The sequence below is a fragment of the Mycobacterium yunnanensis genome, assembly GCF_025823185.1.
Taxonomy (GTDB): Bacteria; Actinomycetota; Actinomycetes; order Mycobacteriales; family Mycobacteriaceae; genus Mycobacterium; species Mycobacterium yunnanensis.
This window is the reverse complement of record NZ_JACKVK010000015.1, coordinates 56,382-114,052: the sequence shown is the minus strand read 5'-3', so window position 1 is coordinate 114,052 and position 57,671 is coordinate 56,382. Positions and strand designations below refer to the sequence as shown.

The following is a 57,671-nucleotide window of genomic DNA, read 5'->3' as shown; positions in this document are numbered from 1 at the left end:
AGTCCGACCGACGGGCACCATGGCGGCCCACGACACAAAAGCCTGTGAGGCACCGCTTTAGGCAGTGATCCCTTGAGAGTTGCTTGTCTGGCGTTCGGGAACGAGGCGCGTAGCGGCGCAGGGCACTCGGATTGACTCTCGGACAATTGCAAAGAGAATTTTCGCCGGTGGGGGCGACGGCAGGCTGAACTCGCCCTCGGCCACCCCTGCGTGACGATCAATCCTGCGGCGTGCCCGCTGTTGACGAAGCGCGACACCACCCCGTCCTTGGTGCGGTTGACGGCAATGGTGATCTGCCCCCGTCGCCTGCAGCCGCTCGTCGGGGCGGGCGAAGCGGCGTCGGACTCGACCTGTCGGTGACCGAGGGCGCTGAGGGCGGCCGGTCGCGGACACGGACCCGGGTGGCCGCGAGGGGACTGTTGGCTCGAGTGCGCAGCGGGCGACTCCCTCTATTTGAGCTTGAACTGCACGAACCTCGCCTGAGTCATCGGCAGAGTGATCGGCTGGGTCCGACGCTGCGCAAGAGTTCGGATACGAAACCCGCTGGACCCAACAGCACCGGTGTCGACGACGACGAGTTCGTCAGCACCGTCATTCCCCAACACGCGTCGGGCATGAACCAGGTGTTGCTCGCCGATCCCCACGTGCCGCCGTCCTTCTCCCACGTACGAAACGCCGGGCTGGGGCGCTGCGGACCCGGCGGCCAGATCGCCCAGGCGAGACCTTGACAGGTCGGCGACGACGGCGCGTGCAGGCAGGCCGGCCCGTACCCGGCGGGCTGACGGGTCAACGCCAGCCCCGGCGCCAACGGGCCGCCCGCGGACGCGCTCAGGTTCGCCTCCACGAACGCAGCCATGTCCGCGATGGTCGACACCAGCCCGCCACCACCGGCGTAGGCGTTGGTGTTGTTCCAAAAGCACGGCGTGGCAACGTCGTCGGGGCAGCTGGGTTGGGAGGTCGTGGCCGGCTGGCCGTCGAGTTCCAGAGCGGTCGACGGCAGCCGCAGCGGGCCGGTGACGAGTTGCTGGATCATGTCACCGTAGGCCGGGACGTTCGGTACCGCTTGACCGGGATGCGTGGACCGGAAGTAGGCGTCGGTGAGCGCGGTGCCCAGAAGGGCGAATCCCCAATTCGAGTACGAGTACGCCGTGCCCGGCGGAGTCTGCAGCGCTGCGCACGGCGAGGCGAATCCGCGCACGAAGGATGCGTCGAGGTCGGCGCGTGTATAACCGGCGCGGCCCATCGGATTGCGCAAACCCCAGGTGGCGTTCTTCGGATCCCGGGGTAGCCCGGCGTCGTGCGTCGCGAGCATCCGCAGGGTGATCTCGGCTCCGTGCGCGCTGGGGCAGCCGGCGGCCGGCAGGGTCCCGGTGAAGTACCTCGACAGCGGATCGTCGAGGGCGACGACGTGACGTTCGACCAGCTGCGCGAGCGCGGTGGCGGTGAACACCTTGGTCTCCGAACCAAGTTCGTAGCGGGTGGCGGAGTCGACGGCGGCGGTCCCGCCGCGCGTGGTGACGCCACAGTTGACGATCTGGGTGCCCGTCGGAGTCACCACCGCCACCGCGATGGCCGACAACCACCCGTTGGATCCGTTGTGCGCGTTGAGGTAGTCGGCAAGCTGCTCTCCGACGCGGGAGAACACGTCGGTGCTTGCGGCACCCGGTCGGCATGCCTGCGCCGGACCCGCCGCGCGGGCCGTCGGTGCGAATAGAGCCGCGGCGACCACCAGACAACTCACCATTGCGGCGACCGCACGCGAGGGAGACGTTGCCGACACGTCAGCATCGTAGGCGGCGGGCGGCCCGGGTCACCGGTCTTCGACGCGTTCTCGATCTCACGGCCACGTCGGAGCGAAGTCACGGCCCGTTCGGCTCTGCGCCAGTAGGGTTGCCATCCATGTCGCGAACAGCCCCGCCACCGGCGACGCGCTGGATCGTGGGATCCGTTGGACTCGTCGTGGTGGTCTACCTGTCCACGGTCGCCGTGAGACCGCAGCTCCTCGACCGGCTTCCGCTCTGGCTGAGCTGGTTTGGCAGGCCGGGATCGATTGCCAGCATTGCCCTGTCGGCGGCGGTACTGGTTGCGGTCTGCGTGGCGATCACCCGTTCGTCGGGCACCCGCCAATTGGTGGGGGTGTCCTTCACGCTGATCGCGTTGCTCGTCTCCGTCAGCGCGGTCCTGGGCCTGAGCTCGTACTGGGCCTGTCACGACGCCACCCATCCCGCCTTCTTCACGCCGATGATGGCCACCGCGCAGCTGGTGAAGGGCGGTACCGGCGACTACTCGCTCGGCGGCCACGTCTGTCCCTACCCGACCCCGGTGGGGCTCGAGATCGCGCGCCTGGCTGCTTTGTCGGCCTTCTTCACCGGCGTCATCGGTGTGGTGGCCGGGGTGTTCCGCACCCAGACCGACCGACTGCGCTCCGGCCTCGCCACCTCGGTCACGGCCGTCGTCGGCCTCAGCGACGACACGCTGCCCGTCATCAGCCGGGTGGCACGCACGCTGGACCGCCGCGAAACGCTGGTGGTACTAACCGGAGTCGACGACGCACGGATCGAGCAAGTCCGCCGGCGCGGTGCCCACGTGGTCCTCGTCGACTTCGACGACGAGGCGTCGGTGTTGTCACTTCGCCTGTGGTGCAAGCTGGAACGACTGCACCTGCTGGGTGCGGACCCGGCACTGAACCTCCTGTGGCTCGACCGGATAGGCACCCGGCTGGCCGACGTCGGCCACCGCCGCCGCGTGCCACTGACGGTCCGCATCGACGATCCCTGGCTCGCCGAGGCGTGGCGCGCCCAGCAGTTCGGCGGCACCGACGAGCGATGGGCGGCCGACGTCGTGGGCAAGTACCAGGCCACCGCCGTCCGGCTCGTCGAACGCATCCGGGCACTGGGCACCGTTGATCGCATATTACTTTGCGGCGGGTCACAACTCATGTCGGCGATTTGCGCCCACGCGTCCCGCGACGCGGTCGAGCGGGCCTTCTACTGCCCGCCGGATTCCGCGCCGCCGCCAACGTTGACCCTCGTCGGCGTCGACGCCGAACAGTTCCTCGACGACCACCAGCTCTACTGGCGCCGACTCGGCGTCGACGCTGCCGGCCCGGTCATCGACGCGGTCGCCCAAGCGCCCACCGTCGCGACGCTGCAACGCCTGCTCGCCGGCACGGACCCGACCGGCACCGCCGTCGTCCTGATCAACACCGACGCCGCTCTTGCGTCGCGGTTGGCCGCCCGCTTTCCGCAGACCGCCGTGTTCGCACCCGACGTGAACACCGCGTCGGTCGACGACGCCATTCAGGTGGCGGGCCGGTTGCAGTCGTATTCGCCCGCGTTGGGCATCGAGGACGGCGAGGACGTCGTCCAGGACGTCTGGGAACGCGCCGCGATGCTCATCCACGAGCGGTACGTCGCCACCCGCGATCCGGCCGCGCCGCGCACCTCGACGTCGGTGCCCTGGGCCGAACTGTCGGACTTTCACCGCGGCTCCAACCGACGCATGGTGCGCAACGTCCTGTGGATGGTGGAACGGGTCGCCGGGCACACCTGGAACACCGTGGGTGACGCCGTCGAGCACCCGGTGACCAACGCAGACGTCGACGGCCGTTCTCCCACCGAACAATTGGCGGCGATGGGCATTGGCGCCGACGCCGCACTGGAGATGGCCCGCCTCGAACACGAGGATTGGCGGCGCTACTACCACCAGCACGGGTGGCGGTCCGGGCCCGTCCGCGACGACGAGCACCGCACGCACGACAAGCTCCTCGGCTGGGACGCCCTGGAGACCGACGAGCGATTCGTCGAGGACGCGGTGCGCAGCCTGGCGGCCACGCTGTGGAGCCTGCGCCGGCTGGGGTACCGATCTCGGCCGCTGTGGCGGTCGTTCGCGCGGGTCGGCACCGTCACCGCCGAACGGCGGGACGAGGCGTTCACCTGGACCTCCGACGGCGGCCAGACGATGACGGCGGCGGCAGGGGACTGGTCGGTGCGCGACCAGGACGACCGGGTGTGGTCGGTGCGCGACGACATCTTCCGCGACAGCTACGACGAACTGGGCGACGGACGGTGGCGTCGACGGGGCGGTGTGCAGGCGCGGCCCGCGCGGGCCGGCGAAACCGTCGACACCCTCGAGGGCCCGACGACCGCGCGCGAGGGCGACTGGATCGTCCGGGGATCCCGCGGCGAGGAGTGGCCCGTTGGCGCCGCGGAGTTCACCCGCCGCTACGCCGCGGAACCCGAGCGGCACCCACGCGGCGAGCCGGAATCTTGACGGCAGCGTCGGTTTGCGGAGCTCGGGCCCGTCACCACTGCTAGCGTGGCGGATCGCGGGTGCCGGCAGACGTCGGAGAGTCGCCCCACTCCCGGACCCAGGAGCGCACGGTGGCGTTGTTCATCAGCTACTCGCGGCAGGACGCCGCCGATCTGTCGGAATTGGCGGCAGCGCTGCATCGCAGCCGCCAAGACGTCTGGATCGACCAGGAACTCGGCGGTGGGGACGCCTGGTGGAACACCATCTGCGAACGCATCCGGGCCTGCGACGTGCTGGTCGTCGCGCTGTCCAACCACTGGCTGCGATCCAAGCCCTGCCAAGCCGAGCTGCGGTACGCCCAAGCGCTGAACAAGCCGATCCTGCCGGTGCGCATCGGGCCGGTCGACAACATGCGGGTCAATTCGCTGGCCGAGCTTCAGATCGTCGACTACGAGACGCCGACCGCGCAGTCCGGTGTCGAGTTGATCACCGCGGTGCACGTGCTGACCGCGCAACCGCGGTCGCTGCCCGACCCCCTACCCGAGCAACCCGCCGTCCCGTACGGCTACCTGATGCGGCTCGGTGATGCCATGGCGGACAAGGAGATATCGCCTCAGCAGCAGCTGCAGATGCTCGTCGAGCTGAAGGCCGGTCTCGACGAGGACGGGGACGATCCGAGCGCCCGCAGCGACATCGCGCAGCTGATGCGCATGCTACGGATGCGTCACGACGTGACCTTCCGTACCCGCACCGAGATCGACAACGTGCTGGCATCGCTGGAACCCGCGTCGGCGCCACCGGAGCCCGAACCGCCGGCTGTGCCGAAGGCGGCGGCCGTGCCGGCGACTCCCACTCCCCAACGGGGAGGCGCGGCAGCGATGACGAGCAAGCGCTGGATCATCGTCGGGGCGGCCGTCGCCGTGGTCGCGGTCGCCATCGGGGCCGTCCTGCTGACGACCAGCCGCGGCTCCGCCGGGTCCGCATCGCAGGAAAGTTCGTCGGCTGCAGCTGGCGCACCGGCGGCGTCCGACCTGTCCGCGCTGCTGTTGACGCCACAGGAGATGGGTTCCATCATCGGTGATCCCACGCTGCTGGCCGACCAGGGTCAGGAGCAACGCCCGCGGATCAGCATCGGAACGTTGTCCACCCCGGGTTGTGAGGGCGCCTTTGGGGCTTTGGAGGGATCCGCGTACGAGGGGGCGACTGGTCTCGGCGCCGTGCGCGGCGAACCCGTGCATAGCGCCGGCCCAGACCCGCGGCATCGCGTCTACCAGGCCGTCGCCCGCTTCACGTCCGCCGCCGACGCGTCGTCGTTCGTGCAAGAGCAGGCGACGCGCTGGCAGGGTTGCGGGGGTACCGACGTCACGTTCACCTCACCGCAGTCGACGCAGTCGTGGAGCTTCTCGCCGCTCGGGGGAGCCCCGCCCAAGATCTGGATGTCGCGTCGGGTGGCGGACGGCGGTGCCACCGGTTGCCACCACACGTTGGAGGCCGTGTCCGACGTCGTCGTCGACGTGGACACCTGCAGCGCAGACGATCCCGTGGGGATCGCCGGCCGGATCGCCAACGCGATCATCGACAAAGTCTCCCGCTAGATCGACACGCACGGGAAACCGATTGAAGAATCGCGGTGCGGACCGCCGCCCTGCCTACCGAACCATCGCGGTGCACGCGCTGTGGCACACAGGACTTCCCGCGGCGCGGCGCAGGGTCGGAAATGTCTGGCAGTCGCTTTCACCGCCGGGCTACCAACAGGTTGTGTCAGATGACGAAACGAAGGTGGACTGGCGGTGCCGGCGGCCATGCTGAGCCCGTGGCACTCGGCGGCGCCCGTGCTCAAGGCGGCGACGCCGTCGTCGCAAACGGCGAATATTTCACACCGGCGGGACTGGCGGAGCTGTCACGATTGCCGACGGTACATGCGCGGCGTGAGGCCGGGTGGGGACCGAAATAACTTAGGCTGGCGGACAGGATGCGGTCGCGTTGCGTCCCCCGCAGGCGGCCGGAGCGTCCGTCAAAGGTGTTCAAAACCATCGCCGGTGAGACGCCGGAAGCCAACGAAACGTCCCACATCGTCATCACCTCCGAAATAGAACTTACCGCTCCTCTGGGTGCGCGCGACGACGTCGAGTTGACACGTCCACGGATCGGCCGCATTATCGGTAAATCGATTTACCTCACGTGGCCGCCTACGCCTCGAAGGAGTCCGAACGCCGTGCCCATTTCGCATCCTCGCCGCAACGCCGTCAAGACTGCAGCGGCAATGGCTCTTGCGTTCGCCATGATCGTCTCGGCCTGCAGCGGTGGTGATTCCACGACACCCAATGCCGCGCCCACCGATCGCGTGCTGAAGCTTTCGTTTCTTCAAGACCCCGGTCAACCGCCGGACCCCGATGTGTTCTACGGCACCCAGGGCCTGTTGCTGACGACCAATGTGTACGAGGGCTTGCTTGGCTTCGCCCGCGGAACGGCCACCCCCACACTCGTCCCCGGTCTTGCCACAACGTGGACGGCGTCTGCGGACAACACCACGTTTACCTTCGAGCTGCGTAAGGGGGTGTCGTTCCACGACGGCACCCCGTTCGTTGCGTCGGCGGTCAAGGCCTCATTCGATCGGCGCGCGGCGGTCGACCAAGGCACCGCTTACATGGTCGACGACGTCGCCTCCGTCGTGGAGCACGGCGATCACGCCGTCACCGTGACGCTGAAGTCACCCGACTCGACCTTCCTCTACCAACTGGCCTCGCCCTACGGTCCAAAGATGCTCAGCCCGACAGCACTGGCCGCCAACGCCGGATCGGACCATGCACAGACGTACCTGACTACCCATGACATCGGTACCGGCCCTTTCACTCTCAGCGAGGCGAAGGTCGGTGATCGTTATCAGTTGAGGTCATTTCCCGGCTACTGGGGCAAGAAGCCCTTCTACTCAACCGTCGACATCCCCGTGGTGAGCGACACGTCGGCTCAGCAGTTGCAGCTCGACAGCGGTTCCGTCGCGGCGATCCTGCACGACATCCCGTCCTCGGCGGTCAGCTCCTACACCTCCAATGCCAAGTTCTCGACCTTCGTATTGCCGACCGCGGTGTCGGATTACATGTACGTCAATCCCAAGACGTTCGTCATGTCCAATGTGCAAGTGCGACAGGCCCTCCTGCAGGCGGTCGACGTCGATGCCCTCGTCGCGAACGCGTACTTCGGCCGCGGCACCGCCGCCAAGCAAGCCTATCCGGCCAACATCAGCGATCCACGGTACGCCGTGCAGAACATTGCGCACGACCCCGCGAAGCTGACGACGGCCGTCGCGGCCCTCCCGGCCTCTCAACGGGCGGTGACGATCGGCTTTGACTCGTCGTCTCCGGACAACCAACAGGTCGCCAACCTCTTGGTCACCCAACTGGCAGCGTCGGGATTGACCGCGACGGTCACCGGTTTCCCGGCGTCGCAGATCTTCGGCTGGGTGAACGATCCCGCGGGAGCTCCGGACATTCTCGTCAACCTCGGATTCCCCGACGCCCCAACCCCGTACCTCTGGGAACACATCAACTTCGATCCCGACGGTGGAGTGAACTTCTTCAAGTGCTCCTCGCCACAGGCGACTGACCTCATCGCCCAGGGCCGCAGAACCGGTGACCTCGAGGCCTTCTCGAAGGCCGCCGACGCGGCGATCGCTACGGGTTGTTGGCGCAATCTCGTGGACGTGTCCGACTTCATGGTGGCCCAGCCGTGGCTCAAGGGTGTGGAGGCGGCGCACGACGTGGCCACCCCTACGAGCCTGGCTCTTGCGGAGCTCTACCAGTGAGCACCCCGTGGTGGGTGGGCGGAACGGTCTACCACGCGTACGTCAGGTCCTTCCGGGACTCCGATGGTGACGGATACGGCGACCTCGGTGGTCTGATCGAGCGCTTCGATCATTTCGTCGATCTTGGCATTACGGCGCTGTGGCTCTCACCGATCACCAATTCACCCGATCACGACTGGGGCTACGACGTCAGTGACTACCTCGATGTTCACCCCGAGCTCGGCACCCTCGCCGATCTCGACGAACTGGTGGAGGTCGGTAGCCGGCACGGCATCCACGTCGTGATGGACCTGATCCCCAATCACACCAGTGCGTCGCACCCCTGGTTCGTCGAGGCCAAGTCGTCGAGGAATTCCTCGACGCGTGACTACTACGTCTGGGCCGACGCCGCGGCGAACGGCTCGCCGCCCAACAACTGGGTCGACGACACCGGGGAACCGGCATGGACCTGGGACGCGGACAGCAAGCAGTACTACATGCACAACTTCCTCGACCTGCAGCCGGATTTGAACTGGTGGAATCCATTGGTGCACACCGAGTTCGACCGAATCATCGACTTTTGGCTTGACCGCGGCGTGGCGGGTTTCCGCATCGACGTGGCGAATGGGCTCTACCACGATCGCGAGCTGCGCGACAATCCGCTGAACCCACGCGCACATATCTGGGACACCGAGGTGCAGGGCCGCTACGGCATCGAGCACGTGTACAACTTCAATCGGCCGGAGGTGCACGACGTCTACCGGCACTGGCGCACGCGCACCGAATCGCGTTCCACGCCGGCGCTGTTGATGGGGGAGACGTGGGTAGCCCGCGTCGACGAACTCGCCGCGTACTACGGCGACGACGATCAGCTGCACCTTGCTCTGAACTTCCCGTTCCTGTTCGCGCCCTTCGAGCCACCCGCACTTGCGCGGATCGTCTCCGAGAGCGTGGCGGCGTTTCCGGCGGGAGCGGTGATGGTGTGGGCGGGATCCAATCACGACGTGCCGCGCGTGGCGACCCGGTGGGCCCAGAACGATCCCCGCCGGGTCAGGCTCGCCCAGACGCTGCTGGCGACGTTGCCGGGCGCCTACGTGCTCTATTACGGCGACGAACTCGGCATGGTCGACAGCGACGTGCCCGATCACCTGCACCGGGATCCCCTCACCGCCGGGCGTCTCAACGGGCAGTGGCCACGGGACAACGCACGTGCGCCGATGCGGTGGGACGCCTCGCCGTCGGGCGGCTTCAGCAGCGGCGAACCGTGGCTGCCGGTGCATCCCGTCGTCGAGCAGAACGTGGCCGACCAGCTCGCCGATCCCACCTCGATGCTGGCACTGCTTCGAACCCTCATCGCGGTGCGCAGGCATCATCTGTCGGATCTGACGGCGATCTATCGCGACGTCCACGTCGACGCGTCGCGGTGGGTGTACGACAGCGGCCCGCTGCGCGTGAACGCCAACTTCTCGAACGAGACCGTGTTCATCGAGCCGTGCGACGCGCCGCTGCTGTCCAGCCTCGATGTCCGACCCGACGTTCTCGATCGCCTGCGACCCTGGGAGGCGGTCGTCAGCCTGCGGACCAGTCCACGTCCGTAGAACACGGTCCCGGGGCCTTCGGGGTCGAGAACGCATTCAGATGAACGTCACTCGACGGGCGTACGCGTGTTGTCGAGGGACAACGTGCGGCGTCGGCTGGCCATGTGGGCAAGCTTCGCGTTACCTCCCGTGATTCGCGCAGATACGGGTCCGTTGGCTTGGAACGTGTTGCTGCCCAAGCATGGATTCTAGGCACGCCACAACGCCCACGAGATCGTGAAGGTCTGCGTTGTCATCTGCGCACCGGGCTCCAGCCTCCCAGGCGTGCGCTAGCGGCGATCGCTTCGCCGACGAGTACCTGCTCGCGTCCGTCGTCGAACGTCGGGTAGCCGGCGTTGCAAGGTGCAGTCTCGTCCACGGCGTCGTACACGGCGCGAAAGAGGGCCTTGAATGCGTCGGGATATCCCTGCGCGTGGCCCGGGGGATAGTCTCCGTCACCGCGCACGAGTGCCTGATTCGGTTCGTCGCGGTGTCCGATCCACAGTTGATCGGGAGTCTCGGAGTTCCACCCGAGCGACGCCGCCGAGCCGCTCACCTCGAAACTCAGTCGGTTCTTTCGTCCCGGAGAGACCTGTGACAAGGTCAGCACGCCGCGAGCGCCGCCGTCGAAGCGGAGGAGTACCCCTGCCATGTCCTCGGTCGTCACGGCGACGCCATCCCGGTTCGGGTACACCGTCGTGAGGTCGGCCAGCACCGACTCGACCCGCTGGCCGCTGACGTGACTCACGAGATCCAGCCAGTGCGAACCGATGTCGCCGACGACGCGCAGTTGTCCGCCGAGTGCGGGGTCGACGCGCCAGTTCCAGTCGGCCGCATCGGCCAACCAATCCTGGAGGTAGTGACCGGACACCATCCGAACGGTGCCGACCGATCCGTCGTCGACGCGTGCGGCGGCAGTCTGACAGAGTGGATAGAACCGGGACAGAAAGCAGACGGCGTTGACGAGCCCGCGTTCCGTGGCGAGATCGCAAAGTTCCTGCGCCTGAGCGGGTGTCATCGCCAGCGGCTTCTCGCAGACGACGTGCTTGCCGGCTCGCATCGCTGCCACCACCTGTGCGTGATGGAGGTGGTTGGGCGAGCAGACGTGCACGACGTCGACGCTGTCGTCGTCGAGCATCTCCGCGAGGTTCGCGTACACCGGCCCCAGACCCGCCGCCGCCGCACGTTCCGGAGACGAGCCGACCACCCCGCGGACGTCGACGCCGATCCGGGCCAGCGCCTCCGCGTGGACGCGGCCCATGAATCCCGTTCCGACGATGGCTGCAGCACTCATGTTCGGAAGAGGAACCTTTCGACCCGGCCAAGCCGCAGCACGACCGCGAATGCGAGCGCGACGACGGCGATGAAGAACGCGGACACCGCACCCAGAGCTGGTGAGATGGCCCCACGCAAACCCGAGTAGACGAAGACGGGCAGCGTCTGGTTGTCGATGGTGGTCAACACCTGGCTGACCACGAAGTCGGTGATGCTGAGCACGAATACGACCAGCGCGCCGGTCACGATGCCGGGTGCCAGCAGCGGCAGTCGAACGAAGAGGAACTGTTCGACGGGGTCGGCACCCAGCGTTGCCGCCGCGGGACCGAGATCGGGGTTGGTGTCCTCGATCGCGGCGAGCACCGTCCAGAGCATGAAGGGAAAGCAGGTCACTGCGACCGCGATCGCCACGGCAGTCAGGCTGCCGCGCAAGCCAATTCGGCCGTACAGGTCGAAGTAGGCGAACGCCGTCACGATGGTCGGTGAGCTCAGGCCCAGCGACAGCAGCACGGTGAACGACGTTCTGGCGTAGCGGCCAACGTGGGGAAGGGCCAATGCGGCGGGCACGCCGCAGACGACGTTGATCAGGACGCTCAGACCGGCGACGAAGAGGCTGTTGCCGAGCGCGGTCCACACCGCGTCGGAGGTGAACATCTCGGTGTACCAGCGGGTGGTGACGCCCTGCGGCGGAAATGTCAACACCTCACCCGGTGACAACGACGCCGTGACCACTAGCACGGTGGGCGCCAGCAAGGGCACCAGAGCGCAGGCGGTGACGATCGCGGCGACGCGCACCCGGGTCATCGTCGCCGCCGGTTGAGGGTGAGGATGAGGGCGGTGCCGAGGCTGACGATCAGCAGCATCGCGATGCCGATCGCCGCGCCTGCGGGCGGATTGCCGAGTCCAAGGTAGCGATCCTGCAGGAAGTTCGACACGAAGTTCTTCAGTCCGCGTCCGAGGATGGCCGGGTCGGCGAAGGCGGCCATGGTCAGTGCGAAGCAGGCGGCCAATGCGGCCACGATGCCCGGGCGCAACTGCGGAAGTGTCACGCGACGGAAGGCCGTGAACGGCGGGGCACCGAGAGTGGCTGCGGCGGCGGCGAGTTCGGGGTCGATCCGCAATACCGCGGGCAGCAGGACCACGACGGCAGCGGGCAGGAGGGTCTGCACGATGCCGATGCCGACGCCCCAGAGACTCCCGACGAGATGTAGGCCGGTCAACCACTCCAGTGGGCCGCTCGGTCCGATCGTGACGAGCAGCCCGAAGGTTCGGGTGATGTCGCCGGTGAGCATGGGCACGAACACGCCGATGAGTAGGGCGAGTCTCAGTCCTCGCCGCCGCACCTGAGTCAGCGTCAGGGCATAGGGGATGGCGATGGCGACCGCGACCAGCGGGGCGATCAACGCCATCGTCACCGTCCGGGCCAGGACGGTGTGGAACTGCGAATCACCGATCAGACCGGTGTATTGCTCGACGGACAGCGGCCCCTCCACGGCCAGGAAGCTGTCGTAGGTGTGCAGGCTGCGCACGAGCAGCACCGCGAGACCCGCGACCAGCGAGCCGGCCAAGATCAGACCAGGGACGAGCGCCATCACGCGCAGCAGTCGAGCGGGTACGACGCGTGTGAACGCCGAGCGCACGGTGATGAGTAGGTCGACGAGTCGCCAGATCGGTGACCTAGCACGGGATTCCAGGTCGTTCCATTGCTCGCTGACGGCGCGGGAGTGCACGGTCAGGCCTGTGTCACGATGGGGACGTCGGCTGCGTTCCAGGCAACCACGACGGGATCGCCGACGTCGTGCACCGTCGTGCTCCGCCCAGCCGGGACGTGTACGGCTGCAGTGGGGCCGCACTCGAGCTGAACCTGATAGAAGATGCCCTGACCGTCGAAGGCGGAGAACAGGATTCGCCCGTCGAGCCGGTTGTCGTAGCATTGCGGGGTGCCGTCGGCGGCGAGGAGGCGCAACCGTTCGGGCCGCATCACGGCGGTGGCCTTGCCCATCGGAACGGAGGCGTCGACGGTGACGGTGACTCCGGAGCTGTGCAGGCTGCCGTGACCGTCGACGGATCCCTCCAGGAGAAGGGGGTCACCGAGAAAGCCGGCAACGAAGGTGCTCGCCGGGTGGGTGTAAAGATCGGTGCCGCGTCCGCACTGCACGATACGGCCCTTGTCCATGACGGCGATGCGGTCGCTGATCATCAGCGCTTCGCGTTGGTCGTGGGTGACGTTGACGATGGTGACCCCCAGTTCACGATGAATGCGGGTGAGCTCGAGCTGCATCGTCTCGCGCAGCCTGCGGTCCAGCGCCGACAGCGGTTCGTCGAGCAGCAGGATGCGCGGTTCGTACACCAGCGCGCGGGCCAACGCGACGCGCTGGCTCTGCCCGCCACTGAGTTCGCTCACCGCGCGGTGCCGTAGATCGGGGAGTTGCACCAAGTCCAATGCCCTGCCGACGCGCTGCGAGATCTCACGGCGGCCGACTCGCCGCATCCGCAGCGGGAATCCGACGTTGTCGCCCACCGACAGATGCGGAAACAGCGCCAGCGACTGGAAGACGACGCCGAGTTCACGCGTGTGGGCGGCACGGCCCGCCATCGACTCACCGCCGATGACGATCTCGCCGCTGTCGGCGGCGAGGAGGCCGGCGATGATGCGCAGCAGCGTGGACTTGCCCGATCCCGACGGCCCCAGCAGGGTGAAGAACTCGCCGTCGCCGATCTCGACGGACACGTCGTCGAGGACGGCCACGTCGCCGTAGGACTTGCCAATGTGCTCGACCCGGATGGCGGCGGTCATGGAATGAGCCCTACCGCCCGATCGCGCCGTCGAAGGCCTTCTGCCATGCCTCGTCATTCTTGGCCATGAGCGCAATGGGCGCCACGATGGCCTCGTCGGCCTTGAGGTCGTCCGCCGAACGTGGGAAGACGGCCTTGTTGTCGGCCATGTACTTCGGCACCGTCGCATCGGGGTTGACCGGAACGAGGCCGAGCTTGTCGGCGACGGCGGACTGGACCTCGGGATCGAGCAGGTAGTTGGCGAAAACTTGTGCGTAGTAAGCGTTGTTGTCCGGAATGCCCTTGTGGATGTAGTAGGAGTCACCGACGACGTAGAGCCCGTCGGTGGGAGCCACGAGGGCGATGGGTGCACCGGCGTTGATGGCTTGAATGCCAGAACCGGTGTTGGATATCGCGACCTTGACCGAGCCGTCGGTCAGTGCGGTCACGACGTCGGCGTTGGAGCCCAACTGAGCGAGATTCGGTCGTAACCCGGCTATCTTCGCCCAGACCGGATCCATGCCGGCCGGTGGGTTGTCGGCGGGGTTGACACCCATCGACTGCGCGAAGCCAAAGGCGGTGCTGGAGTAGATGGTGTCGACGGCAAGGCTTTGCGCCAGTTCGGGTTTGAAGAGGTCGTTCCAGGTCTTGACGGTCGCGGGGTCGACCTTGTCGGTGCGGACGATGAACGGCACCGAGAGTGTGTAGGGGTTGACGTAGCTCCACGCCGTACCGTCCTCGTGCCCCGCTGGGGCGGCCGTCTCGGCGGTGACCTTGGCGAGGTTGGGCGCCAGCCGCGGGCTGATCGGAATCGTCCACCCGCGAGCGGCATTGGTGTATGCGCGCTGTTGCGCGTTGAAGCTGGCGTCGGCGGACGGGCGCTGTCCGGAGGAGATCTCCTGGTTGAGCTTGGCGTAGCTCACCGCTTCGTCGGTGGTGTCCCACACGATCGGGATGCCGGTGTCCTTGGTGAACTTGGCGGCCGCGGTGTCGGCATAGACCTTTTCTTGGTCCCCACTCCAGATCCGCACGACCAGACGGTCGGGTTTGGCCGGCGGCTCCGAGGGGATTGCCGAACTGCCGGTGCTGCCGGCCTGGTTGGTGTTCGCACTACCGCAGGCGGACACGCCCGTGACGGCGAGAACGCTGACGGCGGCAACGGCGATGACCCGGGTGATTCTCATCGAACTCCTCAGTGGGGAAGCAGATCGGTGGAGTCCAGCGGCATCATCGGCGCCAGGTAGCGGTATCCCAAGACGAGCGCGTTGGGCTCCTTGCCGAGCATCTCGACGATGTCGGCCTCGCCCTCGATCTTCGACAGGGCGGCCCTGGCGAAGACTTCGTCCTCGTGTTCGATGTCGAGGTTGCCCTCGTAGCCGACGTCGGTCAGCGCGGTGATGACCTTGCGCCAGTCGATGACACCCCACCCTGGGGCCCGGAAGCGCCACCAGCCGTTGCCGAATCCGCCGACGTCGCCAAAGGCGTTGCCGTAGAAGCCGAGCCGACCGCGCTTGCGCTCGTCGATGTCGATGTCCTTGGCGTGGAAGTGGACGATGCGGTCACCGAAGTCGTGGATCGCCTGGATGTAGTCGATACCGAGGAACGCCAGGTGTGACGGGTCGATCTCCAGGCCGAGTGCGCGTGACGGGACGGCCTCGAACATGGCGGCCCAGATCTCCGGGCTGAACGCGATGTTCTCCCCGGTGCGGTTCTTGTGGTGCAGCATTGGGCAGTTCTCGATGCCAATCCGGATCCCGAGATCTTCTGCCTCACGGGCGAAGTCGGAGAACAGTGCGGTGAACGGCTCCATGCAGTCCTCGACCGTCCACCCCGGCGTCATCCCGACGAACGTGCAAACGGCGGGGACCTCCATGCGGTCGGCGAGCTGCATGACCTTGCGGAAGTAGCGCTGGTACTCGGCGGCCTCGGCCTCGTCCGCGGCCAGATAGTTCGGGTAGTACCCAAGTGCTGAGATCTCGATGCCGCGGCTGTCGAGATCGGCGCGGATCTCCTTGATTCGTTCGTCGGTGACGTGGTCGGCGTTCAGCGCGGACTGGGGCCAGGCGGACAGCTCCATCGAGGTGAATCCCGTGTCCTGGGCGAATTGCGCGATGTCGCGGCTGTAGTCGGTGTAGAAGCCGAGCCTCATGAGATCCCTTACAACGGTGGGTCTTGCTGACGGCTTCGACGCTATGAGACCCTTCCGTCCGTGTCGAGAACAACTTGCGTCTGATCATGACAGAAGAAATTAGGATGTCGGCGCTGCAGCGCCAGGTCGTGTCGGTGCTGCTGATGCGCGGTCCGCTGGCGCGAGGAGAACTGACCGACCTGCTGGACGTGTCACGGTCCCGGCTGTCCCCGGAGGTCGGCTCTCTGCTGACTAAAGGGGTCGCGCGCGAGATCGATTCGATGATCTCAACCGGGGGGCGACGGGCAACGCGACTCATCCTGGGGGACGGCACATTTGGGGTGGTGGCCGGAGTGGACATCGACGCCGGTGGGGTGTCGATTGTGTTGATGCATCTCGACGGCACCGTGGTGGCACGACGGTTGGTGGAGTGCGGGACGCCGTCGGAACCGGGACCGACCTTGCGGGCAATCGACAACACCTTGAAGGCGGAGGTGACGAAGGCGCGGTCGTCGCTCCGCCTCATCGGTGTCTCGATCGCCGCCGACATCGACAACATGGGGTTGGTCTCGGAGCCACCGCCGACGATGCCGGCCTGGGCGGGGGTGGCGATTGGTGAACACCTCAGGAAGCGGTTCGGGGTGCCGGCCCACGTGGAGAACGACGTGAACGTGCTCGCGGTCGCCGAGCGGGCGCGCGGGGGACCTGCAGCGGGGCTGCGAAATTACGCCGTGGTGAAACTGTCCAGCGGTGTGGGTTGCGGACTGATGGTCAACGGCGTTCTCGCCCGCGGCGGCGATGGATACGCCGGTGATCTCGGACATGTGTGCATCGACCCGTCCAGCGAACTGACGTGCGCGTGCGGGAACACCGGGTGCCTGGAGGCGCTGGTGTCCGCGCCCGCGCTGGTGCGCGAGGCGGAGGCGCTGGCAGCTTCGGGGGCGAGTCCGGTGCTCGCGGAATCGGACCCGCTGACACTCGAGGCAATCGGCCGAGCGGCACTGGCGGAGGATCCTGCGGCGACAGCGCTTCTGCGTGCAGCGGGCCGACACGTGGGGTACGCCATTGCCGGGCTGGTGACGATTCTGAATCCCGCCGCGGTGTTCTTGTCGACCGGAATCCGGGGTGCCGAGGACGTGGTGCTGTCGGCGGTGCGGCAACGGGTGTACGAGCACGCGCGACCCGCAGCAACACGGGGACTGATCATCGGAACCTGTCAGCTGGGGCGAGACGACGGTGCGGTCGGGGCGGCCGAATTCGCGTGCCACGCGATGGCGACGCAATAGGCGATCTTCGATGCTACGGCGCCCCAGACCCATTGGCGCGCCGTGGTGAGTTGTCCAAGGGAAGCTTTCGGCGCCCAGCTGGTGCGGGTCGTCACCTGGACTACACGCGGTGCGGCGCGGATGAGTCAGGTCGGTGCCAACTCGTCCGATGCTGGCGAGCAGTCGCTGCTGGGGAGGCTCGCTGGCACTGGGTCCACGTCATGCATCCGCGGCTCAGAATGGGGCACACGGTGTCGTAGGTGCCGGGACGGCTCGGCGGTCGTCCACGAGTCGGTCAAGCGCCCTTGGCGTGATCCGGCGGTGGGCCGGTCGACGCACGCACGACCAGCGTGGTTGGGAAGATGACCCTGCGCGGGCCGTCTGCGGCGTGGTCGATGAGCATCTGCGCCGCAGCCCGGCCCTCCTCGACGAAGTCACGATGCACTGTGGTGAGCCCGGCCTCCGACGCGGCGGGGATGTCGTCGAAGCCGACGACCGAAATGTTCCCGGGCACGGCGACACGGCGCCGACGGCACGCCCGCAGAATTGCCAACCCCAGTTCGTCCTTCGTGACGAGAAGAGCCGTTACGTCGCAGCTATCCAGGAATTCTTCCGCTGCGACAGCGAATCGCGGTGCGGTGAGCCCGCCCGCCTCGAAGACCGGTACTGAGGACCAACGGATCCCTGCGGCCCGCAACGCGTCGCGGTAGCCACGCAACCGCTCGCGCGGAACCGCCTCTTGTGTCGCCTTCAGCCGTGCCGCCGTCACGAATCCGCTGTGCCCATCCGGGGCCAATCGGTCGACGATGATGCCGATCTTCTTGTGTCCTTGAGATGTCAAGTGCTCGGCCGCGCCCCGCGCGGCGGCTCGGTCCCCAATGCCGACGTAGTGCGCGGCGTCGTCAAACGGGGCGTCGATCACCGCCATGGGCAAGTTGCGGCCAATCGCAGCCACGACGGCAGGATGGTCGTCGGGCATCGAATAGGCCAGGAAGCTGTCGACCAGACTTCGTCTCACCACCGTCGCATAACGTTCCTGGTGTTCCGAGATGTCGTCGCCGGGCGCCAGAGGCGGAAAGGGCAACAGCGCCAACGACACGTCGGACTTTTCGGCAACTTGCGCGACGCCCTTGAGGATCAACAGGGCCGAGGCATCGTCGAAGGCGAAGGACAGCGACTCGGTGAACATGACGCCGATTGCACCGACGACCCCCGTGCGCAGAGCGCTGGCCGCCGGGTCGGGGCCGTGATAACCAAGTCTGCCCGCCACCGTGAAGATGTGGTTGCGCTGGGTCTCGGAGAGCCGACCGGTGCGGCCGCGGAAGGCATTTGAGACCGTAGCCGGAGAAACTCCGGCCGCGAGTGCGACGTCCTTCATCGTTACCACGGCCCGACTTTACTTCAAGCCGAACGGTGGCCGCCGGCCTCGACAGCAGCCGCGTCTTTCACGTCATCACTTGACAGACCGGCCCTCGTCGACTCTCATCAAGATAAATCGATTTACCTGCCTTAAACGGCTTGGGAGCTCGTCGATGCGCCGGCGATCAAGTGAGCGGGTTGAGCAGACGACGGTCGTGAGGGCGCATGGGTCTCGACACGGAGCACATCCACGAGAGGACGCCCGCAAATGCGGCCACGAACGAACGTCCTATGATAAGAATAAATCGTCCTACAAAATTACGTTACGGACCCACCGCCGGCGGGAAGGATCGCGTGTGACAGTCGCATCCTCGCCGTTGCGCGGGAGGCTAGGCGAAATCGGCATCGGGCAACCGCATCACGTCTGCACGCATGTGCTGCAGATGGCTGCGCATCCCCTCCTCGGCTCGGGCGGCGTCGCCTCCGAGGATCGCGTCGGCGACCGCCTGGTGCTCGACGACGGAGCGGTCACGCATATGTGGCGACGTGTCCGCGAGGACCTGTCGGAACTGGACACGAAAGGTTTGAATGTGCAGCTGATCGACCAGCTCGGTGAGCCGGTCATGACCACTGAGCCCGACGATGACTCGGTGAAATCGCAGATTCTCGTCGACGTAGCTTGCCAGGTCGTCGGTGTGGGCGACGTCGCGCATCGTGGCGGTCGCATCGATGAGCCGCTCTCGGTGGCCCGGGGTGTGAATCCCTTGGGCGGCAAGCCGGGCCGCCAGGCTCTCCAACGCCTCCCGCAAATCGTAGAGATGCGCGACGTCGCGGCGACTGAGTCGACGCACCGACGCGCCGCGGTGCGCCTCGACCACCACGAAGCCGTCACTTCGCAATCGAGAGAAGGCCTCGCGCAAAGCGTTTCGCCCAACACCCAGTTCGGCCATCACATCGTTCTCCACCAACCGTTGACCAGGAATATAACGGCCGTCTCGAATCCCGTCCCGAACAGCCGCCACGGCGCGATCCACCGCCGACCCGGACGTGCGAGGAGGGCCCTGGTCGGTCACCGACGACCCAACTCCGACAGAAGACGGCCCAGCATGTTTCATTGCCTCCCTCAGCGATCCCACCCACGATCTTGCCCTAACGACCCATGGATGCCTGCGTCCGACGTGCCGGCCGCATCGAGGAAGGTGACCCGGTGATCCGGACGGTGCGATTGTGGACGGGCGAAGACGGCCGCTCCCACTTCGAAGCCGGTCACATCGACCTCGCTCCCGGGCCCAACTCCGAGCAGGTATCCAACGGCTTCGACGTAGTGCACAGCTCGTTCTCCCAGACCGGCTCCGGGGGTTCGTTGGGGTGGCACACCGCCCCGACGAGGCAATTGGTCGTCACCCTCGGCGGCACGCCATCCGTGACGACCCCCGACGGCAGGAGCGTCAGGCTCGGCCCAGGTGACGTCATGCTGGCCGAGGACACCACCGGCTCGGGACACCGATGGCAGCTCGAGGAGGGCGGTCAGCCGTGGCAGCGCTTGTACGTCGTCCTCGGCGAAGGGGCCGACGTGCCCTTCATCGCAGCCGAATCCTAGCGGTGTCGAAATTCGTCGACACGCAGACCTCCGACGAAAGGGATTGCCGCCGTGCTGATGCCCACCGATCAAGAGACGCTGCGTCTGGTTCTCGCGCGAGGGGGCACCAGCAAGGGGCTCTACTTCCACGCCCAGGACATCCCGTCCGCCGGGCCTGAGCGTGATGCCCTGCTGTGCCGCCTCATGGGTTCGCCCGACCTCAACCAGATCGACGGGCTGGGTGGGGCCAAACCCGTCACCTCGAAGCTCGCGATCATCAGCCCGTCCACGCGCGACGACGCCGACGTGGAGTACACGTTCGGGCAGGTGCAGCTCGACCAGTCGAGCGTGGACTACAGCGGGAACTGCGGCAACATCTCCTCGGGCGTCGGCCCGTTCGCCATCGACGAGGGAATGGTCACGCCCGTCGCGCCGACGACGACCGTGCGAATCCACAACACCAACACCGACAAGATCCTCGTCGCCGAGGTGCCCGTCGTCGGCGGTCGAGCCGCCGTGCAAGGGGACGCCGCCATCGCCGGAGTCCCGGGAACGGGAGCGCCGATCACGATGGACTGGAAGGGCACGGTGGGTGCGGCGACGGGCAGCCTGCTGCCCACCGGTCGCGCCACCGACTACGTCGAACTCGAGTCCGGTGCGACGGTCTCGGTCTCCATCGTGGACGCCGGCAACATCACCTGCTGGGTCCAGGCCGGTGAGGTGGGACTCACCGGCAGCGAGCAGGCCGCCGAAATCGAGAACAACGCCGATGTCATGGCGACCCTGTTCGAGATTCGGGCCAAGGCCGCCGCTCTGGCCGGTCTGGTCGACGACTGGAGTACCGCCAACAACCCCCACAGGGGGCTGCCGCTGACCGGCGTCGTCGCAGCGCCAGGCGACTACACCGCCGCCGACGGAACCGGTGTCGACTCGGACGCCATGGACTTAAGGGTACGGCTGATCTTCCTCGACCGGCTGCACCCCACCATCGCCGGCACCGGGTCGATCGGTCTAACGGCCGCGTCGCGCGTCGCCGGCTCGGTCGTCGAGCACGTAAGCGCCGCGAAGCCCGACTCCGGACATCTCCGTATCGGACACCCCGGCGGCGTGATGACCAACTACGTCGAAACAGATTCTGCACCGGGCGATTCGACTTCGACCTATACCAAGCTCGCGATGATCCGCACGGCGCGCCGCCTCATAGCCGGGTTGGCATACGTGCCCACCGAGGACCGTCCACAGCCGGTAGCTGGCTCGTCCACCGGCGTCGTGCACGAAGGAGAGTGAGCGCAACGTGAAGACCGTCACCGTCAAGGTGGAGAAGTCCGACACCAACATCGCCAAGGATCGACAACTGACCTACCGGCTGGTGCGGGCCGCACTGAACGCCGGTGAGGTCGACGACGACATCGCCGACCTGGTGATCGACCGGCTGATCGACTCCGTCGCCGTCGCCATTGCAAGTCTGACGACCGAGCCCGTGGCCCGGGCCATGGCCGCCGCCAAGGCGCATCCCCGACCGGGTGGCGCGACCTTGCTGGGTCTGACCCCGGACGTCACGGTTCACGCAGAATGGGCCGCCTATGCCAACTGCTCCGCGGTTCGGCACCTCGACTGGAGCGATGCCTTTGGCGGCCGAGACTATTCGCACCCCAGCGACGTCTCGGCGACGATGATTTCCGCCGCACAACAGACGGGTCGCACCGGCCGTGACGTCATCCGCGGCATCGCCCACGGTTATCAGGCGATGTTGGCGCTGGTGAACGGTATCGGCCTGCACGAATACGGTGTCGACCAGATGTGCAATCTGGGAACCGCCGTCCCCGTCGGTCTCTCAGCAATGCTCGAATTACCCGTGGACGTCGCGTACGAAGCCGTCCAGCTCAGTTCGTTCCTCTCCACTATCACCTTTCAGATGCGGACCGGATTCATCTCGACGTGGAAGGCCAACGCCCCCGGCTTCATTGGCAAGACCGCAATCGAAGCCGTCGACCGGGCCATGCGCGGCGAGCAGTCGCCGACGCCGGTATACGAAGGACCGTTCGGCACCATCGCGACGCTGCTCGGTGGGGCGGACAGCCAGTTCCACATCGAGATCCTCGAACCCGGCGAGTCCCCCCGATACATGAACCAGTCGATTCCCAAGCAGTGGGCGGCCGACTACCTCGCCCAGCCGTTCATGGATCTGGCCTTCGAAATCCGTTCCCAGATCACCGATCTAACGGCGATTGAGTCGATCGTGGTCACCGGTTCGGAAGGAATGCACGTCGTCGTCGGATCGTCGGATCCGCTCAAGTATGACCCCGACGCGCCCCGCGGCACCATCGACCACTCGCTGCCCTACATGCTGGCCGCCGCCCTCGAGGACGGCTCCTGGGACTTCGACAAGTCGTTCAGTAGCGAGCGAATCCACCGGCAGAGCACCGTTGAACTCTGGAGGAAGATCCGCACCCAGGCCGACCCGAAGTGGACGAAGGCCTATTCCTCGTCCAACCTGGCGACGCGCAGGTTTGGCGGCGAGATGACGATCACGATGAAGGACGGTACGTCGACGAGCTACACCAAGGACAACGCCAACGCGTTCATCTATCCCACGCCGTGGGGGCGTGCGGATTACGTCGACAAGTTCATGACCGTCGCCGACCGATACCTCGACGACGGCGAGAGCGCCCGCTTCCTCGACACCGTACAGAAGTTGCCTGGCTTGACCACCGAGGAGCTGCGCGGTCTGTTCCCGGTCGTCAAGACAGGCGTCATTCCCGAGGGCGGACACGGTGTCTTCTGACGGCGCCATGCGGCTCGACACCGTGACCGACGACCGTAGTGCGTTGCTGCTGATGGACTTTCAAGTCGGAGTTGGGGACCAGCCGTGGGCGCAAACCGCGGTGGCCAACGCCCGCCTGGCGTTGACGGCGGCGCGAGAACGCCAAATGCTGGTGGTCTACACCAAGGTGGCTTTCGCGCCCGATTATCTCGACGTGTCACCGTCCAGCAAGGCGTTCTGGCCCTACCGGCAAGGGGACCTCCTCCGCCCGGAGGCCAGCCGGCTCGTCGACGAGTTCGAGCCAGCCGCGGGGGAGCCGGTCGTCGAGAAGAACCGATTCAGCCCGTTCGCGGGCAGCAGGCTTGGGTCGATTCTGCGTTCTCAGCGGGTGTCGAAGGTGGTATTGGCCGGAGTCAGCACCAGTGGCGTGGTGCTCGCCGCGTTCACCATGGGGGAGAACCTCGACCTCGGCATGACGCTGTTGTCCGATGCGTGTGCCGACCCGGACGGCGATCTGCACGACTCCCTGGCGGGCAGGCTGTTTCCGCGGTCCGCTGAGACCGTCGCAGCCGCAGACTGGGCCGCAGGTACCGCTAGGGTCGCGCGCCCTTGATCCCATGGATTGCCTCAATGGTTCACACAACATACCATTAGCCTCGTTCGGGCCGTGGGCTCGCCGACTTGCGGAGGTTCGATGTTCGGAGTCCTCAACGTCCACCAGCTCAAATTTGTCGAGAGCAGGGATGTTGGAGGCGCAGTGCGAGCCTTCCGGTTCCAGCCGGACACGGACTTGGGCTGGGTAGCGGGTCAGCACGGTCTGCTGCGGCTCCCGGGAATGAAGGTGAAACCCTTCACGATTGCGTCGGCGCCCGAAGAGGAGTGCGTGGTGATTGGTACATCGCTTCTTTCCGCGTCTGCTTACAAGCGTCGCCTCGGTGCGCTGACGGTCGGAGATCGCGTGACGTTTCACGGACCACTGATGAACTTCACGCTCGGCGACGACGAACTCGACGTCGTGATGCTCGCCCAAGGAGTAGGCATCACCCCCTTTCGTGCAATGCTCCGCGCACGCGCGCTAGGTGATGCTCAGGCCTCGACGACCACGCTCGTGCACGTAGCCAGCGACCACGCCTTCCGATCCGACACGGAAGCCGATGCGACGGCCGGTCTTTACCCGCACCATGCTGCGGAATTCGCCGAGATCGTCGAGGCGTTGGCTCGTAAACGGCCGAACGCTGCTTATCTCATCGCGGGGCAACGTCGTTTCGTCACGTCGGCCGCGTCTCTGCTTGCCGACGCAGGTGTGGGCCGTGGGCAGATACGGCGCGACACCTACCTGGGTTACACCCCGCGCGGCGATTCGACGTGAGGTGTCCCGGCCTGCTCGCAACTGACCTCAAGGAAGATCCATGAGCGCCAACGTCATTCCCATTCCGCTGGCCATGAGCAATACTTTTCTTCTGCGCGGCGACAGACCCATCCTGGTCGACGCTGGTAAGCCTGGCGAGGACGACCGCTTGATAGCCGAATTGGCCCGAGCTGGAGTGAAACCCGAGGACTTGGCGCTGATCATCCTGACGCACGGGCATACCGACCACACCGGTGCGGCCAGGACCTTCGAACGGTTCGGGGTACCTATTGCAATCGGCGCCGGAGATCGAGACCTCTTGAGAAACGGGAAGAATGGGGTGCTTCCTGCGACCGGGGCCGTTGGCAATGTACTGCGGCCTTCGGTGAAGCGGATGACCTGCGAGGGGGTCACACCGCAGATTTTGGTGACCGAGCCATTGCGACTCGACGAGTACGGGTTCGGCGGCGAAGTCCTGCCGGTTGCAGGCCACACGCCTGGCTCTTGCGCGGTGGGCCTCGATTCCGGCGAGTTCATCATCGGTGACCTTTTGCGAGGTGGCTATTGTCTGGGCCATCTTCGCCCCCATCGGCCACTGCGTCACTTCTACGCCGAAGACGTGGGCGAGGTTCGTCGTGCACTCGACGGGCTCCTCGAGAGGGACCCACGGCGGTTCTACGTGGGACACGGCGGCCCAGGCGTGGACTTGGCTTCCGTGCGCGCCCGCATCGACAAGGTCGCACCCCATCGCTGAAAGCGCGACTCAATCCACGCGTCGTGGCACCGACCAGGAGCATCAGGCGCCGAGGATCACCGCCTCGATCTCGGACCACGCGTGCGCGAGATGATCTCGCATCGAATGCGCGGCATCTCCTTCGTCTTGAATGTAGATGGCATCCAATATTCGTTGATGGGCTGCAGCCGAACTGGACTTGACGACCTCGAACGAATGGCTGTCGAACCGCGCAAACAACGACGAGCGCGCCTCCTCGACAGCCCTGTAAAGGCATCGGTTGCCACTAGCCTCGGCGATCGTCAGGTGAAACGCCGAGTCCGCACGCCGGAAAGACACGACGTCGGTCGAGTCGAGCAACAGCCGGCACTGTTCAGCCAAGTCGGCGAGCTGGCCGTCACTCCGGCGTTCGGCGGCCAGACTGGCCGCCACGGGCTCAACCCCGAGACGCACCTCGTGGATCTCCTTCAGGTGTGCACGGACATCGAGCGCCCACTGCTGTCGCTGCCGATCGGTCATTGCAGGGACCGCCACCGTCGACCCACCTGTGCTTCCGCGTCGTACGGTGATCAGCCCCTCTCCTTGAAGCACCCGCAATGCCTCTCGGATCGTCAGACGAGACACCTCGAACCTCTCTGCCATTACGCGCTCGGACGGCAGCCGCTCGCCGGGGCGCACCTCGTGCAACCAAATTGCACGCCGTAATCGCGCGACGACCTGTTCGTGAGCTGCCGGAACATTGATGGGGTCGAGTCCGAGAGTGTCGGCAGCCGCCGGCGAAGCCCGCGACACACTCCTATTACGGAGGGCAACACGCTCTAAGACCGACAGCGCAGCCTCCGGCGAGATGGCTCGCTCGGCGGTGACCGACCTGAAGAAAAGCCCTTCGATCGTGGAGACGAAGGTCAGACGGTCGGCGCGGTCCGCGACGTATCGTGCAGCGAATTCGTCGACGGCGCTGAGCCAGCGGCCCAACTCTGCACGTAGGTCGGGCCTCCTCGAGGCCATGAGGTAGACCTCATACTCTGCGATCAGCTCAGGACGGTACTCAACGGTGCTGGCGGCGATGTATTCGGCGAGTTGTTTTAGCGCCGTATCGGGGTCGTCCGGCAACGCCCGGAGGGCGGCGACGTAGCGGTCGTTGATCCTAGTCAGCGCCGCGATCAGTAGATCGTCGACAGTTGAGAATTCACGGGTTATCGACCGAGCATCGAGTCCAGCTTCATCGGATATCGAGCGTCGGGTCAAACCGGCCACGCCGGATCTCCCGATGATCCGCATGGTGGCGTCGATAAGTTGGACCCTACGTCTTCCTTCAGCTGTGGCCTCATCCGATTCAGCCGCGAAGTGGTCGAAGTCGGCCCGCATTTCTTCCTCCTCACATCCAAGTGAAGGTGAGATGAGACCTGCGCCTGATCTCGACTATGGACGTTCCAAAAATAGGGTAGTAAAGATGCGCTGGCGACAATGCAACCGGAGATCGTCTGGCAACGCCAGCGCTGGCTGTCCAGGGTCGACGGAGCCGAGTGTGTCAACGGTTCCTGAAAATTGACCCACTTCGGGTGTCGCAAAGTTGACCGTCCACGCGCTGGGAGTCGCCGCTTGCACGCTATGTCATTTTTAGCGTTGGCGAGCGGATGGGGAGGCAGCGCGGCAGGACGTGGATTTGTACGGTGGGGCGAGTTCTGTATCGCGACCTCGCTGCGGTAGCTGGTTCAGTCAGAACTTCCTGACACCGGGACGTCGGCGGAGAGTTGACTCGTGCTGACCGTCTGGTGGAGCTATTGTTTGACGGAGTCGCCGGGTTTGTGTTGTGACGGTGCGAGTATTGGCGCGCGACAACCACATCGAGAGCTGAGCGTTGAAGTCTAACGGCGAGACGAACTGCCTTCCGGGAGAAAAGAGGACTCCAGATAGCCGTTGACCCGCTCGACCAGATTCATGTACTCCGGGTCTTGTGGCGGAGCCAAATGAATGCGGGTGGCTCAAGTGCCGGCGAACGCCGTCGCCACGGTCGACACTGGGCGTGCGAGACCAGACATTTCACAAGCCATTTCGCAACAAATCAAGTCGAAGGCGACGTAACGTCACGCACTGCGAGGCCGACTGTCCGTTACCCAGCCACAGACTAAAGCTAGGGGAGAAGTCGGCCCGATAGTCGGCCAATGGCGGACGGATGGGGGATCCGCCGCAGACTTGACCGCTACCCAGGCAGGCCTGCAGCCCGTACGGCATCGCGGATGATTGCCCGCTCCGCATCGGCCAGCGGAACAACTGGGGGTCGTGAGTACGCCTCGTCGATCCTGCCCAGCACTTTGAGTCCCTCCTTCATCCTGTTGAACTGATCGATTACAGGCGCGGCATAGAAGACTTGCGTCAAGTCGTAGATCCGGTCAGACGTGTCGCGAGCAGCCTTGAGATCGCCACCCTCGACCTCGCGAAAGAAGGTTCCGATAGTCGCGATCGTTGAGGATCGTGGAGTCGGCACCAATCATGATCAGACCAAAGGTGACCAGGCCCATGAACACGATGATCCCGGCATGCATTCCTTCAAGGGACACCATCAGGAGCTTGCGGATCCCGCTGGACGTCGGCCGGGAATTGTCGCACAGAGGCGTTCGGATTGGTGTCTGGCAGCGGTGGACCGACCCGCAGCCCGGGACCTAACCGGGGTAGGCGCCGCGCAGCCGTGCGCCGTGCTTGCACCAAGTGCATGCTGACGTGGCGAAGTGTCGAGGCGTTGGAGGTCGTGTTGGCACCGGGGGCGTCACCCGGGTTGCAGGGGGCGGGTGCCCGTGCGGGGTGCCTCGTCATCGTGCGAGACCAGAAGCGGTGTGCGGTATCGTCCCTCCGGCGGCACCCTTTACAGCGCGAAGTCGGGTCGCGCCGCCCAGCAGGAGAGAGGGCCTTCATGTCGGATGCGTCGGTCGAACGAATTCTCGAAGAACTGCAGGCGGCGTGGAACAGCGGCGACGGTCATCGTCTCGCCGCGGTATTCGCCGAGGACGCAACGATGGTCGACGTCCGGGGGCGAATGCTGAAGGGTCGGTCGCACATTGGTGATGAACACCAGACACTGTTCGAGACGATCTTCAAGGAAAGTACTTTCCAGATCGAGCTCCTCGACGCGTACAGCTTGGGCGAGGGCTTGGTCTTGGTGCACACCTCGTCGATCGCGCACATTCCAGATGGTCCCCGCGCCGGCCAAAACCATGGCATTCAAACCCAGCTCATCCGCAACGGGGAGATCTTCGCATTCCAGAACACTCTCTGCGCTGAGTAAGGGCATCGGCCCGCCGGCGGTGGGACGTCGCACCTGACAGCAACGCGAGACACTTGACCGGTGGTGGCAGCCTGACTGCGCCATCGGCGTAGGACCAGCTGAGCCCAACGCGCCGCTGCAGGAGACAACGGCCTCACCGGTCACTTGTGAAGCTGGCTATGCTTCGTGGATTCCTCCGGGGTCAGATGTCTGACCCAGCCGAGCTTCCCGATGAATTGGTGATCAGCGCGATCACGCTGGCTGAGCTGTCCGTAGGTCCACACGTCGCCCATGACGATGCTGAGCGCGGCGCTCGGCAGCAGCACCTGCAGCAGGCCGAGGCGGATTTCGACGTCCTACCGTTCGATGGGGATTGCGCCCGGGCGTTTGGAGCCGTAGCAGCGGCGCTGCGTGCGGCGGGTCGCAAGCCGACTGCGCGCGCCTATGACGCTCTTATTGCCGCCAGTGCAATCGCACATGGAGTGCCGCCGGTCACGTGCAACCCCACCGACTTCACTGGAATCCCGCGACTGGAACTACGGTCAGTTAACCACCCGCATCACCGATGATACTTACAGGCGCTTCAATAGGGTTGCGATACAACGTGACTCGAAGCTAGATGACATGATCGTCGCTATCGTGCACTTTGATCTGTCGGGACGGCGTGCGCGGACTTATAGAAGGTCACTTGGCTCAATGTCGAGAACCGAGTAGAGCGGGTTGAGCTCGGCGGCGGAGCGGGTTTCGGTACCGGCGCCGTCGACGTAACGCTGCGAGGTGACCATGGATTCGTGTCCGAGGAGCTTCATCAGGGCGTATACGCTGACGTTGGCGTTGGCGAGTTCGCTGGCAAAGGTGTGGCGAGACCGTGCACCAGTGCGCCGGAGGTGCGTTCGCCGTTGATGCTGGCCTTCTTGAACGCTCGCAACAGTCGATGCTGCAGCGTTACGCGGGTGATGCGTTTTCCGTCGGCCCCCACGAATAGGTGAGCGTTGGGGAAAACTGTTGTTGCACACCGTTGCTAGATTCGCGTCGGCGGGCCTGGGGGAAGCGGATGGAGCGTGTCTGCAGGTAGTCGTCAACGAGGTTGAGCAGGTCTTTGGCGACGGGTAAGCGACGGTCGTTGTTGCCCCTCCCGCGTACGTGCAGCACGCCGCCGTCGTCGGTGCGGCGGAAGTCGCCGACATTTGGCGTGGAGGATTTCCTCGGCCCGCAGGCTGGCCAACAACGAAGTGAAGACGATGGCGCGGTCGCGCTCGGGCCAGTCGCTGGATCGCGCTTCGCCACCGTCACGACACCGGCACCTGGCAGTCGACCACCGAGGGCCCCTGCTGCTGGAGGCGCACCGCCCCGTCGATCACCACTCGGCAGGCGAGTGCCGAACCGTCGGCTGATGCGGTGACCCCCGAGGAAAAGCTGAGCTCCGGTGATGCCATGACGAACGTCCACGGCACACGCATGTCCACCGCGCGGCTGACGCCCGTGGCGTCGATGTAGGACGCCGTTCCCGCCGCTCCGTCCGTCCCGTCCACCTCGTAGGCCACTGTGTGCGGTCGCTGATGACCTAGCGACGGCGGCTTCGGCGAATGCCCCACCGCCAGATCAGGTATGTCGCTGAGCCGGACGACTTGGCCCTTACCGCCGTCGCGACCATCGAAGGAGCGGTCCTTTTGTGCGTTGCGAACCAGTCCGTCGAACCACTCGACGCCGCCGAGAGGGTCCTGCTGCACCTCGTCGAGCACTCGACCGGTCCTCGACGTTCCGGCTTCGACGACTCATTTGCTCCATCAAGAGACTAACTGAACACGCCGCCAGGTTTACCCGGTCGCGCTTCGTGGTGGTGGCACCACCGCCCGATGTGAGTGCCGGGAAGCCCAAGAGCGGACGTATTCGCATCACGTGCGAATAACCAACTTAAGAACTGACATAATGTCGCTTATCGGCACAACGTTGACCATGCGATGGGGTGGATGCCCGTGAATGCCTCTGTGTCAGTGCCCGATTCGGTTTGGCTAGACAGTCTTTCGCGCACGACGCTGGTGCTGCTCTCCGGCCATCAACGGCACTCGAATCTGCAACCCTCCCGCGCCGCGACTGCCGTCGATGCGTCCCAGCGGCTTCATTCCAGCCGAAGTCATGGCCCCCTGGCCGACGAGACAGGCGCTCCGAACGCCCTTGCTCTATACGTAAATTCGTCACAGTGACGATATGACGGCGTCTTGGTCCCGTCCACGATTCTCTTGGCGACGCGGCGGATGGCGCGCCACCGTCCGGTGCGAAAGCCTAGCGCGGCAGGCCGAATCGCAGGGCCGAAGCATCCGGTGGCTAGCCTTGGGGCGCCTGCCCTTTACCCGTTGTCAGACCTAATGGGCGCGGGACGCGTAGCGTCGGTGCGTGCGCTCACCGCTCTGGCTCGTCGTCCTCGTCGGCGTGCTCGTCACCGCGTTTCTGCCGGTGCCCACCGTCCGCGCCGACGTCCCGGGGCGGGCGGTCGTCATCGTCTCCGGTGGCGACGCCGTCAGTCCGTTCACCACTCCGGATGCCGCCTGCGCTACGGGGTTGGCCGCCGGCAACACCGACACCGGGCTGCGTGAGGATCTTCTGAGCGGTAACGAAATCGTCTACACGTCACCGGCAATGGCCGGCCGCGGGCCGGTGGTCGAGCAAGGTGGTTTCGGCGCGTTCGGCGACTGTCCGATCACGCTGCCCGAGAACATGACGGTCGACTCGACGGCCAGCATCGACCTCGCCGGCGAACACCTCGCGCGTTTCGTCACCTACCTGCACGACACCCTCGACGTCGGCGAGGTCGACTTCGTCGCCCATTCGATGGGCGGCCTGTACTCGCGGTCGGCGATCCGCGTCCTCCAGGGCATCGCCTCTCCGGTTCGCATCCGATCGTTGACCACCATCGGAACCCCGTGGGAGGGGTCGTTTCTCTCCGACTACGCCAACGGCATCACACCGCTGTCGGACTGCCTCGGAGACGCGTTCTGCGAGAAGAGCATGCAGGTCATGAAAGACGAAGTGACACGGCTGATGTCGGGATCCGGACGCGAAGTCAACCAGGGCTACCTCATGGGCGCCACGGGCTGGAACGACGCACAGGCCGGCGTGCTGGACGACATTCCCGTGGTCCTCATCGGCGGCGCCCGCTTCACCCACGCCGGGGCCGCCAACCCCATGGTGTGGCCCAACGACGGCATCGTCACACGCACCAGCGCGCTTGCCACCGACGTCGGCGACCGCGTGCTGCCTCATCGCCGCTGTCTCGCCTTCGACGACACGCACAGCATCTTCATCGCCGACGCCGCGGGTTTGCCGTGGACCGACGCGCTGACATGGGATCCGCGAGTCTTCGACGCCGTCCGTGGCGCCATCGACACCGCGGACACCGAATTGTCCCGACCCAACCGCGTGGGCTGCTGACGCTGGGTCGGGTCAGCGAGTCTCGTTGGCGTCACCGGGGTGTGGCACGTTGTCCTCGTCGACGTAAGCGGCGTGGTCGGTGTCGACCTCGGAATGGTCGCGCGGGCCCTCGTTGGATCCTTGGGCCTCCACCGCGTCCGCAGCGTCGCTGGGCATCGTCATGAGCACATCCTCTTGCTTGAATCCGCCGGGCTGCTCCCGCCGGAATGACACGTCGGGGTGGGTGCCCCAAATGGGGTCCGCTGAATCGGATACGACCGACATCCGGATTCGACAGCCGATCCGACCCTGCACGCTCGGCGGGTGCGGCATCATCATCTGGCACGGCCACCCCCAACCGGAAGGTCCCATGCCCGAGCAAGAATCCTCTCAGCACGGCGACGTCGAGAATCTCGCCGACGCACTTCTGGCGGCCATCGAGGAAGGTGCCGAGGCGGGCCCTGACGAGGAGCAGTCCTCCCCCGACCTCGTCGGCGGCGCGGCCTTTGCCTTTCGGCGACTGGGCATCGAATTCGTCCGTCGCTACAACCGTCTCGACGTGGCGGCCGAGCCCGTCGCCCTGACCGACCCGGTCCTCTTCGTCGCCAATCACGGGTTCGGTGGCATCTTCGACCTCAACGTGTTCGCGGTCGGGGCCACGTTCGAGGAACTCGAACTGGATCGTGACGTGACCATCTTGACCCACCAACTGGCGTGGACGCTCGGTGTCGGCCGCCTCATCGAGCCGCTAGGGGCGCGACCGGCCAGCTCGGAGTCGGCGCAGGACGCGTTCGACCGCGGCGAGCATGTCGCCGTGTTCCCGGGGGGCGACGTCGACGCCGCCAAGGCCTGGGAGGACCGCAATCGCATCAAGTTCAACGGGCGCAACGGGTTCGCGCGTTTGGCGATGGAGGCCGGCGTGCCCATCGTGCCGATCGTCACCGCCGGTGCCGGCGAGTCGCTATTCGTCATCTCCAGTGGAGAACGTCTGGCCCGGGCGATTCGTCTCGACAAGCTGCTGCGCGTCAAAGCGGCGCCGGTGAGCGTCTCGCTGCCCTGGGGCCTCAGCATCGGGGCCGTCGGCATGCTGCCCTACTTGCCGTTGCCCACCAAACTGACGACCCGCGTGCTGCCCGCCATGACGCCGGACGACGGCGAGGACGCCGCCGACTACGCGACGCGCGTGGAGGCCGTGATGCAGGAGGCCATGACGGACATGACCGCCAACCGGATCCCGCTCATCGGGTAGTCACGCGGCCGTCGCCGGACACGGCCGCTAGTAGAGGTACCGCGCCATGCCGCCATCGACGTTCAACGTCACCCCCGACACGTAGGAAGCGCGCGGGGACACCAGGAAGGCTGCCACGTCGGCGATTTCGTCGGGCGTCCCTACTCGGCCGGCGGGAACGCCGTCGAGCACCTCCGGTGGCAGACCACCGGGGAAGACCTGTTCGACGCGACCGGTCTGGATGTATCCGGGCGCCAGGCAGTTGACCGTGATTCCGTCCCGGCCGACGTCTCGAGACAGGCTCTTGAGGTATGCCGTGGACGCATTTCGCACCATGCTCGACACCCCCAGATTGGGCATCGGCTCCTTGACGCCCGTGGCAGTCACCGCCAGAATTCGGCCGGCGCCACTGCTGCGCAGATGCGGCAGGCTGGCCCGGACAAGTCGAATCAGGGGTAGCACCAACGAGTCCACACCGGCCAGCACCGACCCCTCACTGATGTCCTTGGCTGCCTCCGGCGCCGGCCCGCCGGTGTTCCACACCACGACGTCCAGACGGCCGAATTCGGCGACGGCGGTGTGGACCACGCCGTCGACGGCGTCGGCGTCGGTCAAGTCGGCGACGTGGGCGACGGCGCCCAATTCACTTGCACGCTGCTGCAACACGTCTCGGCGACGAGCCGTCATGATCACGTCGGCGCCCTCGGCGGTCAGCCGACGCGCGATGGCCAAACCGATGCCCGACGACGACCCACAGACGATGGCCGCACGGCCCCGCAGCTCGAGATCCATGCGTTCTCCTCGTCGCAGCCCCGCCTGTCACGGTAGCAACCTGGGGCCTACCGCTCCCGAGGCGAAGCGGCGTGGCTGCCGTTCCCCCACGCTGACGACAGCTCGCCGTCACGACGGCGCTGCCAACTGTTCATCGCATCGTGATCCGACTCGGCCCTTCGTCGGCGATGACGACCGCGAGCCTTCGGTAACGTCGACACCACATGAGCGCCCTGATCACCGAGACCGCCACCCCGACGTCTTCGGCCCACGACGACCTCCCCCACGTCCTCGCCGACACCGTCGACGAGATCCTGCGCACCCCCAGCTCGCGAGGAACCATTCATCTCGTCTGTGCGGCGCTTGCGATGGTCGCCGCCGCCGCCCTGGTACCCGCGGTGTCGTCATCCGCACGACCCCACGCCGGTCTGGCAACGTTCGTCTACGGCGTGTCGATCGTCGCCATGTTCAGCGTGAGCGCCGTGTACCACCGAGTGCGGTGGCGCAGCACGGCCGCTCGCACCTGGATGAAGCGTGCCGACCATTCGATGATCTTCGTCTTCATCGCAGGCAGCTACACACCGCTGGCGGTACTGGCCATGCCGCCGCAGACGGCGAAGCTCGTGCTCACGATCGTCTACTCGGGTGCGGCGGCGGGAATCGTCCTCAAGATGTTCTGGCCTTCGGCCCCCCGGTGGGTCGGAGTGCCGCTCTATCTGATCCTCGGTTACACGGCGGTCTTCTTTGCCGGGGTCTTGCTCGACGGTGCGGGACCGGCCGTCGTGGGTCTCCTGTGTGCCGGTGCCGTCCTCTACAACATCGGCGCAATCCTCTACGGTGCCCGGTGGCCCAACCCGTGGCCACGCACGTTTGGCTACCACGAGTTCTTCCACGCCTTCACCGCCGTCGCCGCGGCCTGCCACTTCGCGGCCATCTCGTTGGTCGTCCTCTAACACCGACGACGCGATCCCGTCCGCCGTTGCCGCACATGGTCGTTGGGCGTTCGCTCCCAATCGACTGACAGTGCACTGACGATGCCCGTTCCGAGGCGTCAAACTCAGACACGTCGGCTACACCGGTGGGGTCGGGAGCAAACGATGTTCGATGAAAGGCCACGATGACGAAGAATCGATGGACCAGATTGGCCGCCGGCGCGGCGGTTTCAGCGTCCCTGGCAGGCGCCGGATTGGGTCTGCTTCCCGCGCTTGCTCATGCCGACCCGCCGTGCCCGCCCGGCCAGTTCTGTGGACCTGGCGGACCTGGCGGACCCGGACAGGGCGACCACGGGAACCGCGGCTGGCATGACGGCGGTTGGCAGAACGGACCGGGCGGACCCGGCGGACCAGTGCCCCCACCTCCTGGCGGCCCCGGCGACCCCGGCGGACCGCCACCTCCACCGGCCTGGCGGCCGGCCCCGCCGCCACCGCCGGGCTTCCAACCGGGTCCCGTCCCGCCACCACCGCCGTGGCAGCAGCCAGTGCCGCCGCCGCCGTGGGCTCCGCCGCCGCCGCCCCCGCCGCCGTGGCAGCAGGATGCACCGGTGATCTGGGATCAGGGACAGAACGCTTGGGGTTTCTGGCTCGGGCCCATCTGGATTCCGCTGTAACCGATCGCGCTGGGCTGTCGCTGAAGGTCTACTTCAGCGGCAGCCCGGTGATCGCCCGGGCCATCACCAGGCGCTGAATCTCGCTGGTGCCCTCGAAGATGGTGAAGATCTTGGCATCTCGGTGCATGCGCTCCACGGGATAGTCCCGCGTGTAGCCGTTGCCGCCGAGAATCTGTATGGCTTCGTCGGTGACGTAGACCGCCGTCTCGCTGGCGGCGAGTTTGGCCATCGAGCCCTCGGCGTTGACGAACGGCTTGTCGTTGCGGGCCATCCACCCCGCCCGCCACACCAGCAGCCGCGCGGTGTCGATCCGAGTCCTCATGTCGGCGAGCTTGAACGCAACCGCCTGGAAATCGCCGATCTTGCGGCCGAACTGCTCGCGCTCCTGCGCGTAGTCGAGGGCATATTCGTACGCCGCCCGGGCGACGCCCAGGGCCATCGCACCCACCGTCGGGCGGGTGCGTTCGAAGGTCTTCATGGCGGCTTGGCCAGCCGAGCTCTTGCCCTCGCGAGCCCGGGCAATCCGTTCGTCGAACTTCTCCTTGCCGCCGATGATCAGCCGACCCGGGATGCGGACGTCGTCGAGGACCACCTCAGCGGTGTGCGATGCCCGGATGCCGTGCTTCTTGAACTTCTGGCCTTGGCTGAAGCCCGGGGTGTCCGGCGGGATGATGAACGTCGCCTGACCACGCGAGCCTAATTCCGGGTGCACGGACGCCACGACGATGTGCACGTTGGCGATGCCGCCGTTGGTGGCCCATGTCTTCGTGCCGTTGATGATCCACTCGTCGCTGGCCTCGTCGTACCGGGCTCGGGTGATGATGGCGGACACATCCGAGCCGGCTCCGGGCTCCGAGGCGCAGAACGACGCGAGAAGGGGATCCTCGACCGTGCCGAACATCTGAGGTAGCCACTCCCCCAACTGCTCTGGGGTCCCAGTCGCGGCCAACGACGCTGCGGCCAGACCGGTGCCCAGAATCGACAGGGCGATGCCCGCGTCACCCCAGAACATCTCCTCGAACACGGTGAGCAGCCCGAGGCCGGTGGGTTCAGCGGCCTGGGTCGCGAAGAGCTCCACGGAGTACAACCCGACCTTGGCGGCCTCTTGGATGATCGGCCACGGGGTTTCCTCCCGCTCGTCCCACTCCGCCGCCGCGGGCCTGACGACCTTCTCGGCGAAGTCGTGAACCCAGTCACGAACTTCGATCACGTCGTCGGAGAGCTCGAGCGAGAACGTCATGCGACAGTTCCTTCCGGATGGGCTGGCTGCGCGCAGCAACCATGGCGCGCTATTCGGTGAACGACTGTACGCAGTGTTTCTGGGTACCGCGTGACGGACCCCCGTCGGTCAGACGGCGCGAATCCGCCGTCGCCCGGGTCAGCGGTTGAGCCACCAAATGCGGCTCGACAGCACGGTCGCGAACGCGCACCACGCCGGGTAGGCCCAGAGTGCCTTCGCGGGGGTGCCGTTCACCCGAACCGCGCGCGCGGTGAGGTCGGCGCTGCTGACGGCCAGTGCACCGGCGAGCACTGCCGACGGGCCGAGCTGGCGGCGGTTGAAGAAGAGCCAGGACCAGCTGCCGTTGAGGACCAAGTTGAGGACGAGCAGTTTCGTGTAGGTCCGGGCCTCGTCATGGGCCCCGCGGTCGTCGAGCGCGTCGAGGGTGGCCGCCGACACGACGGCGACGTCGGTGTAGAGCAACGGCCACACGATCGGGAAGGCCTGCTTCGGCGGTTGAAAACTCGGTTTGCGGAGCGTTTGGTACCACTTCGACTGAACTGCGGGTCCGGTGGCCAAACCGCCGAGCACGGCGGTTGCCGCGGCGGCACCTGCCGTCTTCGCGAGGGTGAGCGCGCGCATGCGACTCCTTTCGACCTTTCGAACGTACCTGGCAACGGATTACCGCAAGCGGATTCCGCGCCGAGGAGACGTCAGAGTGCCGAATCCGATTGTCTGGATGTAAATTCGTTGCGGAATCGCTTGCGAAGGTCACCATGATCGGCGATTGTTTATCCACGGTGCACGGGTTGAGTGCGGATCGCGTCCCAATGGGACGCGCCCGGGCCTCGTGCCGAGATCCTTAGGAGGTAGTCCTGAGCGGCACACGCGGCACCACAGTCGGCGGCTCCACCACCGACATCAATACCGGCGTTCCCGTGCCGGGTACGCCGGTCATCGAGATCGACCACGTGACGAAGCGCTTCGACGACTACGTCGCCGTGGCCGACGCCGACTTCTCGATCGCCTCCGGTGAGTTCTTCTCGATGCTCGGTCCGTCCGGCTGCGGGAAGACCACGACGCTACGCATGATCGCCGGGTTCGAGACGCCGACCGAGGGCGCCATCCGGCTCGAGGGCGTCGACGTGTCGTCGGTGTCCCCGCACAAGCGCAATGTCAACACGGTCTTCCAGCACTACGCCCTCTTCCCACACATGACGGTGTGGGACAACGTCGCCTACGGACCGCGTAGCCAAAAGATAGAGAAGTCCGAAGTCACCCGGCGGGTCGACGAACTGCTGGAGGTCGTGCGGCTCACCGACTTCGCCAAGCGCAAGCCGGCGCAACTCTCCGGCGGCCAGCAACAACGCGTCGCGCTGGCCCGGGCGTTGGTCAACTACCCCAGCGCGTTGCTGCTCGACGAGCCGCTCGGTGCGCTGGACCTGAAGCTGCGCCACGCCATGCAATTCGAGCTCAAGCGCATCCAGCGCGAGGTCGGCATCACGTTCATCTACGTGACGCACGACCAGGAGGAAGCGCTCACGATGAGCGATCGGATCGCGGTGATGAACGCGGGAAACGTCGAGCAGATCGGCACCCCTACCGAGATCTACGACCGTCCTGCCACGGTGTTCGTGGCAAGCTTCATCGGGCAGGCCAACCTGTGGCCCGGCGTCCAGAATCGAGTCGACGGCGATCTCGCCGAGCTGTCCGTACTGGGCACGACGCTGCGGGCCAAGCCGGGTGACACCAAGATCGAACCCGGCGGGCAGGCAACCCTGATGGTCCGTCCCGAGCGCGTCCGCGTGTCGATCGAGCCGCCGACCGGCGACGTCGCCACGGTCGCGGCCACGGTGACCGACCTGACGTTCCAGGGGCCGGTGGTGCGGTTGTCGATGGACGCCCCCGACGGGTCTCCGATCGTCGCCCACGTGGGCAGCGAACAGAACTTGCCGCTGCTGCGCCCTGGAGACCGGGTGCACGTCGCCTGGGCGCCGGACGCGTCCTTGGTTCTGCCGGCCGCCGACATCCCCACCACCGAAGACCTCGAGGAGATGTTCGACGCGCCCCTCGAGCCCTGACATCCACGCAATCCCGAGCGCCCCGCTCCGAAAAGCCCTCCCGTTACCCCTGAAAGGCACCCCATGGCGAACGAGTTCGACCCTCGGCAGCTGTCTCGGATTGCGTCGACCCGAACGTCGCGGCGACGACTCCTCGGCGGCGGCGCGGCAGCGGCGGCGGCACTGGCACTTGGCCCGTCGTTCCTCGCCGCGTGCGGTTCGAGCAGCACCACCAGTTCCAGCAGTTCGTCGGCGCCGCCACCCGATGACGGCAAGCCCGCGAGCGGCAACCTGCGCATCTCGAACTGGCCGCTGTACATGGCCGACGGATTCGTGGCCGCCTTCCAAAAGGCCAGCGGTCTGACCGTCGACTATAAGGAAGACTTCAACGACAACGAGCAGTGGTTCGCCAAGAACAAGGAGCCGCTGTCGCGCAAGCAGGACATCGGGGCCGACCTGGTGGTGCCCACCCAGTTCATGGCTCTGCGGCTCAAGCAGCTGGGCTGGCTCAACGAGATCAGCGAAACCCGCGTGCCCAACCGAAAGAATCTGCGGCCCGACTTGCTGAACGACAAGTCCGACCCGGGCCGCAAGTTCACCGCGCCCTACATGAGCGGCATGGTGGGCCTTGCCTACAACAAGGCGGCAACGGGCCGCGAGATCACCAAGATCGACGATCTGTGGGATCCGAAGTTCAAGGGCAAGGTCAGCCTCTTCACCGACATGCAGGACGGCCTCGGCATGATCATGACCTCGCAGGGCGGTGACGTCGCCAACCCCACGATGGACTCCGTGCAGAAGGCCGTCGACCTGGTGAAGGAACAGAAGGACAAGGGTCAGATCCGTCGATTCACCGGAAACGACTACGCCGACGACTTGGCCGCGGGCAACATCGCGATTGCCCAGGCCTACTCCGGCGACGTCGTCCAATTGCAGGCCGACAACCCGGATCTCGAATTCATCATCCCCGAGTCCGGTGGTGACTGGTTCATCGACACCATGACCATCCCGTACACCACCCAGAACCAGCATGCGGCCGAGGCGTGGATCGACTACGTCTACGACCGGGCCAACTACGCGAAGCTGGTGGCGTTCGTGCAGTACGTTCCGGTGCTGGCCGACATGACCGACGAGCTCAACAAGCTCGACCCCAAGCTCGCCGCGAACAAGCTGATCAACCCGCCGCAGGACTTCCAGGACAAGTTGCACACTTGGGCTGCGCTGACCGACGAGCAGACTCAGCAATTCAACACGGCCTACGCGGCGGTCACCGGTGGCTAGGCGTCGGGTGCGCTCGTGGCAGGAGTAGCAAGCAGCAGTCGCCAGCGCAGCAAGATCGCGCCGTACCTGATGATCCTGCCGGGTCTGGCGTACCTGGCCATCTTCTTCGTGGTGCCGTTCTGGTCGCTGTTCCGGACGTCGCTGTCGAGCATGGGCGGCTCGATCTACCTGCCGCAGTTGACGTTTGCGTGGAACTTCGGCAACTACGCCCATGCGCTGTCGACGTATCAAGACCAAATCCTGCGCTCGCTGCTGTATGCCTTCACCGCGACCGTGGTGTCGTTGGCGATCTCCTATCCGCTGGCATACGTCATCGCGTTCAAGTCGGGGCGGTACAAGAACCTCCTTCTGGGCTTGGTGGTCCTGCCGTTCTTCGTGACGTTCCTGGTGCGTACGTTGGCCTGGAAGACGATCCTGGCCGACGACGGCATCGTGGTGCAGACGCTCAACACCCTTGGTCTGCTCCCTCCGGACGGACGGCTCCTGTCGACCAGCTGGGCGGTCATCGGCGGGTTGATCTACAACTCGATGACGTTCATGATCCTGCCGCTCTACGTGAGCCTGGAGAAGATCGATCCTCGGTTGCTCGAGGCGTCTCGCGACCTGTACTCCTCGGGCACCCGGGCGTTCACCAAGATCATCTTCCCGTTGTCGGTGCCCGGTGTGCTCGCAGGGAGCCTGCTGGTCTTCATTCCGGCCATGGGTGACTTCATCAACGCCGACTATCTGGGCAGCACGCAAACCACGATGATCGGCAACGTGATTCAAAAGCAGTTCCTCGTGGTCAAGGACTACCCAGGCGCTGCCGCACTCAGCTTCCTGCTGATGGCGATGATCCTGGCGGGCGTGCTGTCCTACACGCGGGCCCTTGGTACGGAGAACCTCGTATGACGGTGCAAGAAGGCGCGGCGGTCGTCGACCTGATCGACCAGCCGCGGCGGTCGAAGCGATCCATCCGCGGCAACGGCAGGTTCGGCGACATCGCCCTGCGGGTGGTCGCCGGGTTGGTGCTGCTCTACATCTTCGTCCCAATCTTCGTGATCGTACTGTTCTCGTTCAACAAGCCCGCGGGCAAGTTCAACTACACGTGGCAGGGGTTCACCCTCGAGAACTGGGCCGATCCCTTCAAGTACCCGGCCTTGGCCGAAGCCCTGAAGATGAGCCTCGAAGTGGCGGCGCTGTCCACTCTGATCGCCTTGGTGCTGGGTACCTTGTTGGCGATTGCATTGGTGCGGCAGCGGTTTCGGGGTAGTGGCGCGGTCGACACGTTCCTGGTGCTGCCGCTGACCGCGCCCGAGGTGGTCATGGGTGCTTCGCTGCTGACGTTGTTCCTCGACCTCGGTTGGGCGACGGGGTTCACCACGATCCTCATCGCGCACGTCGCCTTCGAGATCAGCTTCGTGGCGATGACGGTGCGCGCCCGAGTCCGGGGTTTCGACTGGACGCTCGAGGACGCCTCGATGGACTTGGGGGCCAGTCCCACCCGGACGTTCTTCCGGGTGACTCTGCCCCTGATCGTCCCGGGCATCGTCGCGGCGGCGATGCTGTCGTTCGCGCTCTCGCTCGACGACTTCATCGTGACCTACTTCGTGAGCGGGTCGACGGTGACCTACCCGCTGTACGTCAACGCGGCGACGAAGGCCGCCGTGCCACCTCAAATCGACGTGCTCGCCACCGCAATCCTGGTGATCAGCCTCGTACTACTGATGGCGGGAACGCTGTACCGCCGCAAGCGAATCGCGCCCTAGGCGGCCCGTTCGGCCGCCTTGCCTCGATGCGCCGACAGCGCACTGCGGGTGCGGGGCGAAAGGCCGGGCTCGACCATCGGTCGCCGGCGACGGTGGATGCGCGCAACCTCCACGACGACCGAGGCCACCTGGTCCGGCTCGCCGTGCACGGTGAAGGTCCGACGATCCCACCACATCATCTTGGTCTCGTACCGCGCGTCGGGGTACGGCGTGGCGGGAATGGGCGCCACCACCCCGCCGGTGGACCGCCATCGCTCCAGGGTGTGTGCCGCCGAGGTGGCCATGTAGTAGTCCACTCCCAACAGGGCAACGAGGTGAAACCCGCTGCGGGCGTGCAGTTTTGCCCGCTGCCTGGTGCAATGGCCGCCTCCGTCCATCCACGCGGCCTTCATCTCGATGACGCCCGACGGGATGCGTTGCGCCAGCATGGTGCGTACTGCGGACTCCCCCGGCTGACCCGCCCATTCGACGACGGCATGGGAGTCGGTCGGTGCGGCCAATGCGCCCTTGGTTCGGACACCGCCGATGACGCGGCCGTCGACGTCGGTCATCACCCAGAACAGCGCGGTGTCGGCGGCGCACCGTTCGGCGTCGGCGTCGATGGCGTCACTGACGCCGAACTTGGCGTAGCTCGCGACAGCGCCCCGGTGGTATTCGCCGAATAGATCGGGTGCTGCCGCGGGTTCGGCTATCGTGACCGCGCATTCCGCAGCCGAGTCCCACCAGGACATCGTGCCTCCCGGCACGTACTGACCTGGTTTTGCGAGTTCCAACGTCGTCATGGCTCCGCTTTCATCGCCGATTCTGCCAACTAGAGCAATATAATACCTTTGGTCAGAATGTGCTCTAAGCAGGGCTTTGCGTTCCACGAAATATAGGTAGCAAATTAATTGCCCAATTGAACAAGCGATTTGGTTCCCAGTAGCCAATGGCGCTCGGCGGGCCGCCGCCCATGGGCAAGGACCAGCGCTCGTCGGCGTAGAACGACGGATTGCGCAGTTGCTCGTCGGCGCGTGAAACTCGAGGCGACGTTGCTGTGGACGCCGATCGGGAGGAGCGCGGCACCGCGCGTGTCGGGTCGGCCGTCAAGCCACGTCGACGAGGGCGGGGGTTCGCGATCCGCTACGGGCAGCGCCGATTCCGGCGGCGACGACCAGGCAGATGCCGACCAGGCCGGCGCCGTCGGGCGCCTGCGAGAGCACGGCGAATCCGATCACCATGGCGAACGCCGGCTCGACGGCCATGAGCGTGCCAAAGGCCGCGGTGGTCAACCTGCGCAGCGCCATCAGCTCCAGCGTGAACGGAATCACCGGCAGGAGGGTGGCCAAACCGACTCCCCAGAGCAGGATCTCGGGGGTGACACGCGGTATGACTGCGGGGCCGACGACGAGGGTGGAGAATACGGCGGCCACGGACATGGACAGCGCGAGACCGTCGACGCCTTCCACGCCGTCGCCGACGCGCTGGGTGAGCAGGATGTAGCTACCCCAACACGCGCCGGCACCGAGTGCGTACGCCACGCCGATCAGGTCGACGGCGTCAGCCCACGGCTGGGTGAGCAGCGCGACGCCCGTGGCGGCCAGCGCCGGCCATACGATGCGGCTGCGTCCCTTGCCTCGGACCACCGCTACGCCAAGCGGGCCGAGGAACTCCAGTGCACTGGCCGTTCCGAGCGGAATGCGCTCGATCGACGCCATGAACAACAGCGTGACCGCGGCGGTCACCACCCCGAGGACGACGCATGTCAGTGCGGTCGTCCTGGTGAAGGCCGACGGCCGCGGCCGCACGAAGGCGACGAGCAAGACGCCGGCCCACGTCAGCCGCAACCAGGCCGCCCCCTCGACGCCGATCTGGTCGACCAATCCCAGCGACAAGGCCAGGCCCGCTTGGACGCACAGCATCGACGCCGATGCCATCGTCACTCCGGTGCGGGCCTGATCCTTGGACACGAGTGCATTGAAGGCCACGATTAACGTTCGCGTCCACGTGATAAAAGGGGACATACCGTTCACGAATCGTGGACGGTCAGTCAGATGCTTTCGGCCACCGGCGTGTCGTCGGAGAAGTCGATCTGCGCCTGCGGGTTGCTCACCGCCGTGATGAGACCCGTGCCGAACGCACCGACCCGGTCGTACAGCGTCGCCGCGCCGACACTGATGCCGTCTGACGTCCAGTGCGAGTCGGCCTGGAGATAGATCCACTCGTCGACCGGAAGTCGGGCCAGCGCCACGGTCAGGTCGCCGTTTATGTAGCCGATGCCTGCGGTGCCGAGGTTGGTGACCAGGCTGGTGCCCTCCGCGGAGTAGGCGGCGTTGACCAACGGCGTGTTGCGCACCCCCTCCACCACGTCGATCGCACGGTTGAGGAACCGCTTGCGTGAAGAATTTCGGTGGTCGGCGATCTTGGGACTCCACCCCGCGTCGTCGCTGCCGACCCGCAGTGGGCTGGTCTCGTCCACGTCCGGCGGCGTCGGCAACTCCATGATCGCCGACCATTCCTCCCCGGGTGGCGCCGACGAGCGGCGATACTGCACCAGGGTCGCCTTCGCCACCACGGCGCCGTCCTGGACGAGCTCGCACTCGGAGTTGCGCACCCGCCTGCCGTCGCGCACCAACCGCGCCCTGACGGTGGTCGACACCCCGCGCGCGGCCTTGAAGAGGTCGACGGTCAGGCGCGCGGGCATGAATTCCTCGAGGCCGAACTGGTCCTCGATCGTGCGTGCCGCAAGACCGACCAATGCCGGACCGTTGAGATGATCTGGGCCCCAACGGCTTCGGGCATTGGAGGTGGGTAGGAACGTGTCGGTCGACGTCTGGACGAAGTGAGCCGCACGCGCTGTCATTCTCGAATCGTCGCACGGGGCGGACAATGCCAAGGTGGACACCCGCCGACTACAGTTGCTGCTCGCCCTCTCCCGGCTTGGCTCGATGCGTGCGGTCGCCGAGGCCCACCACCTCACCACCTCGACCGTGTCGCAGCAGATTGCGGCGCTCGCCAGGGACGCCGGGACCGATCTCGTCGAACCGAAGGGGCGACGCGTGCGCCTGACTCCGGCCGGCCGTCGACTGTCCGACCACGCCGTGACCATCCTCGCCGCCGTCGAGGCCGCGCGCGTCGACCTCGATCCGGACGCCGAGCCCGCAGGCACCCTGCGCGTCGGCGGATTCGCCACCGGCATCCGGGTGTCGCTGCTTCCCGTGCTTGCCGACCTCGCCGACACCCACCCCCGCGTCGACGCCATCGTCAGCGAATACGAACCCGTCGAGGCGTTTCGGTTGCTCGTCGACGACGACCTCGACCTGGCCCTGGTCTACGACTACAACCTGGCGCCGGCGTCACTGAATCCCGCGCTGGACGCGGTGGCCCTGTGGTCGACCCCCTGGGGCCTTGGCGTGCGGGCCGACACGACTCACGGCACCACCGCAGACCTGAGCGATTACGCCGACGAGACGTGGATCGTCAACTCGCGCAACACCGCCGACGAAGCCGCCGTCCGCACGCTGGCCGCCTTGACCGGGTTCACCCCGCGGATCGCCCACCAAATCGACAGTCTCGACCTGGTCGAGGATCTCATCCTCGGTGGTTATGGCGTCGGGCTGCTTCCGCTGAATCGGCCCACCCGCGAGGGTGTCTCGGTTCTCCGTCTCGCCGACCCGGCCGTCGTCATGACGGCGTACGCCGCCACCCGCCGCGGACGCGAGAGCTGGGCGCCGTTGCGCGTGCTGCTCGACGGTCTGTGTTCCGTGACCGGCTGCGCGCCGCCCCATCGGGACTGGCCGCGGCCCGCCGCGGCCGACCCCCCTGCTAGCCGGTAGTCGCCCTGGCCGCTAGCGGTGGTCGAAGCCTGGTGGGCAGCGCCGATGCGGCGACGCCGCTGCACGCGGGAGTGTGAGTGCACTCATCCAGCAGCGTCTCGAAAGGCTCGACCATGACGAAGACCACCGAAGTCCAGGGCACGCCGCACTCTCACACGACGCTCTCTCACACGCTGCGTGTCCTCGCCGCTGCGGTCGCCTCCGCGGCCGCCGTCCTCGGACCGCAGGCCACGGGGCTGGCCACGGCGGCCACGGATCCGTCCTGCGCGGCCGTCGAGGTCGTGTTCGCCCGCGGCACCTTCGAAGCGCCGGGCATCGGCGACACCGGTCAAGCCTTCGTCGACGCCCTCAACGCCAAGCTCGGTCAGCCCGTCGCCGTCTACGCCGTCGACTACCCTGCGTCGCTGGACTTCCAGGCTGCCGCCAACGGGGTTGGCGACGCCAGCCGTCAGATCGAGTCGATCGCGACGACCTGCCCCGACACCAAGATCGTCCTGGGCGGCTACTCCCAGGGTGCCGCCGTCGCCGCCTACACCACCGAGAGCGCGATTCCGGCCGGCTTCACCCTGCCCCCGGGGATCAGCGGACCCATGCCGGCCTCGGTCGCCCCCCACGTCGCCGCGGTCGCCCTGTTCGGCACACCGGACCCCTGGTTCTTGGGCCTGGTCGACCACAGTGCGCCGCCCATCGCCATCGGAAACGACTACGCCGCCAAGACCATTCAGCTGTGCAACGCCGGCGACCCGGTCTGCTCGCCCGGCGGCCTCGATCGTGCCGCCCACAGCGCGTACAAGAACAACGGCACCGCGGACCAAGCCGCGGCGTTCGTGGCAACGCAGTTGGCGTCGGCGCCTAGCTCCGCCCGCGACTCGGCCTGAGGGCACCCGACCCCGGTCAGCGCTGACCGAGGGTCAGGGACTGGGCGGTGCGGTAGCGATCGAGCACGTCCGGAGTGGGATCGGCGGTGAACGACGCCGTCTCCCCGACGGTCCACGCGGGCGGCTCGTCACCGCCCGAGATCGTCCACGCGGCCTGCCGCGCTGCGCCGAGCGCGACGTACTCCGCCGGCGACGGGACGTGGACCGGAACCCCCAGGATCGCCGGCGCAATGCGGCGTACGGCCTCCGACCGGGCGCCACCGCCGATCAGGATCACCCGTCCGGCGTCGACGCCCTGGTTCGAGATCTTCTCCACGCAGAACTGTATGGAGGCGAGTAGCCCTTCGACCGCTGCTCGGGCGACGTTGGCCGCCAACAGGTTTCGGGTGGTCACCCCGTGCAGCGCACCGGCAGCGTCAGGCAGGTTCGGCGAGCGCTCGCCGTCGAAGTACGGCACCAGCGACAGTCCCTCCGCGCCGGCGGGAGCCGACAACGCAAGCCGGTCGAACTCGTCGAACTCGACGCCCAGCATCTTGGCGACCGCAGCGAGCACCGGCGCTCCGTTGAGCGTGCACACCAGGGGAAGCTGACGGCCCGTGGCGTCGGCGAACCCGGCCACCAGTCCCTCTGCGTCGTGTGGAGCGGTGTCACCGACGGCACTGACGACACCGGAGGTGCCCAGGGACACCACACAATCACCCGGCCCCACTCCCAGGCCCAGTGCCGCCGCGGCATTGTCACCGGCGCCCGGACCTAGCACCGCACCCGTGGTGGTCCGGCCTGCAGCCTCCGACGGACCGACGACCGGGGGCACCAGCGGCCGGCGTCCCCGCATCGCGAGTTCGAGCAGATCCGGTTGATATTCGCCGTCCTCGGCCGCGAAGTATCCGGTGCCGCTGGCGTCGCTGCGATCGGTGCGAATGTCGGAGACGTCGCTCGACCCGGACAGTCGCCACGTCAGCCAGTCGTGCGGCAGGCACACCGCGGCGGTCGCGTCGGCGTTCTTCGGTTCGGCGTCGACGAGCCACCGCAACTTGGTGGCGGTGATCGCCGCGACCGGCACCACGCCGATGCGGTCAGCCCACTGCCCCGGCCCGCCGAGCTCCTCGACCAAGGCCTCGGCGGCGCGGCTCGATCGGGTGTCGTTCCACAGCAACGCGTCCCGCACGATGTTGCCCGCGCCGTTCAGGCAGACCATGCCGTGCTGCTGGGCGCCGACCGACACCGCGGCGACGTCGTCGAGACCGCCGGCCGCGGCAGCGGCGTCGCCGAGTGCCGCCCACCAGGCGGCAGGGTCGACCTCGGTGCCCCCGGGGTGCGGCGCCGATCCGGAGCGCACCGTCTCGCCGGTGTCGGCGTCACAGATCAAGACCTTGCACGATTGGGTGGACGAGTCGATACCCGCGACGAGGGCCACGCCGACCTCCTTTTGCTCTGGGAACGTCCACCTTAATGGGAAGTCCCACGGTGGAAACGGGCCTCGTCCGGTTGGGGTTTGCGACCGGTCCGCCCGGGGAACAGACCGCGCATGTTGATCCGACGAATAGCGCGTCCCATGCTGGCCACCACCTTCATCACCCGTGGTGTGGAAGCGCTCAAGAGCCCCAAACCAGCCGCCGATGCCGCCCGGCCCACCCTCGAAGGTCTCAGCAAGCTCCCGGATCCCGTCGGCCCCAACGTGCCGACCAACGCCGAGACCGTCGCCAAGGTGACCGCAGGCGTGCAGATCGGTGCCGGCCTGCTGCTGGCCTCCGGGAAGCTGCCCCGGCTGTCGTCCGCCGCCCTTGCCGTGAGCGTCGTGCCGGGCAGCCTTGGTAGCCACGCCTTCTGGAACGAGACCGACCCCGCCCGCAAGGCTGCTGAACGCCGTGCTCTCTTCTCCGACGTCAGCCTCATCGGCGGATTGATCATCGCGTCGGTCGACCTGGAAGGCCGTCCGTCGCTGGGGTGGCGCAGCCGGCGCGCGGCGCGCAAGGTGAGCGAACGCGTCACCAGTGTCCTGCCGTCGGAGGCGCCCAACGCGTTGATCGACCCCGAGCTGGTCGACAAGTGGGGCGAGAACCTGCAGTCCGGTCTGCACGTCGGGGCAGAACGTGGCCGCGAACTGGCCCATGTCGCCCTCGAGCGCGGCTCGGAACTCGCCGACGTCGCCCGCGATCGGGCGCCGGAGCTGGTGGAGGCGGCCCGCGACCGCGCTCCCAAATTGGCGAAGAAGGCGCGCAAGCGCGGGCTCGAATTGGCCGAACTGACCCAGGACCGCGGCAGCGAGTTCGCCGACGTGGCGAGCAAGCGCGGCGCGAAGCTGGTCGACGTCGCCCGCGACCGGGCGCCCGAGTTGGTCGAAGCGGCTCGCGATCGTGGCGCCGAGCTCGCCAGCCTGGCACAGGAGCGCAGCAACGAATTCGCGTCGCTGAGCCGCAAGCAGGCCAAGCAGACTCAGAAGGATCTCAAGCGCGCTCAGAAGGAATTGCAGAAGCGCGTCCGCTAGCGAGAACCACCGCATACGTCGAGGCGGGCGTCACCCGAGCCGGGTGACGCCCGCCTTAGTCGTCCACGGGCTTCTAGATCAGCAGGTCCAACAGGAGCACGACACCGAGACCGCTGACCGAGAGCACGGTTTCCATGATCGACCACGTCTTGATCGTCTGGCCCACGGTCAGGCGGAAGTACTGGTTGACCAACCAGAATCCGGCGTCGTTGACGTGAGAGAAGAACAGCGAACCCGCGCCGACGGCCAGCACGACGAGCGACACCTCACCGGTGGGCAGGTCCGCGACCAGCGGCACGATGAGCGAGGACGCGGTGATGGTGGCGACGGTGGCTGAACCCGTGGCGAGTCGAATCAGAACCGCGATCAGCCAGGCCAGCACGAGCACCGAGATGTTGGCGCCTTCGGCCCAGCGCGCCAGCAGCGTGCCGATGCCCGTGTCGACCAAGACCTGCTTGAAGCCGCCGCCCGCGGCCACGATCAGGATGATGCCCGCTACCGGCGGGAGCCCGGACTCGATGCACGACGTGACCTCGTTGCGGCTCATCCCGGCGCCGCGGCCGAGGGTGAACATGCCGACGACGACGGCGATGAGCAGCGCGATCAACGGGGTGCCGAGGGTGTCGAAGACCGTCCGCAACAGGTTCTTCTTGTCGTCGACGAAGATGTCCACGAGCGCCTTGCCCAGCATGAGCACCACGGGCAGCAGCACCGAGAACAACGTGACGGCGAACGACGGCCGGCGTCGGGTCTCGCCCTCGGTGAAGCGGTCCGCGTCGAAGGTGTCGGGTGCGTCGACGACGACCCACTTCCCGGCGAGCCGGCCGAACAACGGCCCGGCCAGGATGATCGTCGGGATCGCCACGGCGACACCGAGTGCCAGTGTGATGCCCAGGTCGGCGTCGAGCAGTCCGACGGCGGTCAGCGGGCCGGGGTGCGGGGGGACGAACCCGTGCATCGCCGAAAGTCCGGCCAGAGCGGGGATTCCGACGGTGATCAGCGACAGCTGCGACCGGCGTGACACCAGGTAGATGACAGGGATCAGCAGCACGAGACCAATCTCGAAGAACATCGGAAGACCGATGATCGCGCCGACCAAGGCCATCGCCCACGGCAGCATCCGCGGGGAGGCGTGGCCGACGATGGTGTCGACGATTTCGTCGGCGCCCCCGGAGTCGGCGAGCAGTTTGGCGAACATGGCACCGAGGGCGATGAGGATGCCGACACCGGCGGCAGTCTCACCGAAACCCTTGGTGAAGGACGCCAACACCGTGGTGAGGTTCTCCCCCGCGACCATTCCCACCACGAGCGCGCCGAACATCAGCGACAGGAAGGGGTGGAGCTTGACGATGGTGATGAGGACGACGATCACCGCGATGCCCGCGAGGAAGGCAAGCAGGAGGTGAGCGCCGGAGGCGACCGGCTCGGTGAGCTTCGGCGCGTCGTCGGCAAGCAGGGTGATTCCGTGGATCATTTCGGCTCCCGTTGGGTCAGCGCTACGTATTCGTTGACGATCGAATCGATGTCTTGATCGACGTCCACGTGGACGCCGCGTTCGTCGGGGGCCAGCGGTTCGAGGGTGGCGAACTGCGAGGCGAGCAACGAAGCGGGCATGAAGTGGCCGGGTCGGCTGGCCTGTCGTCGCCCGATCACTTCCGGAGTGCCGGCCAGGTGGAGGAACTCCACGTCGGCCAGGTGCTCGCGCAATTGATCGCGGTACGCACGTTTGAGGGCCGAGCAGCTCATCACGCCGCCGTCGGCGTGATCGGCCAGCCACGTCCCGATCGTGTCCAGCCACGGGCGACGATCGTCGTCGTCGAGTGCGTGTCCGGCGGTCATCTTGGCGATGTTTGCCGCGGGGTGGAAGTCGTCCGCGTCGGCGAACGGCACGCGCAGGCGTTGGGCGAGAGCCGCACCGACGGTCGACTTGCCGGACCCCGACACCCCCATCACCACGATTGGCCGCATTGCCCGTCTACCTCCCATGTGTGCCCATACCCGGTGTGCCAGGCATCACACAGCTTGCCCCAATGATCTGACCATTGCAAGTAAATGATCTAAAAATCAGTCTTTAAACCCATCAGCAAACTTTATGACAAGATGTATCGCGTGGCCGGACCCTCAAACGTCAGCGCGTTGCACGACAACGTGCTCACCGGGATCGGCGCCGAGATCGTCTCGGGCACCCTCCCGGCCGGTGAGGTGATCAACCTTGAGGGCGTCGGCGTTCGGTACGGCGTGTCTCGCAGCGTGGCGCGGGAGGCCATCCGGGTTCTGGAGTCGATGGGCCTCGTGGCGTCGCGCCGCCGCGTCGGCATCACCATTCAACCCGTCGAGCGATGGAACGTCTTCGACCCGCGGGTGATTCGCTGGCGTCTCGAATCCGGCGATCGCACGGTACAATTGGTGTCGCTGTCCGAACTGCGCCGCGGCTTCGAGCCGACCGCGGCCGCCCTGGCCGCCCGGCGAGCCGATCCGCACCAGTGCCGCATCATGGCTGCCGCGGTGTCGGACATGGTGATGCACGGCCGGTCCGGTGACCTGGAGTCATACCTGTTGGCCGACAAGGTGTTTCACCAAACGCTGCTCGAGGCGAGCGGCAACGAGATGTTCCGCGCGCTCAACGGCGTGGTCGCCGAAGTCCTCACCGGGCGAACCCACCACGGCATGATGCCCGAAAACCCGAACCCGGTGGCCATCGCGCTCCACGACGAAGTCGCCCGGGCCATCCGCCTGCGCGACGAAGACGCTGCGGAACGCGCCATGCGCAACATCATCGACGAGGCGATGACCGACGTCAGTCAACCTTCACGGTGACAATCGCTCGGCCGGCATCCGCGCGTGTCGGGCGCCGTGATGGTTGACTGCGCAGGTGAGCAGAACTCCGACGGTCGCGCGCAGGCTCTTCGACCGCTTCGAACCCGTCCATGCTCTGACGTACTTCGCGCCTGAGTCCCGCGAAGCGCTCGGCCAAGCCGGTTTTCGCGGGTTCTGGATGTGCTACTTCGCCGCACGGGCCGCCCCGCTCGGTGCGGTGGGCGCCGACGTCGTCACCGCGGTGTTCTTCAATTTCGCACCCTCGCACGTGGCCCGTGCGCTGCCCGCCGCGTGGGAGTTCGCCAGCCCGGCCGACGCGCTCGGGGCGCGGGAGACCTCCGCGGTCGCCGCCCTGAACCGGTGCGGTGTCGTCGACGGACCCGACGTGCGGTCCGCTGCGGACCTGCTCGCCGCCGCCGCGGCCACTGCACCGCTGGACGGCCGCCCGCTCTTCGCCGCCAACCGCGCGCTGCCGTGGCCGGACGAGCCCGTCGCCCGGCTGTGGCACGCCAGCACGCTGCTGCGCGAACAGCGTGGGGACGCCCACGTCGCCACGCTCGTCGCCAACGGCGTCGGTGGCCGCGACTGCAACGTGCTGCACGCGCTGGCCGACCGGGTGCCCCGGGAGTTCATCGTGCGCAGCCGGGAGTACGACGACCAGGAGTGGCAGTCCTGCGTGGCACGCCTGACCGACCGCGGATTCGTCGACGCACGTGGCGCGCTGACGGATTCGGGTCACGCATTCAAGCAGCACCTCGAGGACACGACGGACCGGTTGTCGCTGTCGGCCTTCGACACCCTCGACGACGACGACCTGCGGGTGCTCTTTCGCACGCTGACCCCGCTCACCAGGGCGGTGGTCGCCGGTGGCGACATCCCGTCGGCCACCCCGATGGGGTTGCGCCGTGACGACCTCGACGACGACGACGCGCACCTCTCCTAGCGCGGACCGTACATGATCAACCCGACCCCCAGCAGGCAGACGACGGCGCCGGTCACGTCCCACCGGTCGGGCCTGAAACCGTCGGCGACCATGCCCCACAGCAGAGAGCCGGCGATGAAGATGCCGCCGTAGGCGGCGAGCACCCGTCCGAAGTTGGCGTCGGGCTGGAATGCCGCCACGAAACCGTAGGCGCCGAGCGCGAGCACCCCGGCACCGGCCCACGCCCAGCCGCGGTGCTCTCGGACGCCCTGCCACACCAACCAGGCGCCACCGATCTCCAGCACGGCCGCCATGACGAACAAGAGCACTGACTTGAGGACGGTCACGTCTGGTTGCGGTTCCATTCGAGCCAGCCCACGCCGCTGCGGCCGTCCGCCGTCGTCACCGTGGCCCAGGCGCGCGGGAATCTGCTGACCCGGCCGTCGGGCGAGACCAACAGCACCGGTGCGTGGCCGCGCACGTCGACGGTGGCAATGACGTCACCCGGCGTGATCTCCAGGGTGGTGCCGACCGGTAACTCGTCCTGGCCGAAGGTCTCTCGCGCGATCACCGTCTGCACCTCGACGACTTCCCCCTCGCGCTGGACGTACCCGGCGGCCATCCGTGGCGCACCGGGGATGCGGAGGTCGAGGCCGTGGACGTGGGTGCCGTCGTCGAGGTGCAGCGCGCTCCACACCCATTCCATGCTCCACCAGTCCCGTGCGGCCCAGGAATGGTCGCGTTGACCTGGCACCGTGGTGAACTCATACGTCTTACCCTCTGCCCGAACGGTTCCCGACACCGTGCACGGAATTTCGTACCGCGTCGAGAGCCGGTACTGATACGGCGTCCCGGCGGTGGTCCACACCAGGTCCACCTCGAGGTCGACGGGCCTGCCCGTAAGGCCGGCGAGGAGGTCGGCCGGGTCGTCGTAGGCTTGGCCCCTGCCTCGCAGCGACAGTCGATAGGACTGCAACGGCGAGGTGGCCTCCAGTTCGAGGTCGACGCCGTCGGCGTGCACGCGAGTGTGGTCATCCGGCAGCGGAGCCTCGAAGTCCAGGACGGCGATCGTCGGCAGGTGGGGGCCGCACAGCAGGGCGTTCACCCAGGCATGCCCCTGATTGGGGATCAGTCCGAGACGGAACCATCCGCCGACCTCCTGACCGGAGTCGACGAAGTCGAAGTACCAGCTCTCGCTCCACAGTGGTTCGTCAGACGGTTGGTGGCGGCCCTCGTCGTCGACGTTGGGCTGCAACGGTTCTGGGTGCGACGGCGCAGGCAGGATGGACAGCGCGTCGGTGTCGAGGACGTGCTGACAATGGCGCGCGATCATCGTCAGGAACATTCGGTCGCCCCGCTCGGTGCGCTCGACGAGCATCGGCGACACGATGGACATCATCACCCCGAAGAAGCTTTGGCGACGGACACCGTCGCGCACCTCGTCGAGGCTGATGGGAGCGTCAGGACCGAGTGCGTCATGATAGGTGCGCAGCAGCGCCTCGCCGTGTTCGCGGCGTCGCGCCGGGGGCAGCGAGCATCCGAGGAAGTAGGAGACGTCGGTCAGCGCGGGTCCCCACGTGACCGTCTGCCAGTCGACCACGGTCAACGGACGCTTGGCCCCCTCCTGGCCGAACAGCATGTTGTCCAGCCGGAAGTCGCCGTGAACCAGACCCTGTGGGCGGTCCGCCGCAGCCTCGGCGGCGACGTAGTCGTCGAACGCCGCGACCAGTCGCTCGCATACCTCGAGGTGCTCCGGCGCGATGTCGTCGCGGTAGCGCTCGAGGAATCCGGCGTACAGAGCGGCCATCAGGCCCTGGTTGAGAGGCGATTCTCGATTGAGCCACTGCGCGTCGGCCAGCGCGGAGTCACCCAACAGCGGCCCGTGCACGCGACCGAGCTGGCTGAGCGCCAGCGTGGCCTCATCGATTGTGGCGCCTGAGATTTCGTCGCCTACGACCGCCGGCGTGGCGTCGCTCAGCAGCAGGTCGAAGGCTCCGGTCGCGGGGTCGTAGGCGGCGTGATGGCACTGTGAGATCGGTCCGCCCAGCGCCGGTGCGACGTCGGTGTAGAACCGGACTTCGCGTTCGTAGAGCCCCATGGCAAGCCCGGTCTGTCGGCTGCTCGGATCGGCGGCCGCGACCTTCAAGACCACCGAGGCAGGTCCGCTCCGACCGCCGGTGTAGGTCAGCCCGATCCGGTAGCACTCGCTCATTTGGCCGGTGCCGATGCGGTCGACGGTGAAGTCGCCGATCTCCCCTGCGCCCAAGGTGGCGGTCAGCCACTCGACGGTCAGATCGGCGGCGCGTTCGACGAGGGCATTGGCGAGGAAGGGTTGCACGGCGACCACGTTAGTTCAGCAGAGTGCGCTCTCGCGGGCGTTTGCACCGGCCAACTTGACGGGCGTCAACTGTGGCCGTGGCAGGTGTCGGGCGGTGTGGCGGCCACGTCCAGCGACGGGTTGCGGTCGAAGAATCCAAACGGCTTGAGCCAGAAGGAGACGACGTCGACGGGCATCACCGGCCAGTCCTCGGGCCGGGTGACGTGATGCAAGCCGAAGACGTACCAGAGCACGACGTCGGTGTTCTCGATGGGACGGTTGGCCTTGGTCCACTCCCCCAGCCCGGTGTCCCTGCTGGACTGGTTGACGAATTCTCCCGCAGGCCAACGCTCGTCAGGTGAGTTGGGGGTCACCCACAGCGTATGACCGATCACGTTGGCGCGCTTGAGCACCGGCGAGTCGGCGTCGAACATCGCCGGGATGGCTCCGCCGGGGACCAGCTTGTAGGAGGGGTGGGTCCCCAGGCCGTTGGTCACGTTGGGATTGACCACCTTCCAGGCCCGCTGGGTCGCGAAGTCCACGTCCTGCATGCCCTCACTCTCACTGCGCAGCGGGACGTTTCGCGTCACGAGCGACAGGCCGTAGGGGTTGTCGGGACCCGTCGGCTCGGCATGGGATTCCGACATGACGACGGTGTTGTCGGAGCCGTCTACGTCCATGTCGAGGCGGGCCACCAGGAAGTGTTGGTGGAACGGCGCGTACGTGCGCTCGTCGACCAGGGTGCCGTTCGGATTCGGGGCGCCGACGGCCAGCGGGGTGGTGACCATGATGCCGGTCGCGCGGACCTCGCATTCGATGTTGCCGTCCTGGTACAGCCGCCAGTAGACGAGGTATTCGTAGTTGGCGACCGTCACGTGGAACGAGATGGTCAGGCGGCGCATCCTGCGGACCTCGGCTCCCGAGTCGTGGTCGACGTGCTTCCACAGCACCGCGCCGTCCTCTTCGTGGATGCAGATGGCGTTGGTGATGGTGTACGGCTCCCCGGTGCTGTCGTGCATGACCGCGTCCAGGTAACGAATTTCGCCGAGGCAGTCGCAGCCGAGCTCCAGCGAGGTCGTCATGAAGCCGAGACCCCATTCGCCTATGTCGAAGGCGGTGCGACGGTAGTGGTCGACCGACGAGTCGCGATACGGAACGATCATCTCGGCGAACGACATTCGATGGGCGATCGAGCGCTCGCGATTGCCGTCGCGGTAGCGCACCGTATGCAGCGTCATGCCTTCGCGGTAGTTGAATCCGATCCGCAACGACCAGTTCTGCCACTTCAGCAGGTTGCCGTCGATGGTGAACGACGGTCCCTCGGGCTGCGTGATGAGCAGTGGCTTGAGCGGCTCCCGCGTCGACGCGGAACGGATGCGCTCCGGAACGTGTGCCGGCGCGTATTCGCCCATGACGTCGGGTGTTTCGACCCCGCCGTCGTCTTCGACCCGCAGCACCTCCATGGCGTTGAGGTCGACGACGCAGTGCAGACCGCTGACCAGGTGAGCGTAGGGGTTGGCGCCGGGCCCGTCCTTGCGCCAGGTGTCGGACCACCCGAGTCGGCGGTCGCGGAACTCGGGCGGGGCGACCGCGTCGCCGAAGGTCCAGGTGTCCATGAAGACGGTGTCCAGATCGGTGATGCCCCGCTTGGCCAGGGCGGCGATGACCTCGGGATGCCTGCGCAGAAGCTCGTCGCATTCGACGAACTCGTCGACGGTGAAGTTGGCCTGAACCCCCGGGACGTGGTCGAACGTCTCGACCCGGTCGTCGGTCAGCGAGACCACCGCCTTGTAGGTGCTGTTGGTCGAGCGGTCGAAGCAGATCACCACGGCCCGACGCGGGGGCACGTCGCCGACGTCCTCGAACCGCGCCAGCTCCGCCTTGGACGGCTCCACCAACTCCATCGAGGCGAATCGCCATCCCCGCCCGGTCCCCGACGTGGGGGTGGCCGTCACCTGATGTTCACGGCGCAACACCGCAGCGGCAGCGCGGAATTCGTCGGAGGACAGTGGGTCGAGTGGGTGCGTCACCTCATTACTCGACCACGTCGACGGCGGCCGCGCGAGGGGATCGTCGAAACGCTCGCCCCGGCGTCAGCTGGACGTCAGCGTGAACCCCTCCCAGGCCAGCCTGCGGTCGGCGTTGGGATCGTATTCGAGGCGCGAATGACGGTCGAAGATCATGACCGGGCGCTCGTCGGCGGTGTACCGAGGCCAGTCCTCACCCGGTGACCCGGTGCGGCTGAAGGCCCGCCACCTGTTCTGCACGTCGTTGGACACCCGACGCGCGGAGCGGCGGTCGGCCACCGCCGTCATCAGTGACCCGAACCGCGTGCGATAGACGTCGAAGACGGCGAACAACTCGGTGGCGTGGGTGGCGCCGAGACCCGACAGGTGGAACGTGCGCGGCGCGTAGTCATAGCGGTAGACGTACGTCGGCGCGTGCTGACCATGTGCCACGGCGATCTCCCATGCCGCCGTCCCAAAGGCGAAGTCTCCGCCGAGCCGGACGCAGGCCGAGGGGCTCGGATAGCCGGGGTAGGCCTTCGTAATTCGCTCGCGCACTGCCACGTCGCTGTCGGCGAGCAGCATCTCGATCGCCGGCTCGGTCGTCGGCAGCAACTGAAGGAACCGGGTGAACAACCGCCCTTCGTCGGCGTTGGTCCCGACGATCAGCGGCACGGGGTGTGCGTCACCTGACCGCATTACGGCCAATGGGTCTCGCGGCAGGAATTCGGTGTCCCAGGTCGGACCGACCGGGAAGGCGCCACGCATCGACTTCATCCCGTCGATCATGAGCTGGTCGAGCGCCTTGACCAACCGTGCCGGGCTGGCGGACATCACGGCCGCGGCGCCGTCCTGAGGTGTCGCGTCGAGCAGGCGCGCAAAGTCGTCGGCAAAGGAGTCGGCGACGGTCTTGCTGCCCGCCATGCCGCTGGCGGGACTCTCCGAAATGGCGTGCGAGAACAGTCCCTTCGCCGCAGGCGTGGCCAGCAGGGTGGCGACGGCATGTGCAC

At 66.6% G+C, this 57,671-nt stretch carries 53 protein-coding genes and 1 pseudogene (1 of these 54 only partly in view); 27 read left to right on the top strand and 27 right to left on the bottom strand.

What is annotated here, in order from left to right; genetic code table 11:
- Positions 1–484 precede the first annotated feature (484 nt).
- Positions 485–1,780, bottom strand: coding sequence for a serine hydrolase domain-containing protein (locus tag H7K45_RS28815; RefSeq protein ID WP_263999589.1), 1,296 nt, complete (start codon positions 1,778–1,780; stop codon positions 485–487).
- A gap of 119 nt (positions 1,781–1,899) precedes the next feature.
- Between H7K45_RS28815 and H7K45_RS28810 the strand changes: the two genes are divergently transcribed.
- From H7K45_RS28810 to H7K45_RS28795, 4 genes are all read left to right on the top strand, one after another.
- Positions 1,900–4,272, top strand: coding sequence for a hypothetical protein (locus H7K45_RS28810; protein ID WP_263999588.1), 2,373 nt, complete (start codon positions 1,900–1,902; stop codon positions 4,270–4,272).
- A gap of 59 nt (positions 4,273–4,331) precedes the next feature.
- Positions 4,332–5,846, top strand: coding sequence for a sensor domain-containing protein (locus H7K45_RS28805; RefSeq protein WP_263999587.1), 1,515 nt, complete (start codon positions 4,332–4,334; stop codon positions 5,844–5,846).
- A gap of 620 nt (positions 5,847–6,466) precedes the next feature.
- On the top strand, positions 6,467–8,053 hold the full coding sequence (locus H7K45_RS28800; RefSeq protein WP_263999585.1) for an ABC transporter substrate-binding protein: 1,587 nt from the start codon (positions 6,467–6,469) through the stop codon (positions 8,051–8,053).
- Positions 8,050–9,630, top strand: coding sequence for an alpha-amylase family glycosyl hydrolase (locus H7K45_RS28795; protein WP_263999584.1), 1,581 nt, complete (start codon positions 8,050–8,052; stop codon positions 9,628–9,630). The genes H7K45_RS28800 and H7K45_RS28795 overlap by 4 nt, the downstream gene beginning before the upstream one ends.
- A gap of 232 nt (positions 9,631–9,862) precedes the next feature.
- Here the strand turns inward: H7K45_RS28795 and H7K45_RS28790 are convergent, their stop codons facing one another.
- The 6 genes from H7K45_RS28790 to H7K45_RS28765 are packed head-to-tail and all read right to left on the bottom strand — an operon-like array spanning position 9,863 to position 15,808.
- The gene (locus H7K45_RS28790) at positions 9,863–10,903 is read right to left on the bottom strand and encodes a Gfo/Idh/MocA family protein (RefSeq protein WP_263999583.1); all 1,041 of its coding nucleotides are present in this window, start codon (positions 10,901–10,903) and stop codon (positions 9,863–9,865) included.
- Positions 10,900–11,679: an ABC transporter permease gene (locus tag H7K45_RS28785; protein WP_263999582.1), complete on the bottom strand. Its 780-nt coding sequence runs from the start codon at positions 11,677–11,679 to the stop codon at positions 10,900–10,902. The genes H7K45_RS28790 and H7K45_RS28785 overlap by 4 nt, the downstream gene beginning before the upstream one ends.
- Positions 11,680–11,684: 5 nt before the next feature.
- Positions 11,685–12,614, bottom strand: a complete 930-nt coding sequence (locus H7K45_RS28780; RefSeq protein WP_263999581.1) for an ABC transporter permease — start codon at positions 12,612–12,614, stop codon at positions 11,685–11,687.
- Positions 12,615–12,616: 2 nt separating this feature from the next.
- Positions 12,617–13,681 carry an ABC transporter ATP-binding protein gene (locus H7K45_RS28775; RefSeq protein WP_263999580.1) on the bottom strand — a complete coding sequence of 355 codons (1,065 nt, stop codon included), beginning with the start codon at positions 13,679–13,681 and terminating at the stop codon, positions 12,617–12,619.
- A 10-nt stretch (positions 13,682–13,691) separates the two neighbouring features.
- On the bottom strand, positions 13,692–14,843 hold the full coding sequence (locus H7K45_RS28770) for an ABC transporter substrate-binding protein (protein ID WP_263999579.1): 1,152 nt from the start codon (positions 14,841–14,843) through the stop codon (positions 13,692–13,694).
- 8 nt (positions 14,844–14,851) lie between these two features.
- Positions 14,852–15,808 (bottom strand): sugar phosphate isomerase/epimerase family protein, encoded by a 957-nt coding sequence (locus H7K45_RS28765; protein ID WP_263999578.1) that lies wholly within the window; start codon positions 15,806–15,808, stop codon positions 14,852–14,854.
- Between the two features lie 86 nt (positions 15,809–15,894).
- Here H7K45_RS28765 and H7K45_RS28760 point away from each other — a divergent pair, with 86 nt between their 5' ends.
- Positions 15,895–17,073 (top strand): ROK family protein, encoded by a 1,179-nt coding sequence (locus tag H7K45_RS28760; protein WP_263999577.1) that lies wholly within the window; start codon positions 15,895–15,897, stop codon positions 17,071–17,073.
- A gap of 274 nt (positions 17,074–17,347) precedes the next feature.
- On the opposite strand, the gene H7K45_RS28755 is transcribed toward H7K45_RS28760, so the two are convergent.
- Entirely contained in the window at positions 17,348–18,430 is a 1,083-nt protein-coding gene (locus H7K45_RS28755) for a LacI family DNA-binding transcriptional regulator (RefSeq protein ID WP_263999624.1), read from the bottom strand.
- A gap of 370 nt (positions 18,431–18,800) precedes the next feature.
- Positions 18,801–19,526 carry a GntR family transcriptional regulator gene (locus tag H7K45_RS28750; RefSeq protein WP_263999576.1) on the bottom strand — a complete coding sequence of 242 codons (726 nt, stop codon included), beginning with the start codon at positions 19,524–19,526 and terminating at the stop codon, positions 18,801–18,803.
- Between the two features lie 44 nt (positions 19,527–19,570).
- On the opposite strand from H7K45_RS28750, the gene H7K45_RS28745 reads away from it, so the two are divergent.
- The 6 genes from H7K45_RS28745 (at position 19,571) to H7K45_RS28720 (ending at position 24,856) form a co-directional block, all read left to right on the top strand.
- Entirely contained in the window at positions 19,571–20,011 is a 441-nt protein-coding gene (locus H7K45_RS28745) for a cupin domain-containing protein (protein ID WP_263999575.1), read from the top strand.
- A gap of 57 nt (positions 20,012–20,068) precedes the next feature.
- Positions 20,069–21,277: a 2-methylaconitate cis-trans isomerase PrpF family protein gene (locus tag H7K45_RS28740; protein ID WP_263999574.1), complete on the top strand. Its 1,209-nt coding sequence runs from the start codon at positions 20,069–20,071 to the stop codon at positions 21,275–21,277.
- 7 nt (positions 21,278–21,284) lie between these two features.
- Entirely contained in the window at positions 21,285–22,775 is a 1,491-nt protein-coding gene (locus H7K45_RS28735) for an MmgE/PrpD family protein (RefSeq protein WP_263999573.1), read from the top strand.
- The gene (locus H7K45_RS28730; protein WP_263999572.1) at positions 22,765–23,367 is read left to right on the top strand and encodes a cysteine hydrolase family protein; all 603 of its coding nucleotides are present in this window, start codon (positions 22,765–22,767) and stop codon (positions 23,365–23,367) included. Before H7K45_RS28735 ends, H7K45_RS28730 begins: the two co-directional genes overlap by 11 nt.
- 81 nt (positions 23,368–23,448) lie before the next feature.
- Positions 23,449–24,123, top strand: coding sequence for an FAD-dependent oxidoreductase (locus tag H7K45_RS28725; RefSeq protein WP_263999571.1), 675 nt, complete (start codon positions 23,449–23,451; stop codon positions 24,121–24,123).
- A gap of 40 nt (positions 24,124–24,163) precedes the next feature.
- A complete protein-coding gene (locus tag H7K45_RS28720) occupies positions 24,164–24,856 on the top strand; it encodes an MBL fold metallo-hydrolase (RefSeq protein WP_263999570.1) in 693 nt (230 codons plus the stop codon).
- Positions 24,857–24,898: 42 nt separating this feature from the next.
- On the opposite strand, the gene H7K45_RS28715 is transcribed toward H7K45_RS28720, so the two are convergent.
- Positions 24,899–26,203, bottom strand: a complete 1,305-nt coding sequence (locus H7K45_RS28715; protein ID WP_263999569.1) for an FCD domain-containing protein — start codon at positions 26,201–26,203, stop codon at positions 24,899–24,901.
- Positions 26,204–27,650: 1,447 nt separating this feature from the next.
- On the opposite strand from H7K45_RS28715, the gene H7K45_RS28705 reads away from it, so the two are divergent.
- Both H7K45_RS28705 and H7K45_RS28700 read left to right on the top strand, forming a co-directional pair.
- Positions 27,651–28,118, top strand: a complete 468-nt coding sequence (locus tag H7K45_RS28705; protein WP_263999568.1) for an SgcJ/EcaC family oxidoreductase — start codon at positions 27,651–27,653, stop codon at positions 28,116–28,118.
- 158 nt (positions 28,119–28,276) lie between these two features.
- On the top strand, positions 28,277–28,666 hold the full coding sequence (locus H7K45_RS28700; protein ID WP_308206446.1) for a PIN domain-containing protein: 390 nt from the start codon (positions 28,277–28,279) through the stop codon (positions 28,664–28,666).
- A 105-nt stretch (positions 28,667–28,771) separates the two neighbouring features.
- On the opposite strand, the gene H7K45_RS31630 is transcribed toward H7K45_RS28700, so the two are convergent.
- From H7K45_RS31630 to H7K45_RS31740, 3 genes and pseudogenes are all read right to left on the bottom strand, one after another.
- Positions 28,772–28,906 carry a hypothetical protein gene (locus tag H7K45_RS31630; RefSeq protein WP_308206447.1) on the bottom strand — a complete coding sequence of 45 codons (135 nt, stop codon included), beginning with the start codon at positions 28,904–28,906 and terminating at the stop codon, positions 28,772–28,774.
- A gap of 9 nt (positions 28,907–28,915) precedes the next feature.
- Positions 28,916–29,284 (bottom strand): annotated as a pseudogene (locus H7K45_RS31625) (hypothetical protein); the annotation flags it as partial.
- Positions 29,285–29,386: 102 nt separating this feature from the next.
- Positions 29,387–29,641 carry an MmpS family transport accessory protein gene (locus H7K45_RS31740; RefSeq protein WP_372512676.1) on the bottom strand — a complete coding sequence of 85 codons (255 nt, stop codon included), beginning with the start codon at positions 29,639–29,641 and terminating at the stop codon, positions 29,387–29,389.
- Positions 29,642–29,683: 42 nt separating this feature from the next.
- On the opposite strand from H7K45_RS31740, the gene H7K45_RS31735 reads away from it, so the two are divergent.
- The gene (locus H7K45_RS31735; RefSeq protein ID WP_372512675.1) at positions 29,684–29,896 is read left to right on the top strand and encodes an LmrA/YxaF family transcription factor; all 213 of its coding nucleotides are present in this window, start codon (positions 29,684–29,686) and stop codon (positions 29,894–29,896) included.
- A gap of 595 nt (positions 29,897–30,491) precedes the next feature.
- A complete protein-coding gene (locus tag H7K45_RS28685) occupies positions 30,492–31,526 on the top strand; it encodes an esterase/lipase family protein (RefSeq protein WP_308206445.1) in 1,035 nt (344 codons plus the stop codon).
- Positions 31,527–31,538: 12 nt separating this feature from the next.
- Here H7K45_RS28685 and H7K45_RS28680 read toward each other — a convergent pair whose 3' ends face one another.
- Entirely contained in the window at positions 31,539–31,688 is a 150-nt protein-coding gene (locus H7K45_RS28680; protein ID WP_263999565.1) for a hypothetical protein, read from the bottom strand.
- A 187-nt stretch (positions 31,689–31,875) separates the two neighbouring features.
- On the opposite strand from H7K45_RS28680, the gene H7K45_RS28675 reads away from it, so the two are divergent.
- On the top strand, positions 31,876–32,754 hold the full coding sequence (locus H7K45_RS28675; protein ID WP_263999564.1) for a 1-acyl-sn-glycerol-3-phosphate acyltransferase: 879 nt from the start codon (positions 31,876–31,878) through the stop codon (positions 32,752–32,754).
- Positions 32,755–32,781: 27 nt separating this feature from the next.
- Here H7K45_RS28675 and H7K45_RS28670 read toward each other — a convergent pair whose 3' ends face one another.
- Positions 32,782–33,525, bottom strand: a complete 744-nt coding sequence (locus tag H7K45_RS28670) for an SDR family oxidoreductase (RefSeq protein ID WP_263999563.1) — start codon at positions 33,523–33,525, stop codon at positions 32,782–32,784.
- 203 nt (positions 33,526–33,728) lie between these two features.
- Here H7K45_RS28670 and trhA point away from each other — a divergent pair, with 203 nt between their 5' ends.
- Both trhA and H7K45_RS28660 read left to right on the top strand, forming a co-directional pair.
- Positions 33,729–34,457: a PAQR family membrane homeostasis protein TrhA gene (gene trhA / locus H7K45_RS28665; RefSeq protein ID WP_263999562.1), complete on the top strand. Its 729-nt coding sequence runs from the start codon at positions 33,729–33,731 to the stop codon at positions 34,455–34,457.
- A 164-nt stretch (positions 34,458–34,621) separates the two neighbouring features.
- On the top strand, positions 34,622–35,110 hold the full coding sequence (locus tag H7K45_RS28660; RefSeq protein ID WP_263999561.1) for a hypothetical protein: 489 nt from the start codon (positions 34,622–34,624) through the stop codon (positions 35,108–35,110).
- 28 nt (positions 35,111–35,138) lie between these two features.
- On the opposite strand, the gene H7K45_RS28655 is transcribed toward H7K45_RS28660, so the two are convergent.
- Entirely contained in the window at positions 35,139–36,350 is a 1,212-nt protein-coding gene (locus tag H7K45_RS28655) for an acyl-CoA dehydrogenase family protein (RefSeq protein ID WP_263999560.1), read from the bottom strand.
- A gap of 138 nt (positions 36,351–36,488) precedes the next feature.
- Entirely contained in the window at positions 36,489–36,971 is a 483-nt protein-coding gene (locus H7K45_RS28650; RefSeq protein WP_263999559.1) for a TspO/MBR family protein, read from the bottom strand.
- A gap of 296 nt (positions 36,972–37,267) precedes the next feature.
- Here H7K45_RS28650 and H7K45_RS28645 point away from each other — a divergent pair, with 296 nt between their 5' ends.
- From H7K45_RS28645 to H7K45_RS28630, 4 genes are all read left to right on the top strand, one after another.
- The gene (locus tag H7K45_RS28645; RefSeq protein ID WP_308206444.1) at positions 37,268–38,410 is read left to right on the top strand and encodes an ABC transporter ATP-binding protein; all 1,143 of its coding nucleotides are present in this window, start codon (positions 37,268–37,270) and stop codon (positions 38,408–38,410) included.
- 63 nt (positions 38,411–38,473) lie between these two features.
- Positions 38,474–39,670 carry a polyamine ABC transporter substrate-binding protein gene (locus tag H7K45_RS28640; protein WP_263999558.1) on the top strand — a complete coding sequence of 399 codons (1,197 nt, stop codon included), beginning with the start codon at positions 38,474–38,476 and terminating at the stop codon, positions 39,668–39,670.
- Positions 39,671–39,685: 15 nt separating this feature from the next.
- Positions 39,686–40,561 carry an ABC transporter permease gene (locus H7K45_RS28635; RefSeq protein ID WP_263999557.1) on the top strand — a complete coding sequence of 292 codons (876 nt, stop codon included), beginning with the start codon at positions 39,686–39,688 and terminating at the stop codon, positions 40,559–40,561.
- On the top strand, positions 40,558–41,418 hold the full coding sequence (locus tag H7K45_RS28630) for an ABC transporter permease (RefSeq protein ID WP_263999556.1): 861 nt from the start codon (positions 40,558–40,560) through the stop codon (positions 41,416–41,418). Before H7K45_RS28635 ends, H7K45_RS28630 begins: the two co-directional genes overlap by 4 nt.
- On the opposite strand, the gene H7K45_RS28625 is transcribed toward H7K45_RS28630, so the two are convergent.
- The 3 genes from H7K45_RS28625 to H7K45_RS28615 all read right to left on the bottom strand — a co-directional run bounded on the left by H7K45_RS28625 (position 41,415) and on the right by H7K45_RS28615 (position 44,260).
- A complete protein-coding gene (locus H7K45_RS28625; RefSeq protein ID WP_263999555.1) occupies positions 41,415–42,200 on the bottom strand; it encodes a hypothetical protein in 786 nt (261 codons plus the stop codon). The two genes, H7K45_RS28630 and H7K45_RS28625, sit on opposite strands and share 4 nt — an antisense overlap.
- A gap of 303 nt (positions 42,201–42,503) precedes the next feature.
- Complete coding sequence (locus H7K45_RS28620; RefSeq protein ID WP_263999554.1) at positions 42,504–43,367, bottom strand: EamA family transporter; 864 nt, start codon at positions 43,365–43,367, stop codon at positions 42,504–42,506.
- 80 nt (positions 43,368–43,447) lie between these two features.
- A complete protein-coding gene (locus tag H7K45_RS28615; protein ID WP_263999553.1) occupies positions 43,448–44,260 on the bottom strand; it encodes an acyl-CoA thioesterase domain-containing protein in 813 nt (270 codons plus the stop codon).
- Positions 44,261–44,294: 34 nt separating this feature from the next.
- On the opposite strand from H7K45_RS28615, the gene H7K45_RS28610 reads away from it, so the two are divergent.
- Together H7K45_RS28610 and H7K45_RS28605 are read left to right on the top strand one after the other, a co-directional pair.
- A complete protein-coding gene (locus tag H7K45_RS28610) occupies positions 44,295–45,233 on the top strand; it encodes a LysR family transcriptional regulator (RefSeq protein WP_263999552.1) in 939 nt (312 codons plus the stop codon).
- Positions 45,234–45,346: 113 nt separating this feature from the next.
- A complete protein-coding gene (locus tag H7K45_RS28605; protein WP_263999551.1) occupies positions 45,347–46,111 on the top strand; it encodes an alpha/beta fold hydrolase in 765 nt (254 codons plus the stop codon).
- Positions 46,112–46,127: 16 nt separating this feature from the next.
- Here the strand turns inward: H7K45_RS28605 and H7K45_RS28600 are convergent, their stop codons facing one another.
- Positions 46,128–47,528, bottom strand: coding sequence for a xylulokinase (locus tag H7K45_RS28600; RefSeq protein ID WP_263999549.1), 1,401 nt, complete (start codon positions 47,526–47,528; stop codon positions 46,128–46,130).
- Positions 47,529–47,639: 111 nt separating this feature from the next.
- Here H7K45_RS28600 and H7K45_RS28595 point away from each other — a divergent pair, with 111 nt between their 5' ends.
- A complete protein-coding gene (locus H7K45_RS28595) occupies positions 47,640–48,599 on the top strand; it encodes a DoxX family protein (RefSeq protein WP_263999548.1) in 960 nt (319 codons plus the stop codon).
- A 73-nt stretch (positions 48,600–48,672) separates the two neighbouring features.
- Here the strand turns inward: H7K45_RS28595 and H7K45_RS28590 are convergent, their stop codons facing one another.
- A complete protein-coding gene (locus tag H7K45_RS28590; protein ID WP_263999547.1) occupies positions 48,673–50,073 on the bottom strand; it encodes a GntP family permease in 1,401 nt (466 codons plus the stop codon).
- Positions 50,070–50,567, bottom strand: a complete 498-nt coding sequence (locus H7K45_RS28585) for a gluconokinase (RefSeq protein WP_263999546.1) — start codon at positions 50,565–50,567, stop codon at positions 50,070–50,072. Before H7K45_RS28585 ends, H7K45_RS28590 begins: the two co-directional genes overlap by 4 nt.
- A 141-nt stretch (positions 50,568–50,708) precedes the next feature.
- On the opposite strand from H7K45_RS28585, the gene H7K45_RS28580 reads away from it, so the two are divergent.
- Both H7K45_RS28580 and H7K45_RS28575 read left to right on the top strand, forming a co-directional pair.
- A complete protein-coding gene (locus tag H7K45_RS28580) occupies positions 50,709–51,416 on the top strand; it encodes a FadR/GntR family transcriptional regulator (RefSeq protein ID WP_263999545.1) in 708 nt (235 codons plus the stop codon).
- A gap of 55 nt (positions 51,417–51,471) precedes the next feature.
- A complete protein-coding gene (locus H7K45_RS28575; protein WP_263999544.1) occupies positions 51,472–52,359 on the top strand; it encodes an SCO6745 family protein in 888 nt (295 codons plus the stop codon).
- On the opposite strand, the gene H7K45_RS28570 is transcribed toward H7K45_RS28575, so the two are convergent.
- The 4 genes from H7K45_RS28570 to H7K45_RS28555 form a co-directional block, all read right to left on the bottom strand.
- Positions 52,356–52,703, bottom strand: coding sequence for a YnfA family protein (locus tag H7K45_RS28570; RefSeq protein WP_263999543.1), 348 nt, complete (start codon positions 52,701–52,703; stop codon positions 52,356–52,358). The genes H7K45_RS28575 and H7K45_RS28570 overlap by 4 nt on opposite strands.
- Positions 52,682–54,676 carry a DUF7064 domain-containing protein gene (locus H7K45_RS28565; RefSeq protein WP_263999542.1) on the bottom strand — a complete coding sequence of 665 codons (1,995 nt, stop codon included), beginning with the start codon at positions 54,674–54,676 and terminating at the stop codon, positions 52,682–52,684. Before H7K45_RS28565 ends, H7K45_RS28570 begins: the two co-directional genes overlap by 22 nt.
- 65 nt (positions 54,677–54,741) lie before the next feature.
- Entirely contained in the window at positions 54,742–56,685 is a 1,944-nt protein-coding gene (locus H7K45_RS28560; protein WP_263999541.1) for a primary-amine oxidase, read from the bottom strand.
- A gap of 63 nt (positions 56,686–56,748) precedes the next feature.
- Positions 56,749–57,671: the 3' portion of a carboxylesterase/lipase family protein gene (locus H7K45_RS28555; protein WP_263999540.1), read on the bottom strand. It continues 586 nt past the right edge of the window; 923 of the gene's 1,509 nt are visible here — the last part of the coding sequence; its start codon lies beyond the right edge, outside the window — the gene reads right to left on this strand; its stop codon occupies positions 56,749–56,751.

Excerpts from the sequence above, each read along its gene's own strand:
- H7K45_RS28810 (WP_263999588.1), top strand. The coding sequence starts at position 1,900 with ATGTCGCGAACAGCCCCGCCACCGGCGACGCGCTGGATCGTGGGATCC.
- H7K45_RS28790 (WP_263999583.1), bottom strand. The coding sequence starts at position 10,903 with ATGAGTGCTGCAGCCATCGTCGGAACGGGATTCATGGGCCGCGTCCAC.
- H7K45_RS28775 (WP_263999580.1), bottom strand. The coding sequence starts at position 13,681 with ATGACCGCCGCCATCCGGGTCGAGCACATTGGCAAGTCCTACGGCGAC.
- H7K45_RS28770 (WP_263999579.1), bottom strand. The coding sequence starts at position 14,843 with ATGAGAATCACCCGGGTCATCGCCGTTGCCGCCGTCAGCGTTCTCGCC.
- H7K45_RS28765 (WP_263999578.1), bottom strand. The coding sequence starts at position 15,808 with ATGAGGCTCGGCTTCTACACCGACTACAGCCGCGACATCGCGCAATTC.
- H7K45_RS28760 (WP_263999577.1), top strand. The coding sequence starts at position 15,895 with ATGACAGAAGAAATTAGGATGTCGGCGCTGCAGCGCCAGGTCGTGTCG.
- H7K45_RS28755 (WP_263999624.1), bottom strand. The coding sequence starts at position 18,430 with ATGAAGGACGTCGCACTCGCGGCCGGAGTTTCTCCGGCTACGGTCTCA.
- H7K45_RS28750 (WP_263999576.1), bottom strand. The coding sequence starts at position 19,526 with ATGAAACATGCTGGGCCGTCTTCTGTCGGAGTTGGGTCGTCGGTGACC.
- H7K45_RS28745 (WP_263999575.1), top strand. The coding sequence starts at position 19,571 with ATGGATGCCTGCGTCCGACGTGCCGGCCGCATCGAGGAAGGTGACCCG.
- H7K45_RS28740 (WP_263999574.1), top strand. The coding sequence starts at position 20,069 with ATGCCCACCGATCAAGAGACGCTGCGTCTGGTTCTCGCGCGAGGGGGC.
- H7K45_RS28725 (WP_263999571.1), top strand. The coding sequence starts at position 23,449 with ATGTTCGGAGTCCTCAACGTCCACCAGCTCAAATTTGTCGAGAGCAGG.
- H7K45_RS28720 (WP_263999570.1), top strand. The coding sequence starts at position 24,164 with ATGAGCGCCAACGTCATTCCCATTCCGCTGGCCATGAGCAATACTTTT.
- H7K45_RS28715 (WP_263999569.1), bottom strand. The coding sequence starts at position 26,203 with ATGCGGGCCGACTTCGACCACTTCGCGGCTGAATCGGATGAGGCCACA.
- H7K45_RS28700 (WP_308206446.1), top strand. The coding sequence starts at position 28,277 with ATGCTTCGTGGATTCCTCCGGGGTCAGATGTCTGACCCAGCCGAGCTT.
- H7K45_RS31630 (WP_308206447.1), bottom strand. The coding sequence starts at position 28,906 with ATGAAGCTCCTCGGACACGAATCCATGGTCACCTCGCAGCGTTACGTC.
- H7K45_RS31735 (WP_372512675.1), top strand. The coding sequence starts at position 29,684 with ATGCCCCACCGCCAGATCAGGTATGTCGCTGAGCCGGACGACTTGGCC.
- H7K45_RS28680 (WP_263999565.1), bottom strand. The coding sequence starts at position 31,688 with ATGACGATGCCCAGCGACGCTGCGGACGCGGTGGAGGCCCAAGGATCC.
- H7K45_RS28675 (WP_263999564.1), top strand. The coding sequence starts at position 31,876 with ATGCCCGAGCAAGAATCCTCTCAGCACGGCGACGTCGAGAATCTCGCC.
- H7K45_RS28670 (WP_263999563.1), bottom strand. The coding sequence starts at position 33,525 with ATGGATCTCGAGCTGCGGGGCCGTGCGGCCATCGTCTGTGGGTCGTCG.
- trhA (WP_263999562.1), top strand. The coding sequence starts at position 33,729 with ATGAGCGCCCTGATCACCGAGACCGCCACCCCGACGTCTTCGGCCCAC.
- H7K45_RS28660 (WP_263999561.1), top strand. The coding sequence starts at position 34,622 with ATGACGAAGAATCGATGGACCAGATTGGCCGCCGGCGCGGCGGTTTCA.
- H7K45_RS28655 (WP_263999560.1), bottom strand. The coding sequence starts at position 36,350 with ATGACGTTCTCGCTCGAGCTCTCCGACGACGTGATCGAAGTTCGTGAC.
- H7K45_RS28650 (WP_263999559.1), bottom strand. The coding sequence starts at position 36,971 with ATGCGCGCGCTCACCCTCGCGAAGACGGCAGGTGCCGCCGCGGCAACC.
- H7K45_RS28640 (WP_263999558.1), top strand. The coding sequence starts at position 38,474 with ATGGCGAACGAGTTCGACCCTCGGCAGCTGTCTCGGATTGCGTCGACC.
- H7K45_RS28630 (WP_263999556.1), top strand. The coding sequence starts at position 40,558 with ATGACGGTGCAAGAAGGCGCGGCGGTCGTCGACCTGATCGACCAGCCG.
- H7K45_RS28625 (WP_263999555.1), bottom strand. The coding sequence starts at position 42,200 with ATGACGACGTTGGAACTCGCAAAACCAGGTCAGTACGTGCCGGGAGGC.
- H7K45_RS28615 (WP_263999553.1), bottom strand. The coding sequence starts at position 44,260 with ATGACAGCGCGTGCGGCTCACTTCGTCCAGACGTCGACCGACACGTTC.
- H7K45_RS28605 (WP_263999551.1), top strand. The coding sequence starts at position 45,347 with ATGACGAAGACCACCGAAGTCCAGGGCACGCCGCACTCTCACACGACG.
- H7K45_RS28595 (WP_263999548.1), top strand. The coding sequence starts at position 47,640 with ATGTTGATCCGACGAATAGCGCGTCCCATGCTGGCCACCACCTTCATC.
- H7K45_RS28590 (WP_263999547.1), bottom strand. The coding sequence starts at position 50,073 with ATGATCCACGGAATCACCCTGCTTGCCGACGACGCGCCGAAGCTCACC.
- H7K45_RS28585 (WP_263999546.1), bottom strand. The coding sequence starts at position 50,567 with ATGCGGCCAATCGTGGTGATGGGGGTGTCGGGGTCCGGCAAGTCGACC.
- H7K45_RS28570 (WP_263999543.1), bottom strand. The coding sequence starts at position 52,703 with ATGGAACCGCAACCAGACGTGACCGTCCTCAAGTCAGTGCTCTTGTTC.